The sequence below is a fragment of the Neiella marina genome (genome assembly GCF_002165625.1).
Lineage (GTDB): Bacteria > Pseudomonadota > Gammaproteobacteria > Enterobacterales > Neiellaceae > Neiella > Neiella marina.
Window position 1 is genome coordinate 115,343 of sequence record NZ_NGNS01000007.1, and the last position, 57,671, is coordinate 173,013.

Here is a 57,671-nt window from a genome sequence, read left to right on the forward strand (position 1 = left end):
CCTCTATGGGAAGTGAGCCCGTATCATTGCTGATGATGGCGATTGGTGGCGTTGCCTTAGTAGCAAACGTGATATGCCTTATGCTGATTTACAATGTTAGAGACAATGGCTCCCACATGAAAGCCAGCATGATTTTCTCAGCCAATGACGTGATAGCCAATGCTGGAGTCATTCTTGCTGGTCTTCTTGTTGCAGTGACAGGCTCGCAAATTCCTGATTTGGTGATTGGCGTTGTTATCGGGCTAGTCGTGGCAAACGGTGCTCGGCGCATACTTTCATTGCGATGACCACGGCGCTTTGCGTGCTTTTTTACAACCATTTGAGACTCCACTAACGAGCAGCGTTAAAAGGTTTCAAATATATGTTCAATCGAGGATGCAGCATGTCTTATTTATCAAGCTTGGAGCTAAAGGTCCCGCCAATCATTGTGCTCCTACTGACAGCCAGTCTCATGTTGTTGTCATCGGAAGTTACTGAGCCGCTCTCTTTTGATGTACCAGCAACTCAAGGTTTAGGTTGGTTTTTCGCTATTGGAGGATTGATTGTCATTGGACGTGGTGTGCAAGTATTTCGGCACCACCAAACAACAGTCGATCCACGCGTTCCAGATGCTTCAAGCCATTTGGTGGTGTCAGACATATATGGCTATACACGCAATCCAATGTACCTTGGGATGGCTCTATGTTTGGTTGGATGGGCATTCTATCTTTGCAATTTGATTGCTCTTGGACTTGTATTTGTCTTCATGGCCTACATCACTCAGTTTCAGATTATCCCAGAAGAGCGCTTTCTCGGCAGAAAGTTTGGGCAATGCTACACGGATTACGCTGGAAAGGTTGGGCGCTGGGTCGGGAAAAAGAATAGCTAATAAAATTCCTAATAAGCGTAGCTAACAGTAACTCATTTGTGTCCAGAAATCAGTTTTCGCCTTGGACTTAGTTTTGTTTATTTGCTTTTTGGAGCGTGACCGCCAATACGGCCAAAGTCTTCACCAGGCAGGTCAATTTCTTTGTTGACGATCGCCAGGCTACGACGCTTGTCGCGTAAGGTGCTCAAGGCAAATTTGAAGCAGTCATGACAAAGATCTAGATGATAAGCACTGCCGTCTTCAGAAGGTGCGTACCCCCATTTCGCTGAGAGCTCTCCACACTCATCAAGTTTCATGTCATTGTCATTGACTTCGAGCATTACACTTTCCCCACAAACATCGCAGCGCCGGTCTATGACTATTTCATTGTTCTTTTCATCGTAAATATTCATCGCTACCCCCAGTTTTAAAGGCCTTGCTCACCCCCAACGGTGGCCATTACCAAAACCCTGTTAATCGCTGTATGGAATGTATAAGCCGCATTGACGAATAGTTCATTCTCCCTCGTCCAAAAGCGGCTTATCTAAGTCGATTTCTACGCCACAAATTAGCTCGTTTCCTGTATGATACATGCAAGCAGTTAGTGGGATTAATCGCTCTGGGCAATGGTGAATATCAGCGGCCAGAAACGATAGGAATTCAGCAATGTAACACTTGTCCTCACTGGTCTTTTTCATTGTCTATCCCCTTGTGTCTTTATTAAAATCTTGTAGTCTCATGTCAGCGAAGCGTCTACGAGTTCACTCAAAACTTCCCTGGGATTTGGCTGTGAGATAGTCCTTGATGGCGACCATGCCGGACATGCCAAATTCCAAAATAATCTCTCGTGGCACACGCTGGCCGAACGATGCTAACTTAGCCGTGTCGAACCAGATTATTGCCTCTCGCACACTGCGAAAAAACTCGCTGCATAATGCATAGAATTCATAGAAAGTAGTCTCATAGTCGAAGTCCTCACTCTTACGTATATTGGTATCGTTGCGAGTTGAGTAACTGGCCCATGTTGTTAGCTCAGACAACCCAACCTTCACGTGCACCAGTGTGGTCTTTAGCTCACATAGGTAGCGTTCCAGTACGCTTGCGGTGTAATACGTCGCACCGCTTTCGCCGGTAAAAGGTAACTGATAGGTATTTCCAGAGACCTGCGGCCAAATGAGATTGGAGTCTGCAATCTTTAGCTCGTTGAATGAAAGAGCTCCGCTCGACAAGCGCCACCGGTCATTCGCTCTCCATGAGGCAAAGATTCGATATCTTGGGTCATCTTCACTGGCTTGATGAAGACGCAGTACAAACCATCCTTCCGCTTCTATCACCATTGTTTTTGTCTCTGGTATCACTTTGATTTACTCGTATGTAAGCCAATTTTTTGTTGCTTTTCCAGCTTGTTAAGTGGCACTCCTGAAAGTTTTAGTGGCACTCCTGAAGATTTAAGTGGCACTCCTGAATCGACGGTGTTTGGGACGCTATTATGAACTTGAGCATCGAACGAGGGAGTTAAAAATGGAACCTAGGATTTCTATCAACCATCACGTCGAAAACCTGTACCCAAGGTTGGTACTTCTCGATGAGATTTTGGTTTCCAGCCGGTGCACGATACCGATGCTTGGGCTTCTCAGAGATATGGCTTTGTTGGTCGGCCCCGACGAGCAAATAGAGGTCTATAAAGCACATTATTTCGCGGATTTGCCGCTCCCAGAGCTTTGCTGCATCAGTTCGCCTGGGGTAGACGACGCTCTCCTCGATGCGTTGTTTGATGGTTTTGCGCAACGTATTGCCGCGTTGAAGTTATAACAGAGGATATTCACATGAAGGACAAGTATGACTTTCCAGGTAGTACAGGTGGTGTGGTGGCACTCCCGGTGACCCGGTTTCGAAGAGACCTAAATACAGTGCTACGCAGGGTGCATTCGGGTCAATGGAGTAGGATCTTCATCACGAGAAACAACACCGTTTTTGCTGTAGCGCTGCCTTATAGTGAGCAATGGCATGAGTTGTAGCTGTAAAAACTCCGCTTCGTAAAAGATAAAAGGCTCATGAACATCGACATGGGCTATTGAGTTAAGTAGTGTGCTAGGAACTGTGCAACATGAGTGGGTTTAGTAACCATTCCTATCCTAGGTTCGAAAGGCATGCATATTCATAGCAGTCTACTTAGTTAGTCAATCGCGTGCCTTGGTTAAACATCCTTAATCAGTTGCATTAAGCCTTGCGGATCCGTGGCCAGCAGGGTGGACGGAGGCGAACCGTTCAACAATTCATGAGGCGCTTGCAACCACTGATATGCGAAAAGGGGAACCTTAAAAACTTGCAAAATTTGATCGTAAAGCTCGCGGTGTTCACCAAGTGCTAGTCGAAGTGCATTGGCTCCCATAGACAGCTCAAGGTAGGAGTACTTTTGGTCGAGAGGAAGGAGGTTTTTGACAGCAAAACATTCTCCTGTGATAGGGCATTGTACTATGACACGTCGGGCATCAAGCTTGTTTATACGGACGTATACCGTTGGTCTTCTGATCCCCATACCGGATTGACGGTGAAAGCTGTACATTAGTCGTTCTGAGGCAAAATGATTTCCCTTACAAACAACGGCTCGTCTATGGACGATTGACCTTTCTGCTTTTTCTATCTGATAGTTGTCCGCCATTTCGGGCCACTCCTGCTTGATGGTGAATATACTGGGGACGCCTGGCGTAGGCACGAAGCACCGCAAAAACAATTGTCTCTTCAGTGGCGAAGCAATGAGAGAAGCACACTGTTTCACTTTCTCTACTGTTGCTGGATAACTGCACTGAGCCCCCCATGTTTCGCGTAGTTCAGCGCACTTGATCGAAAATGTTCTGGCTAACCAAGGAACCAGTAGGTGAGTTTTGAGAAGCTGTAAGATGGAGAGCCCGGAAACATGTGCCGAGCCATTGCGGGTATGTAGAGGTAATAAACGGCAATCTACCAATGAGACTAATTGCTTATCCGTGATGCTCAGTAGTCTTCGAACAGATTTAGCGGGAACAGATGCTTGGCTTAGATTCATTAATCCCGCATAGCAGAGGTGCTCAAAACTGTCGCTACGGATATTAATAGATGCGAGTAATGTGGCTGCCGGTCGCGTAGTTGCAATGGTTGGGCTGTTTTTTATCTCAGATAATAATACTAAGGTACTGACACCGAAACCTTTCAATAGATCGCCGTAGTCTTGAAGACAGAGATAGTTCTCTCCATTCGCTGCACGCTCAGCACCATAATCAGTGACGAGCTGCAAAAGAGAAAAGATACTGTCTCGGAAAATTCTAACTTCGTGACTAGGTCTCACAAGCTCCTGCTTAGCGAGGTCGGTTACGGTAGTTTCATCTTGCATACCCAGGACGAGCTCTAACTGACTCAAGCTGACTTGAAACCGTAGTTGACAGTTTTCGTCGCTATCGCAACTTGAACTGAGTGCTTGTCTGCGTACTGTGCGAACGGGATAGCCAGATTCTGAGGGAAAATCTTCACAGTCGGATGATTTGTCTGGCTTTGGTTTCCAAAGCGCCAGTGCCCAATGCGTTTCGAGCGCTTCTTGAAGGGTAATCATCGGCAACAACACCGCCACATAGCCAAGATTGGCGACAACTTTACGGTGCACGTGGCATCCCATAGACCAACGATTCGCCTCATCTATTTGTGTGAGCAGTGCAAAAGCGCTATCTAGTTTGCTACTCCAATCGATATTCTCTGGCGGGCGCTCGCCTTTTTCGAACAATGAATCGTAGGGCCTGACGCAACGCTGAGCAGCCAACCACAAATCACGCAGAAAGCTAAGGCGTTTTGACTTTTGGCTTTTAAAGAAACGCTTCTGCCAGCTAGGCTGTGTTTCCACTTCAGCGTCGGAGCCAACAGATAGATGAGCCCCGCAGTCTTCGCAACGAAGCTCTAGAATTGAACTAGTCCATTTAAATGGAGCAAGACAACGCAAACATGCTTTAACCAGCGGAGTCTTGTGCTTGATGCAATGGTTGAAACCCAGTAACGTCCAGTCAGTTCGCAGGTAAGGCTGCTCTTGTATGCATTGAGGACAAACCTTCGGGTAAGTGGATTCTATATTCTTAAACGCGCGAAATTCATCTCTCAGAAACTCAGTCAACCGACTACATATACAAGATTCTGCTTCAAGTAAAACAGCTGCATGGCCTGTCAAACTCGAAAGACACGCAGCAAGCTTGTCGGGCTGAAGAGAAACCGCACTAAAGGCTGGCAGCAGCATATCTCTGAACATATCTGTGGGCGAGCACCAGCCATTGACCAAGGCTATTCGTATCGCGTATCCCCGCAGTGACTCGCCCTTAATGATTGCCGGATGATTACGTAGCATATCGGTTACCCCGCATCCTTGGTCGCAGATGTACGCGATTCATACCAGGCCCAAAGATCCTGGTCTTTTAGTTCGCTTGAAAATGGATTCGGGGGAAGCGCAGCTCGGTTCCTGTGCATCTTTACAAAGCCTTGCTCTAGTGCCTTTAGCGTGAGTGGTTCGTCTTCAGAGAGTAGCTCTAACGACTCTTCAAGCAGATTTGCAAGGCCGCCTAAGTAGCCGGAGCAAGCGAGCCATAGACGCATAGCGTTGGACTCGTCTGTAAAGGGGAGAGCTCGCACAGGAAGATTGTTTTCAAATTCAGCTAAAATCCGCACCCAATAGCTGGTTTTACTAGCCTTGGACTTCTGTTCAAGATCATAAGGCGACATCTGATAGCCTTGTCTCGAGCGGTTGATCAACTGCTTCTCTTCGCGATCTTCATCTGTCTGGTTCTTGTGCTGTTGTACGTCGTAGATACGCAACGTCTTTGGCATGCCTACAAGCGCGATGCCTACTGCGGATTTGTCTAGAAGAACTTTCAGATAGTCGGCAAACAGTTGAACTTTGCGAGAGGTGTGCTCAGGCAATACATGATGGGCTTCATCTATGATTATGAGTTCAATGTTGTAGAGTTTTAGTTTCTTACGAAGATCGTCGCGTAAATCATCATGGAGCCCTTTGGGGCGTTTTACACCGAGTTCACGCAGCAATTCCTTGGTGATCGAGAGTGGCGTGGATTGCTCATCCAATGACACATAGAGTATGGGATGATGGATGACTCCTTCGGGAGATTTCTTTTCCGCCTTTTCGTTTTCTTTTTCGGTGTAACGTCGGCATGCCGTTGATTTTCCTGCGCCTGAGCGTGCAGTGATGACGACGATTTTAGCTTTGTAGCCCGAGGTTTTCCTGACGTCTTCAAGCACCCGGTGGACAGCTTGATATTGAGGATGCTTGTACACTCGCTTCAGGAATTCAATGGTTGATGGCTTACGTGGCATTAGTCATCCTCCCCAAAGTCGTCACTATCAAACTCGTTATCGATGTCATCATCACCTTTGTAGTAGCGTTCATCACCAGCCGGATCTTGGGTGGGCGCTGCGGGCTTAGGGGAGGGCGATGTGTTACGGCCTATCGGGGAGTGTGGAGGCTTCTGTTCAAATAAATCCTCAAAGACGACGGGTTGGCCAGGGATCTCCAGAGGAGTGTTATCGCCACGTCCAGGTGTTTTTCCAGGTGTGATGGGATCATCAGAGTCGACTTTTGTGGGAGTCTCTTCTTCAATTGTTTTGTGGAGCTGTTTTGCATTTAGTTCAGCAAATGTCGCGCGTTTAGATAGCTTATGACTGACGATAGGGACATCGAATTTCTGACTTGTTAGCTCATTGACAACGCTGATCCCTCGGGCATCTAAGTGATTGACGTAGATGTCGACAACTGGTTTTTGCTTGTGTTTGGTATTGCCATGCAAACGATGATAGAGCGCTTGGAGCTCCGCGCTATTAAACCACTGATTTTGATAGCAAACTCCTTTCACATGATGTAAGCGCCGATTTGGAATGTATAGACCACGGGTGTCAACTAAGTCGGTTAGGTGGTCAAGAAATACCGGGTGACGGTCACGTGCTTTGACTCGCCATACACTCGCGGGTGTTCTTCCTTGCAAGCCCGAGTGCGGAGAGTTGTGGTACTTTTCTATGTAAGCCCACAATTCACGCGTTATCTCATCAACCGTAAGCGACGCAGCTTTAATCAAGGTTTGGTCGGAGTATTTTTCCCTATCGAATGCTCCCAAGTAACCATCCAAATCTTCACCCCATTTCGACTTCAGGGCTCCGATGAAACTCTCGACAAACGGTTTTAACCAAGGCGTCCGTGACGGCAAAATGATTAGGTTTGATTTCAGGCCATGTTCAATAAACTCTTTGGTCGTTTGTGCTCGGTAGCCGGGACCTCCGTCCACAACGTAGACATATGCAATCCCGCCCATGGGAAACCGTGGATCACGTTTTTGGATAACGCTGTTTAGGATGCTCTGAATTACAATTGAGGCATCTTCTTTATGCTTACCCACAACGAGCTCCGCGCCAACGATGCAACGGGTACCACAGCAGATGAGAAAAGCGATACTCAGGGGACCAAGATAACGTCCATACTCATCCAGCACACCCACATTAAAATGTGCCATATCGCACTCAACACGCTCTAAAATATTGTATTCTTCATGGCCCCCGAGGTTCATCCTCGCTTCCATACGACGGGCAACTTCACCGTCGTGGCTCGCAATGACTTCAAGGCGAGGAAGGGCTTGAATTCGACGATGTATTGTCCGTTCAGAAGGAATTTTCACGCCGGTATAACCAAGCTTCTTTAGTTCGACGACGAGCGCTTCATGTATGTATGCCGCTTTTTTTTTCTGTTTGAAATGAAGATCAGTGATGAGCCGTTTCATTACCGTCTCAACGTCTTCATCTACGCGTGTTTTGTGATTCCTTTTTCCAACGACTTGTGCGGTCATGTCATGCTCATCAAGTACCCATTGATGGTACCAACGGCATACGGTCTTCCAGTGAGGCACTTCAGTGAAGCGATGTTCTCTGACAACGGCGGGAATGAGGCTGCTGAGGTAGGCTTCCGTTTGCGGATGGCGTTCACCTAGCATTGGTTTAACAAACGCTTCACGATATCGCACCGTCTGTTGTTGGCGTGTTGTTAAACGTTCAAAATCTGGCCGAACACCTAACGGTCGCGCTAAGGTCAGCTTTTGGTTTTTTAGCCAATCAAGGAGCTTTTGAGGGCTATATGGAATGATCCGCCCATCACTATCAAACTCGATAGCTGCTTTATTTCGCTGCACATCCCAGACCACAATTTCGCCGAATTCCGGTACCTGACCATCATTAAATGACATACAAACGCGGTCGCCTAAGGTCAAATTTGCAGCAAGAGTCGGGAAATGGAGTAAAGGTCGTTTCATCGGAAAAACACCTCGGTTTGATCGGTAATCAGTTCGTCAAAGTTACAATCGACGAGTTTGTGAGCAACTAAGGCATAGGCGTAGGTCGGCGGCAGCTGACGCTGAGCGAGGTAGTCCACCAGACCTGCCATTGTGGTTTGATTACCAATCGATTTTTTCAGTGTTAGAAGGCTAATGCTGTGCAGAGGCTGAATACGTTTGTAGCCGATCAATAGCTTATAGTTTTCGAGCCGATCGCCTTTGGCAATATCATTTTCTGTGATGACTCCAAGGGTACGTTTCTGCGTATTCCACAGGTGCGTGCGAACACATGCCATCAAGTGCTCAAACGCTTCGCCTTTCGCGAAACGGCTCAGCTTAATTTCGATGTAGTCGTCAACACCAATCCCGATTAGTGCAAAATCGGGGGTATAACCCAGCAACTCACCAGTGTCTAAATCTGGGTATTGAAGACGGATCGGTTGTGAGACTATCCGGTGAACCTCATCTCTAAACTCGAAATCGAGCAAGAAGTGACTCTCAAGCTTGCTGTCATCCAGCCAGAGGTGACGTCCAGACTTGTAGCTGTAGCCATAGCGAGTCGATTTGCCCTTACTCTGTTTGTTTAGGCGTCTGCCGTAGTTGTGAGCCATGCATTTCCCCCTGCTATGACAAATCCCTTTTTAGAGAAGAGGCCTTGTCTACAGAGCCGGGTAAAGCGGCATTTGAGCGCCGATCTCGCTGTATAGATTTTTGGGCGCTGGAGTTGAGCTGACGCAGTAAAAATGCGTATTGAGCGCTTTTACCTTGTCGGATTGCGTCCTCGATGATCTGTATTCGCAGATCGCCCCCATCTTTAAACCACCTGCGACGCCAACTCATGAGTTCTTTGGGGGATGGGGCTCGAGCGAAATTATTTTCTGCCGTAACGCTCTCGATTGTTTCAGCTAAAGGTTCTTGATGGGCAGCGAATCTTCTCGCTAGTAGTGACATCAGGTGCTTCCAGCGATAGAAGTACTCTGCTTTCAACTCATCACTTAGTACTTCTGTGATGTCATCTGAAGAGGGTTTTGAGCGTTTCTTTCGGTTTGATAACGGCTGCATTTTGAGAGTTCCAATATGAATTTCATAGCAGCATGAGGTATGCGTAACCCATTGTAAATACAGTGAAATATAACTATACAGAAAGTAAAAATGTCAGTGTTATCAGGGGCTTTTATTTCCGTATAGATATGTCTGTAACGAAAACCTAAGCAATTCAATGGGTCATCAAAAAGTGGCAAATTTAGCTATCACGACACCCGTCGCGGAATGTCAATAAAACTGGTAAAAACCGCCTTCAAAAAAAATTTTTTCGAATTTAGCCGAAGTCCTCAAAACTCGTATTTTTGAGCAAAATACCGTCAATCCGCACGCTCAATCGGTAAGCCCTATAGGCCTCGGCGCATACATTTGGGGCAAGTCTTTTAGCGCAAAACACGAGGTAGCGTTCAATCCCTGATCACCTAAGTTCTAACAACGCAACATTTGCTGATAAATTAGCCTGTTAGTGTCAAAACTTGCGCTCGGTACGCCTTGTATTTGAATGTGTCTGATACACTGCGCGAATACTTTCGCGTCTTCTTATCAAGGCATCGCATTCAATGGCAGATTTTAAAAAAATTGAGCAGCTGGAAAAGCAGCTCTGGAGCGCAGCCGACAGCCTTCGCGCCAATACTGGTTTAACTTCCCAAGAGTACTCTCGGCCAATTCTGGGCCTTATCTTCCTTCGCTACGCTGAGTACCGCTTCAACCTGGCAAAAGAAAAACTGGGTGGTTCGTCTCGCCGCCGTGCGGCAGCCTCTAAAGACAGTATCAAAGCGCGTATTCAAGCGGAGGGCGCAATGTATGTGCCAGACGAGGCGCTATATTCCAATCTGCTTGAGCTACCGGAAGGTGCAAACATCGGCTTGAACGTCAACGAAGCCATGAAGGCGCTGGAAGCTGAAAACGAATCGATTAAAGATGCGCTACCGAAGACCTACACTCGATTTGATAACGACATCCTTAAAGGTCTGCTTAAGAACTTTACCGCAATTGATTTTAGCCTTGGCTCAGACGTGTTTGGCCGTATCTACGAATACTTCCTCAACGAGTTTGCCAAATCTGAAGGCCAGGGCGGTGGCGAGTTCTTCACACCATCAACACTGGTACGCTTGATCACCGAAATCATCGAGCCATTTCACGGAAAGATTCTTGACCCTGCGTGCGGCAGCGGCGGAATGTTCGTCAGCAGTGCAAGCTTTGTTGAAGAACATAACCGCAGCGCATCTGATGAGCTTTCAATCTTTGGTCAGGAAAAAACAGGCGATACTGTTCGACTATCTAAGATGAACCTTGCGGTACACGGCCTACAAGGTGATATTCGCGAGGGTAACTCTTACTACGAAGACCCTTTCCATCTTGCTCAAGGTGATGGTGGCCACGGTCAGTTTGATTTCGTGATGGCAAACCCGCCATTCAACGTCAACGAAATTCAGAAAGAACGCCTGGAAGGCGACAAACAGCGCTTTCCGCACGGAATGCCACGCAACGATAACGGCAACTACATCTGGATACAGATGTTCTATTCTGCGCTGAACAAATCAGGTCGAGCTGGGTTTGTCATGGCTAACTCGGCTTCTGATGCGAGGCAGTCAGAGCTAGAAATACGCCAGAAGATGATTGAGCAAGATGCTGTAGATGTGATGATTGCTGTTTCAAGCAACTTCTTCTACACGGTAACGCTGCCTTGTACTCTATGGTTCTTCGACAAGATGAAGAACCACGAAAACAAAGGCAAAGTACTGTTCATCGATGCGCGACATATCTTCCGCCAAGTAACCCGTGCAGTGCGCGATTACACCAGCGAACAACTCGATTTCATCGCAAATATCGTCCGACTCTATCGCGGTGAGCAGCCTGACCACACGTACCTTGAGAATTATCCTGACGAGGGCAACACCAGCGAATGGAAGCTGGATAAGCATTTTCCAGATGGCAAATACCAGGATATTGCTGGGCTTTGTAAAGTGGCCACAGTGGCCGAAATCAAAGAGCAAGGCTACAGCCTTAACCCAGGCCGCTATGTCGGTGTCGCCCAAGGCGAAGAAGAGCATGACGAAGACTTTGCGTTAAAGCTGGAGTCGTTGCAGGAAGAGCTGGAACAGCTCAACAAAGAATCTCGCGATCTTGAAAGGGATATTGCAAACAACGTCAGCAACGTATTGAGGTTGATGTGATGCGCAGCCACAAACTTGGTGAACTGGTGACCTTCCACTATGGAAAGTCGCTGCCGAAAAGTAAGCGGGTTGATGGACAATTCCCCGTTATGAGTTCCGCCGGAGTCACTGGTTTCCATAATGATTTTTTAGTTAAAGGACCAGGCTTAATTGTTGGAAGAAAAGGTTCAATCGGTACTGTTTATTATGAGGAAAGAGATTTCTTTCCCATAGATACATGCTTTTACCTGACCGTTAATGACCCAAGTGTTTTGGACTTGAGATATTTATATTACCTGCTGTCATTATCTAATCTAAAGGACCTGAACTCCGATGCGGCGGTGCCAGGATTAAACCGTGATATTGCCTACTTACAGACAATCCAGATTCCAGACAAGAACGCCCAGTTGAGTTGTGTGTCACTTTTAGATAAGTATGACTATCTCATCACAAACAATAACCGCCGTATTGCGATTCTGGTGGAGATGGCTCAATCCCTCTACCGCGAGTGGTTCGTCAACTTCCGCTACCCTGGCCACGAAAACCAAACTCTCATCGACTCGGCACTTGGGCCAATTCCTGAGGGCTGGGAGGTTAAAACGCTTCGGGGTGTTTTGGAATTAGCGTATGGAAAAGCGCTGAAAAAGGCTGACCGTAAAGGTGGACCTGTCTCAGTTTATGGAAGTGGTGGTAACGTAGGTAGTCACGAGGTTTCGATAACTCAAGGGCCTTGCATCATTGTCGGAAGAAAAGGCAATGTTGGAAAAGTGTTTTGGGTTGATAGTGATTGCTGGCCAATCGATACTGTCTTTTATGTCAAATCGCCTTTGTCAAAGTACTTTTTGTACCAGAACCTAAGACTTCAAAAATTCTACAACTCCGATGCAGCTGTTCCTGGGCTGAATCGGGACTCAGCCTACAGCAATAACATCTTAGTTCCGCCAGATGGCCTGTTGGACAACTTCGATGAGTGCGCTAAGAGTTTGTTTGATATGCGATATCGGTTAGAAAGATCAAATAACTTGCTGAAAATGCAACGTGATCTCTTACTTCCAAAATTGATTTCAGGACAGATAGAGTTAAAGGATTAAACGGTGAGTGAATTCGACTTTTATTCCCAAGCACAAAAGTACTACCAGAAGAGTCCTCTCATTATTCTTGGTAGCGGAGCATCAGCTGCTTTTGGGCTGTCAGGGATGAGCCAGTTGGCTGAGTACTTAATTGCGGAAGTGTCGACAGATGGTATCGAGGCCACAGAGGCAGAGAGCTGGGACCGCTTCAAAGCATTACTGATATCTGGTACTGACCTAGAATCTGCTTTGCACGAAGTTAGGTTACCGGAGGCACTCGCCTCTGAAGTAGTGAGAGCTACTTGGACTCTTTTAAACCCCCAGGATACAAAAGTTTTTAGTGATTCACTCTTGAGTGCTGAAACTTTCCCTCTCGCTCAGTTGATTTCGGGGTTGTTTCGCTCGGTTTCGGATCAAGTGAACATTGTTACAACGAACTATGACCGCATTGCTGAATACGCAGCCGAACAGGCCGGAGCACATCACTACACAGGCTTTTCTCATGGCTATCGTAGGTTGCAAGCACCTCCTACAGCCGTCAAAGCTAATCGAATCGTTAACATACTAAAGGTACACGGCAGTTTAGATTGGTTTCTTAGTCCCTTAGGTGATGTTGTGGGTTTAAATCAGTGCCAAGCTATCCCTGAGGGTCATACTCCGCAGATAGTGACTCCAGGCATAGAAAAGTACGCCGCCACATATCACGAGCCTTTCCGAAGCATCATTCAGGCAGCAGATGAGGCGATCCGGAATAGTGACTCCTACTTGTGCGTAGGATTCGGCTTCAATGATGAGCATATTCAAGAGAAGCTTGTAGAAAAGTGTGTAAGAGATGGTGGAAGTATCACACTGATTACTTGGGCTTTAAGCGATAAGGCTAGGCAGTTTTTACTATCCGGCCAAATCAAAAATTACCTCGCTATAGAGCGAGGTGAAAGTGACAACGAATCCATAATTTACAGCTCAGAGGCAGACTCCCCTGTGACAACCGGACAGGATTTTTGGAGTTTATCAGGTTACCTAAGCTTGGTTCTTTAAGGAGGAAGAAATAGTGCCATTATTCAACTACACAGATGAGCAAGCACTTGGAAAAGTAGCATCAGTAGATACAACAACAGTCGTTGTCGAAGTGTCAGACAGTGAACTATTGAAGAGACTTCAGGTAAACAGGTTAGCAGTTCTACAAAGTGCCAAGCCAGGACAACACTTGATAGGGCTAATTTCTCAGGTCACCAGAAAAAAACTTTTCGATATCGAAGAGAGCGATGAAGAGAAAAACAATGAGCAAAACCTGTGTAAGGTAGCCCTCATTGGAACAATGCTAGACCGCGATGGTGAGCGTCACAACGTATTCAGAAGGACGCTTGAAAGTGTCCCTGAAATAGACGCAAATTGCTTTGCATTGGAAGGCGCTGAATTGACGGCTTTCATGCAAGTTCTTTCAAATGCTGCCGCCGATGGAAAATCACTAACGCTCGGCAAGTACACACTTGATGACAACGCTACTGCGTACTTGAACGGAAACAAGTTCTTCCAACGCCACGCGTTTATCGGTGGTAGCACGGGGTCAGGGAAATCTTGGACTACGGCTAAAATCATTGAACAGATGGCTAAATTACAAGCATCGAATGCGATCGTCTTTGACCTGCACGGAGAATATGCACCCTTGCAGCACGATGGTTTAAAACACTACAAAGTGGCGGGGCCAGGTGAAGTTGAATCGGGTAAGACGATAGCGGATGGAGCGATTTACTTGCCATATTGGCTGTTATCTTATGAGGCCTTAGTGTCGCTGTTCGTAGACCGTTCTGATCAAAATGCTCCGAATCAAGCGATGATCATGTCTCGTGAAGTAAATTCTGCCAAGCAAAGATATTTAGAAGATGGAGGGCACGCAGACATCCTCCACAGCTTTACTGTAGATAGTCCAGTGCCGTTCGATATACGCGTACTACTTCAGAGTCTGGGCGATATTAATTCTCAAATGGTTCCGGGGGCCAGCGCAGGTAAACAGAAACAAGGAGAGTTCTACGGTAAGTTGTCGAGGCTCATTGCTCGTTTAGAAAACAAGGTAACTGATCGGCGGCTAGGGTTCTTATTTCAGGGAGGAGCCGACACTCTTGAGTTTGACTGGCTTGCTAAGCTTACTGATGCTCTACTGGGAAGCACAAAGGAGAACGAGCAAGGTGGTATCAAGATAATCGATTTTTCTGAGGTGCCCTCCGATATTCTCCCGCTAATAGTCTCCCTTGTTGCTCGTTTAGCATTTTCCATTCAACAATGGACGCCAACTGAAGAACGCCATCCTGTAGCCTTACTATGTGATGAAGCTCATTTGTACATTCCACAGCGTAATATGGCTGGGGCAGCTGACGATATATCCATTGATATATTCGAGCGAATTGCAAAAGAGGGGCGCAAATACGGAGTTAGTTTGGTTGTCATCAGTCAAAGGCCATCAGAAGTAAACAAGACCATGTTGAGCCAATGTAGTAATTTCGTATCCATGCGCTTAACGAATGCTGATGATCAGTCTGTAGTCAAAAGGTTACTTCCCGACAGCCTAGGTGGATTCAGTGATGTTCTTCCAACACTTGATACAGGCGAGGCTCTTGTTGTTGGTGATGCCAGCCTGCTGCCTAGCCGAATAAGAATCGATGAACCGACCCATAAACCCAACAGTGGAACTGTAGATTTCTGGGATGAATGGCAAACTGATGCAAGAGATGGACGGATTGCAAAAGCAATTGATAACTGGCGCAAACAAAACATTCAGTAGTGGTAATGACAATGACGTACACGGAAGACGGTTTAGTTGAACAGCCAGCCATCTCACTATTCAACAGTCTGGGGTGGCAGACATCTACTTGCTGGGATGAACTGTTTGGTCGTGATGCTGAAGGTGACCTAGCATTTGGCCGCGAGACCCGAAATGATGTTGTGTTGTTCAGCCGTCTTCGTGCTGCGTTAGAAAACTTGAATCAGGGCATTCCTGGTCGAATCCTTCAGGAAGCCATCGATGAGATTTCGCGTGACCGCAGCGCAATGAGTGATATTGCTGCGAACGAAGAGGTGTATGGCCTGCTCAAGGATGGTTACACCTATGCCACTGATGCAGCGGATGAAGAAGACTGTGTAGTTCGATTTGTTGATTGGGAGACACCTTCAGAAAACGACTTCCTGCTGTGTAGTCAAATGAGCATTAGTGGCGAGATAGAAACCCGCCGCCCCGATCTTCTTGGGTTTGTTAACGGTTTACCGCTGGTATTTATTGAGCTTAAAGCCAGCCATAAAAACCTGCTGAATGCATATAAGGACAACCTTAGTGACTACCGCAAAACCATTCCGCAGCTGTTCTACTTTAACCAGCTCATCATTCTCTCCAACGGTGTACAGTCCCGCGTAGGTACGATCTCCAGCCAATGGGAACACTTTTCAGAATGGAAAAAGATAGAGAGTGAGCAGGAGGCGCGGCGCGTTAGCTTGGAAGTGGTCATTCGGGGTGTATGTGACAGAACCCGACTGCTCGACATCGTTGAAAACTACACGCTGTTCGTTAAGCAAAAGCACACCATCAAGATTGTTGCGAAATACCATCAATACCTTGGTGTGAATCAGGCCCTTGATGGCCTGAGCAACGTAAAAGAGAGAGCAGGGCAGTTAGGTGTGTTCTGGCACACCCAGGGAAGTGGCAAAAGCTTTTCAATGGTGTTCTTCTGTAAAAAAGCATTCCGAAAATACACCGGAAACTGGACGTTTGTACTCGTTACAGATCGTACCGATCTCGATGATCAAATCTACAAAACATTCAACAGCGCTGGGATCTTAACTGAAAATTGCCAAGCAGGATCAGGTGCAGAATTAAAAGAATTACTCTCCACTGACAAACGCTTTGTATTCACACTGATCCAGAAATTTAAAGGTGATGAGAAAGGTGAATATCCGCTACTTTCAGAGCGTGATGACATCATTGTGATCACTGATGAAGCTCACCGAAGCCAATACGACACGCTAGCGATGAACATGCGTAAAGCCATGCCCAATGCGGCTTTCATGGCTTTCACGGGAACCCCGTTGCTTGCAGGTGAAGCTAAGACTCGCGAGGTGTTCGGTGATTACATCAGTATCTACAACTTCGCTGACGCCGTCGATGATAAGGCTACATTGCCTTTGTATTATGAAAACCGCGTCCCAGAAGTGAATCTTGCGCGTGATGATATTGGTGACGAAATCGCTGACATCCTAGACCAGGCAGACTTGACTGATGAGCAGGAAGAGCGCCTAGAGCGCGAGTTTGCCAAGGCGTATCACGTTATTACACGAGATGACCGCCTAGAAACTATTGCATCGGATCTCGTTGAGCACTACGTCAATCGTGCGCCCTTTGATGATGGAAAACTCGGCAAAGCGATGGTTGTGTCTATCGACAAAGCAACCACGATCCGCATGTACGACAAAGTGCAGCAAGCTTGGAACGCAAAGCTAAAAAGCCTTAAGACACAAACTAAATACGTGAAGGGCAGTCGTCTCGCAAAACTGAAATTTCAAATCGACCATATGGAAGCCACAGACATGGCTGTTGTGGTGTCAGGTGGCCAAAATGATGATGAGCGATTGGCCAAAAAAGGACTTGATTACAAACCACACCGAGAACGCTTCCTAAAAGAAAAGCTCGATGAAAAGTTTAAAGATCCTGATGATGACCTAAGGATCGTCTTCGTATGTGCCATGTGGCTAACGGGCTTTGATGCGCCATCAGTTTCAACGCTGTACTTGGATAAGCCACTTAAAAGCCACACATTGATGCAGACCATTGCTCGTGCAAACCGAGTATACCCTGGTAAATCAGCGGGCCAGATCGTTGATTACATCAATATATTCAGTTCATTACAGCAAGCATTGGGACTGTACGGCGGTGGTCAGATATCAGAACCTACACCTGGCTATGGCGTTGATAGCCCAGCTAAAGATAAACGCGAGCTTGTTGCTGCGCTGGGAACGGCAATAGCCGAGTTAAGGGCATTTTTAACTAAGCACCATATTGATTTAGAAACGATTATTTCAGCGCCAACTGAAGGCTTTACCAAGCTGCAAATGCTTGATGACGCCAGTGAAATTCTGCTGAACCCTGAGATAAAGGACGAATTTACAGCCTTTGTGCGACAAATAAACCGGATATTCAAAGCGATCTTGCCGAATGATGATGCGAATCTATACGTACCACACCGCATAGCCATCAACGTTATCTACGCTCAGATGCGACAGAAATCTGGTTTGAGCATTGATGATGAAGACGTTCTAGACGTTGTCAGGCACCAGGTTAACGAGTTGCTAGATGATGCGATCACGACTATTCAAATCAAAAGCAATCTTCCAGAACCCATCAACATCGCAGGTATCGACTTCGATGCATTGGCCGAAATGGTAGCCAAGATCGAAAAGCCTCAGGCATCTGATGCTGAACGTTTGAAGAACATCATCGAGCGCAAGTTGCAGCCAATGATGCTGAAGAACAAGTCGCGGCAGGATTTACAGCAGAAGTTCCAAGAACTGATCGAACAATACAACTTGGGTGCATATACAGCTGAAGAGTTCTTCAATGTGCTGAAAGATTTCATCCAGGAACTCGATCAGGAAGACAAACGAACTGTACGTGAAGGTTTAACTGAAGAAGAACTCGCAGTGTTTGATTTGATGACACAGCAAGTACCTCTAAAAGATAACGAACGAAATGACGTTAAACGGATCGCAAAGTCGCTGGTTGAACGCATGAAAGAAATCCTGGTCATCGATTGGCGCAAGAAGCAGCGCACAAAAGCACGTGTGCGTAGCCTGATTGAAGAGATCCTTGATGAGCTTCCTGAATCCTATGATGACGAACTTTGGCCAAAAACCTGTTCGGAAGTGTTCATGCATGTTTTTGAAAAGTACCCAGGCCAAGGGCAAAGCGTTTATCAGTGAAAACCTGAATCGTGCGCTACGTGAAATCTGAGCGAGTTTGCGAGGGTCAGTGACCAATAATTCACGTAGCAGCGGCTAATCCTGAGCAGAAAGAAAAAGTGGTGATGGAGAAATAAAATCTCTAATTTGATGCCGGTTGCAATCTGACAGCTTTAAAAAGATTCGTTAGAACAAAGTGTTGAACCAATCTCACTGTTGGCGAAAATCTCATTTCCTGTGTCATTGACCACCGTAAGCGCCCTGAGCAGCTACAGCCTCAACTGCGCACAATGTATATTATGTTAAATAATATTGGTGAGTATTAGTGTGGAGCTGCGCTTGGTAATGGATATTCTCACTGAGAATCAGAATGGTCTCGCCATTCTGATTTAGCTTCCCCATTCTGAAGTAGCTAAGAATTCTCTACAAGACGCCTGAAAGCTTCAGCTGCTATGTGATCTCTAATTACTTTCTTTGTCCTTCCCTGAGCCTGATTGGCGGCATCTAACTCAAGTTCTCTGAGCCTAAAGTAATTGTACGTAAAAGCGCCTTTTTTACTTTCGTTTTGGACTAGATACTTGATAAAACGAACTCGACCTTTACGTACAATATTAAGTTCCAAATGCTCTTCTATATTATCCAAATTAGGATGTATAAACTTGTAGTATTTACTTCTGAACTTCCGACGTGGTAATGCATGTAACGGAATATCAAGAAATGTTAAATCATTTTTTTTAATGAGCATGTTGCACCGTTTACAAGATACACTTAAATTTTTCATTGTGAACATGTGTTTAAGAAATTCACTTTTTGGAATTATATGTTCTATATCTAAAACCATAGCGAACTCTGCTGTAGTGTCTCTTTGGCAGTAGCAGCAAATCTAACCAAGGTGCCTACGTTTCTCGATTTTTATTTTTCGTTTTGCAGTTGTTAAATTGCTGTTACCCCATCCGGTATGTCCTTGGTTTGAAGCGCTTCTCATCGCTCGTATTTCTGCTGTAGAAAACTTAACCTTTGGCATTATTTAGTCCCTTAATAATATCCACGACACCATTTAGAAACTCTAACTGATTTGATTCTTGGGAAAACGACTTGTACCTGCTAATCTCGAACAATGCTTGTGATTGGTCTATCTTTCCAGAGCTTGTGTCATTAATGAGGTCAATACAACGTTCGGATAGCGCGTTATTTTCTGAGGTCACTATGTCAAATTGATCAATTAATGCATCCTCAATATTTCTAGACTTCTGCTCTAGGAGAACAAATCTACCATTTTGGTATCGAAATACATCAGCGTTATCTTCTTTCACAGCGCCGTCCACAACAAGTGGTGAATGGGTTGCAATAAAAAAATCTATACGATTATAAGGGAATATATTAAGTAAGTTTGATAGATAGTTTTTCTGCCATTTAGGATGTAGGCTATTTTCCGGCTCATCAATAAAAATTGATACCGGACCTGATTCAGGATTAATTCTAGATGATATAAAAGCCGCTGTTGATATAAGTGACAACTCGCCTGAGCTTGCATCTGATAAATCAAATTTATGCCCATTCTTTTCTAGTATTATATCTATCGACTTGAATATTTTTGCTTTTTTGAAAAGTTTCTCATTTGCAAACAAGGCGACCAGCGATTCATCTGCGAGAAAAGTTGAGTTTAAACCTTCAGCAGCCCAGATTATTTCATCCAATTTACCTTTAAGCTGTTGTTGTAGTCTTGTAATGTCTAAAAACAAATCAGTAGTCTGTTCATGTGACCATGACTTAGGAAAATCTTGAATATCTGATTTTCTTCGAAATTCTTCCAATAATTCAACGGGGTTTTCGGAAAACCCATTAACTTTAATGCCAATTTTATTTTCGTATCCTACATAATCTAATATTTTGAATATATTGCGAAGGAAGTGGTCGTGATTTTTGTATACCTTTTTGAATGCTCCTTTGATCGCCTCAATTGCAACGAAGCGCCCTAGCCTTACTCCCATATAATGATAATCTTTGTGGGGATTTCTCCTTGGAAACCTATCATTATTAGATGTAGCAATAGCAAGTACTTTCTTTTCTTGCTCTATGTGCTGTTTGCTCAAGCAGGAAAGCTTTCTGCTCTTTCCTGAGCCATTCTCGCCAATATACATATTAATCACTTCAATGTTATCTAATTTATTTTGCTTTATGGTTTATGAACGACTTTGTTTGCGTAAATTTTCAACAACAGATTCATAGTCGATATTTTCGTTGGTCTTTGACCACCTTTCCCAGAATTTAACCGTCTCACTCAAAGGTTTTTCAAGTGGTGGGGTTATCTTAATTCTGCTTGGAAGCAAAACAGAGTCCCCAACTACTAGAGCTTCTCCCACATCCATAATTGGTAATATGTCTAGTAGGCTATCCAAGCTATCTGGTAGCAGTTTTTTAACGGTCGTTTGATCTTCAGAGTTTGTAAGGCGCAAAGAAATGACATTATTACATTGACTTAAAATTGTAGTGCTTACATCAGAGGGCCTTTGGCTAACAATGAATAGCGCAACTCCATATTTACGTCCTTCCTTGGCAATTTTTTCGAAAGATTCAATAGCCCTTTTCTCTACTGGGTTTTTACCATCTTTTTTGGGTAAATAAAGATGAGCTTCGTCACATACCATTGCAATTGGGTGCCTCTCATCATGATTGGTCCAGAACTGTATTTGATAAATTAAACGGCCAACCAGCCCTACCATTACAGGTAAAATATCAGAAGGAACCTCAGAGAAGTCTATGACTTTTATTTGTTCTTTCTCTTTCTCAAAATTCATTAGTTTAGAAACTAAGCTTCCTAGCGCTCCATACTCATTTTCTGCGTCTGGAGCCTGAAATAGAAATCCATACCTTCGATCTTCCAACTTACCTTTTATTCTTGCAATTAGTCTATCGAAAGATCCATTAAACGGACCTTTCTTTTCGGAGCCAGCTTTAGCTCCGGGAACCATCTCTTCGTTCAGGTATTTTAGGTCAGCAACAACGTCTTCTATTTTAAAAGGAATTGGGCTGTCCAGAGTGAATGCTGCTAAAACTTCTTTTTTATTTAATTTTTTTAACGTGCCTGTTTTCCTATCAACAACAGATTCCTGGAACTTAGAAACTTGATTTTGTGCACTAAAACTTGAGCTATCAATAAAGAGCGATTGCATTTCTTCTGTGTTTAAAAGCCAATAAGGAAGATATAGGATCTGATTATTACATTGACCAAGTTCCTCTGGTCCAGGAACCCTTAATTGATTAGCGTAGCTAAGGCTTTTGTATTCGCCATGAAGATCAAAAACAATTAAGTTTGAAGAAGGTAATTTCGCTGCTCTCTCTAGAATAGATGCAACGGTCCAAGATTTTCCAGACCCCGTACTACCAACTAATGCGGCATGGCGTTGAAAAAATTTATTCCCGTCTAAGTATGCGTGAGCATTTTCGTCTATTACATAAGAACCTAAATCCAGACTGTGCCCAGTATCAGATTCTGATACTAAAATGTTCATGAAATCTTCAAGTTCATTACCAACTAAAACAAAAGCCTTTGCGTCAATATCAGGAACCTGCATTAATGATCGACTGAAACCGGCAGAGTTTTCAAGAGCATTCCACCTTACAGAACCGACTAAAGATACTCTCACTGCATTAATGACATCTTCTATATCTCCTTCATGCTCGAGCTCATCGTCATCTTCTATGATTTCTGCGCTAGTTAAAGAAACAGACTTTGTAACTTTCTCAACAATGGCTACTAGCCAAGTTTCAACGCCTGAAAATACTTCAAGACATACTAACTGACCTACCTTTGCTTTCCTCAAATCCTCGTCAGACTTGACATGAATTGAAACTTTCCTAGTATCAACATCTCTGACTGTGCCGACGAGCGAAGTTTTTTCATCGAATTCAAAAATCGCCATATTCCTAACGTCCCATAATTTCTTTTGCAAAGTGGTCAAAACGCCACAGTTCTTTATCGTGAATATATAGCCAATCATCAAATTGGTTATTGTAAATACGAGTTGAGTCATCGTGCTCTGACTTGCACACCAGCCATGTATTTTTGGCCTTAGCCAACAACTCCTTAATTCTTGGATTCAAGTCACGAGTGATTATTAATCCGTCTGATAGAGCATTTATCAGTTTGTCGCTGATCGCATTGTTAACTAACTGTGTATCGTTAAAGCCAAACCCCAAGAATAAAAACCTATTATGATCCCGCACAGCATCATCATATTCATTTAGTAAAATATCGCGATAGTCATGGAGCTTCTCATGTTTCGCTGTGCCTGGAGTAATCAACAACCTTTCAAATCCTGGTGGTGGCTGTTGCCATAGATCGCATTCAACAACCGCCTTACCTTTACTATATACATTCAATGATCCGTGAACTTTGTATAATTTCGCATGACTTAAACGGCGCGTAACCAATCGACGTTTAGTTCGTCCTGATTGCGCCAACTCTGAATAAGTCATTTGGCGCAATGATTGTTTCCAATCGAGATACTTGATGACACCTCCAAAAAATCCGGTACTATAAGGCACTTTACATGCGGACAATGCTGTTTCTGCCAAAAGATCATAATTGGGTGTTGCCATGTGTAGCACGGGATTGTTTTGGGGAAGCTTCCTTATTAAACGAGATATAATCTCATTTGCAGTCCATTTATCAGGGTCCGATAGGATTTTATCTAACTTAGAATTCTGAACTGAAGTTACAAACGCTGCGGTTTCGTTTACCACGTGATTGAGTAATGTTGAATCCGTAATGCTATTCATAGCAAACTCGAAATCATAAGAATCTGCTAAAAGGCTTAGCACAGTATTCCATTCTGCTGTTTGCTTCGCATCTAGATGGCGAGTTGGAATGACATTACTCAAATGCTTTTCGAGAGCAGGCATTCCAAAGTCCAGATCCACAGCACAAGAAGTCCCAGTGGCAAACATTACGAATGGTGTATCAGAAAAGAATTCTTGTAAGGCTTTATATGCTATTTCTTTGGTAATTGCCTGTTTCATAATTTATCAGTGACATTTGCCAAACATTAAAGAACAATGTCACACTTCCATTCCGTATATTGATGATATTAAATTGTTTATGATAAGCAGCGAAGTGTTTTTTTGCTGCGTTTGATTTAAGAAAAGTACAACAATGACCTTCACTTGTAGTGATGTTTATTGTTTCTGAATTAAAAATGATAAAGTATATCTAATGCCAATCTATATACTAACTTTCACTGTCTTTTAGCTCCGCAAACTTGGCTGCCATGGTTGGGTTCTTTCGGGTTAATTTCTTGACAGTCAGATCATCCGCTTTTTTATTCGCCAGGCGCAAATTATTCTCTGAGCTAAGTAGTGCATCCTTTGTCTTTTGGAGGTGGTTTATCGTCTTATCAATCTCATCAATCGCAGTTTTAAACTTTCGAGAAGCCAGATCGTAGTTTCTTGCGAAGCCAGTTTTAAAAGTGTCGAGCTCGTTTTCAAAATTCGTGATGTCGATGTTCTGCGCTTTTACCACGGCGAGTTCGTTTTTATACTGGAGTGAGTTCTGAGCAGCGTTTCTCAATAATGTGATGATAGGAATAAAAAACTGGGGTCTCACGACGTACATCTTCGGGTAACGATGTGATACGTCTACAATTCCTGTGTTGTAAAGCTCACTGTCAGGCTCTAGCAGCGAAACTAGGACTGCATATTCACAGCCTTTTTCGTTTCTGTCTTTATCTAGTTCCTTGAAAAAGTCTTCATTCTTCTTTTTGGTTGCCGTTTGGTCGCTCTCGTTTTTCATCTCGAACATTATCGAGACCGCCTCGGTTCCACCGGCATCCAAATCTCTGAAGATGTAATCGCCCTTACTCCCACCTCGCGCATCATTGTCTTTTTCAAAATATGCTGTTGGAAAAGCGGTTGCTCGAATTCGGTTAAACTCTGTCTCGCAATGCTGCTCAAGTGTTTCGCCGACCATCTTAGTGGACAACCGAGCTTTCATATCTTTAAGTCGCTCTATGGCCTCTTCGCGATCTTTAAGCTGAATTTCGTATCGCTCCTTCAATGATGTTTCAGCTAGCTGCTTTTCCAAACGCACTTTATCTAACTCGCTTTTTAGCTGTTCGCGCTCTCTTTCAGCCTGATGTGCTGCCTCAGTTACAGCATTTTTCTGAGCGATCTCCTGAGTCGCTAACCTAGACCTTAAGTCTTGAATCTCTGCATCTTTTTTGGCCGACGCTTCTTGTAATTGCGTGCTATGGGCTACCTTGGCTAGCTCCGATTCTGCCTCACTTCTTAGCTTCGCTTGTTGCAGTTGATTCGCTAAGGAGTCTCTTTCTCTCTCGACAGTTTTTAGTGCTTCCTCAACTGCTAGCTTTTGTGAAAGTTCACTTGCTTTAAGCTGTTCTTGAAGCTTGTGTATTTGAACTTCCTTTGCCGACGATTCTTTTCTCATCTCGTTTGCTACTTGCTCCTTTGCAAGAGCAATTGCATTGATTTTGTCCTTTTCTTCTAACGCCAGCCTTTCACTAAGTTGTTGCTCAAACTCAGAATCGCGTACTTGTTTGAGTAAATCAGCATACCCTGCTTCGTCAACCTTGAATGTTTTTTCACAATGCGGGCAAATAATTTCGTTCACGGACATTTTATTCCTCTACTACTGAAGTTGACTCATCTTTTCGTTCAGAGAGCTCGCTCATTACCCAGTCGTTAAATACACTCAAAGTGCTTTCTCTACGACGTTTAAGATCAAACTCATCACAAATCACTCCAACGGGGTCGCCTGGCGACTTGTTCAATGCATACTTAACTAAGCCTTTAATTTCAGGGGGAGCTATTTCAGACCATTTCCTTGGGTAGCCAAATGCATTAACCCCTCTCCAGTTGATTTCCGATACTATCTCGTCCGGCGTTACCCACACTGTTGGTGATCCTTCTTGATTCTCAACAATTCCCGCCCAAGGTTCGATTAGGGAACGCAAGTGATCAATTTGCTTCTTGCTCGTTCTGGATAGCCCGTGTAAGTTCGCCACTTCCAAAGCTAAAGCATGCAGCGTTATTGCTGGACGTTCGGCGAGAAGCTCTTTTGCGAACTGCACGATATTCGGCTTGTTATCGTCTTTGAAATAATCACCAGCGCTTATCTCTGTGGGGCTTTTAGCAGGAGCTTCAGAAGTGTCTTGTGCATCTTCATCGAGGAGTGATACATCAGCTGCTTCGGCTACTGGCGGTACGTCATCTGTTTTTTCGATTTCTGGCTCTGGGTTTTGTCTTGATTCCTCTAATAACGAATTCAGTTGGGCGTCAATTTTTTCAAGAGCAAAATCTGGGTCAACGAAGTAATCTGTTGACCACAAACGTAGAATATTCCAACCAAGATTTTCCAGAATTACCTGTCTTACCCGATCTCGGTCTCTTGCTGAAGGAGAGCTGTGATAAGTTGCGCCATCACACTCTACCCCTGCTAAATACACTCCTGGCCTATCAGGGTGAATAATGCCTAAATCTACACGAAACTTGCTAACACCAACTTGAGTTTGAACTTTCCAACCTTTCTCCCTGAGCCAGAACGCCACTGCTTGTTCAAAATCACTATCAAATTGATCGACACCATGGGCTGCAAATGACTGCTCTGCCAGTGCACTTGGTCCCCTTTCTGCAAATTCTAAGTAGTGCTTAAGGTGTTCAACTGCGGTCGCAGAGGTACGACTTAGATCGATCATTGATGAATCGAAGCTAGAGAACACCAACACTTCTGTTGTTGCACGTGTAATGGCAACGTTGAGTCTCCTTTCTCCTCCGTTTTTATTGAGAGGACCAAAGTTCATGCTCATGGTTTTGCCATCTGGTTCAGTTGGGCCGTAGCCAAGGCTTAGAATGATTACATCTCTTTCATCGCCCTGAACCGATTCCAGATTTTTGACGAACACCGGATCTCTTCCATCTTCTTGATGAAAGAATTTTTCTATTTCAGGATTTGTTCTGCGGGCGTCATCCAATAGGTCTTCGATAGTTCGCTGCTGATCCGTATTTAGAGTAACAATTCCAAGTGTTTTACCTTGTTCGTTCTTGCTAAGTAGTCTCTTAATGACTTCATCCACAACCGCTTTAGCTTCAATAGGGTTATTCCTGCCCTTACCTTTCGCATATACACCGTTAACGCGATGTAATGTCACGACTGATTCTTTAGTTTCGGAAGATGGGTATGTGACCAGCGAGTTCTCGTAGTATTTGCTATTGGAAAATGCAATAAGAGTTTCGTGCTTGCTTCGGTAGTGCCCCATCAAACGTTTTAAAGGCAGACGAGCAGCTAGAGCTTGGTCTAATATCGACTCCAAATCTTCTTCATCTGGGTCGTCTCCTGAGCTAGCCGCAGCAAAAAAGTTTGTTGGCGGCATCTGTTTAGGATCACCTACCACAATAGTGTTCTTACCTCTGGCAATTGCCCCGACTGAGTCCCAAGTTGTCATTTGAGAGGCTTCATCGAAAACGACTAAATCAAACCCTTGAAAATCTGTTGGTAGAAACTGTGCAACAGATAAAGGGGACATCATTAAGCAAGGGCAAAGATCAAGCAATGAACTACCGAGCTGGTTGATGAGTGCTCGAGTGGGTATGTGGCGGGTCTTTTTCTGAAGTTCTCTCGCAAGAGTACCGAACTCAGATTTTTTGGACGTAGTATTGGGGTCAGGTACAACATTTGATGCTAAAGCAACGATGTAATCAGCGGTAATTGCTGCTACCTGAGCATCTAATTCCCGAAAGCGCTTAATAGTCTGCTCATGAGTAGATGCTTTGAATTCTCTTAAGACAGGATCTGCATCAATCAACAGTGGCGCTATCCACTTGCTGTAAGCAAGATAAAACTGATCAACAACCTGCGTTGGTCCAATTATACCGGCTTCAAGAGCTGACGTGATGTCGCCCAGATTCTCATTGGCGATTTGTTTTTTTGCCTGCTGCCACTCACACCAGTTTTTGAGTTTTCGCTGTGCCGATATAACGTTATCAGCGCTATCTTTAATCGCCGCCAAAGAAGCGCTTTGATCCAGTGAGAATTCAAACTTTGAGAGCGAATCAGCAGTAGCTGAGAAGTCCTGCTCCAGTTTCCTGAACTTTCCTAAATTACTGATGAGTTTTGATTCATCGAGATAGTCTCTTCCTTCAACGAGCCATTTATTGAGAGCTAGCATTAAATCGAGCGGCTCTTCGCACAGCGCTAGAAGTTCGGATAGGTGCTGCCTAACCTCGAGCCCTAGCGATAGTTGCTCCTTTAGGTGGCTAGGACTTGTCGTCCACCCCTGCCAAATATCAAATTTCTCCAGAGTAGCTGCACAACCTTCAATATTGTCAATTAGCTGTTTCGCTTTAGGCAAAAGGGATATTTTTGTAACGTCTACAATCTTTGTAAAACCGAGCTTTTTAGCTTGTGAGTTAAGTTTCATCTTGTTGATGAAGGCCTTAAACCAGCCTTGAGTTGATTCCTCCGCGAGTTGCACCCAATATTCTATTGGTGCATTTACTAACTTTTCTGGGGTTGCAGCATAGCCGAATTCATCAAGCAGAGAATCTAGTGAAGACTTGTGCGATTCCAGTAGCTCTATCGTTTCTAGCCTTTCTTTCGCGCCTTTCGATAACGCAAAGTCCACATGGTTTGATTGAGCTAACTCAGCAAGTTTACATAGGCTGACTATTGCTTTGATATCAGCAAGGCAGTTAGATTCTTGTTTAAGACTGATTTGCTCAAAAATCGTTGATATAGAGCTGTCTAAGTTCGGTAATTGTTGAGCCAAACTGCTTAAGTTTGACAACAAATTGTTTTGCCAAACATTTGACCAGCTCGTTGCTTTGACTGGTTCAAAAGCTGCTCCGTCAAGCTCCTGCACATCAGCAAACGCTAGCGATAGGTTTTCCAGAAGCTTTTCAGCTTGAGCTAAATCGCCTGGTGTTTTAAATGGAGTAGCAGCCAGGTCCATAGGCCAACTTAACGTAATAGCTTCTCCAGAGTCATGGCGAGATAGCGTCGATATAGCATCACGGGCAGAAACGCCTGATGCCGACTTTTTATGGAGTGCCCTAACGTAGCCGTTCAACTGATCTTTTTTAGTTTTCAGTTCGGCTAAGTTCATCTCCCATGTTCTAGTATTTAAGCCTTCTCGTTTTTGCCACGCTTTTCCAAGTTGTTCTAGGACTGCTTTTTTGTTGGTCTTATTGCTATGCAGTTCTAAACATAAATGATCGAGCCCTACTTTTTGCATGCGACGGTAAACGACATTTAGCGCAGCCATTTTCTCCGCAACAAACAGTACTTTCCTGCCTTTGCCAAGGTTGTGGGCAATGATGTTGGCGATCGTTTCTGATTTACCTGTTCCAGGAGGCCCTTCAAGCACAAAATCTTGAGGGTGCCCTGATGCTTCTACCGCAATGAGCTGAGAACTATCGCAATTTAATGGTGTAAATACCTCTGCTGGGTCGATCTTATCATCAGCGTCCGATGGCTCGATGAATTGCGCAGTCTGCGTGTACGGGTCTCTTGGGCTATCAACCAAATGGCGTACGAATGGATTTTCTTTTAAGTCGTCAATTCGATCTCTTAAATCTTTCCACATTAGGTATTTGGCGAAAGAAAACGAAGCAAGAACTAATTCTTCAACGACTTCAAAGCCACGGTGTTCACTTATGGCTTCCCGAACTCTGTGCCACACCAAAGGCACATCGACACCACTGTCGTCTTCTGGAAGTTCATCTCTAAACTCCATAAGGTTGATGTCGTGTTCGGTATAGAGGAATTCTATTAGTGTCAGGTTGAATATCGGATCTTCATCCTGAAGTTGTTCGAGGTACACTGGCGCTCTTGCGCTTCGACGACTCAGTGATACGGGGATTAGTATTAGGGGCGCTCTGAAACTCCGTTGATCATCAGGATTTTCTTTCCACTTAAGCATTCCAAGAGCTAGATAGAGGGTATTAGAACCGCCTTCTTCTAGGTCATTTTTAGCCTTACGAAATAGGGAAACTGCATTTTTATCGAGCCGTTTAGCACTTTGATTCGCTACTAGCGTATTTTGTTGAAGCTGATCTAATGCAAACTGCCGGTGAAGGTCAGAGCCGGTGCGCATTCTGAAATTGTCTTTATCTCTTTCTCGATCGTTTAATGGGCTCTCTTCCGCAGACAAAAAACGGAATTTGTTGCCATCAGCCAACATATCCTCCATTGCCGCTATATCAGGGCAATACAGCTTCACAGATACCGCTCGCTCGCTGAAATTAAGAAGGCTATTTCGCTTTGTAAGATCAAGAAGCTTTCGAGACCAAGTATCAATGCGAGTATCAGGCGTTTCTTCTTGAACTCTTTCATCGGCCCTTACAGGAGGTAATGGCGGAGCTTCTGGCAGCTCTAGCTCAATATCCGCTGTTGCGTTAGCGCCTTGCTCTTCACGCTTTTCTTCTACCGTCGATAGCGGTTTAATCTGCCTAGCTCGTGCCTGAGCAATATCGAGGACCATGACAAAATTGTGCTCGTTCTCCTCTGATATGAGCTCACGAGCGTACTCTTGAGATTGCTTAAAAGTTACTGGCTTAGCATTTGTGACGAGAGTTGTTTCAAACAGAACGATATCTCTGTTGTCTACACGCTTACGAATATCCATTGGGTCGTCATTGGTCATGATCGGCAAACGATCATCAATTAGCCAGGCTCCAGCAAATGCATGTTCTTTGGTTAGAGCAACGACAGGATTCAAACCCATTGCTTCAATGCAGCTTGCAAACAATAGCGAAGAGTCTAAACAAGCACAGATACCTGCACTGCTAATATCGTTGGCTAACCTGATCCGTTGTCCTGTATGTGCAAAGCCTTGTGGTGGGCTTACATAAGCCAGTTTCTGTTGAAACAACACATTCCAAAGAGCCGCCAGCATGACGTATGGTTTTTCACGGGTATTGGATTGATAGCCATCAACAGAACGACCATGACCTGATTTTTCTAAAACATCAGCGACCTGTTTAATCAACGACTCTACAAAAAGGCCATTGGGTTTGATAAATGCTGCCAATAAATCCGGTTGGCGGCTCTCTCCTCCCCAATAGTTGGCAGGCAGAACACTAAGCGGCAATGATTGTGAACAAACTATTTCGTCATCAACGTATACAGAAAAATTGAGGTCTAAAGCAATTTCTTCGGTTAATCCGAATAACTTAGAAAATGGAAACTTAAGTTCGTTGAGCGGCAAAGAAATAGTTTGCCCCGGACATATTTCATCGACCACCCAGAGCTCTTCTTCAAGCCAGTCTGGGATTGCATTCAATACTACTTTTACATTGTTTTGAGGCGGTGCTGATTCCCCTAGCTCCAAGTTGGATGACGGGTAGTACAACGATAGCGTTTTGAGTATTGGATAAGCGTTTTGTTGTGCCGCTAGAGAAAATGTAGACAGAGCGTCTACCTGCAATTGAGGTGATGCGAGCATAATCCTTCCTGCTACTAAGCCAAATCCGTTGGTATAGGTAGGTTATTTAATACTTAAAAATGAAACTGTGAAGTGAGCAACATCAAAGGCATTACAAATCGTTTTTTCAATTGATGCTCCTCATGAGAGGTTTTTAGTTAAATGCAATTGCGTTGCGTCAGTTGTGGTACTTAAGACGCGCCAAGATATGACGTTGACGACATCTGTCGGTCAATATCTAGTGCAACACTGAATAACGTGAAAACTTTTGGAAGCAAGATCACGTTAAAACTACGATTTATCGAAATATCAGACAGTTAAGAAGAAACCAGTGTCGCCTAAGTTTTATCCCAATGGGAAATGTCAACGTACCCTATTTCTAGCACTAGTGCGCCCTACAAGTTAATTTTGGTATCGACTTATATCGTTGACATTTTCTTAATTACCTAAATAATATCCTTTAAAAACAATGAGATGAATTCTCGTTGAGTTTGACTCGTTCGAGATTGTTGTCTAATTCTGAATTCAGTTTTTCAGAACGATGAGAACAACATGCAATCGACTCCAAAGAGAAACATGCCTATCGCTAAGCCTCCGGTTGGAAGCTCGTCGTGGATCGTGGAGAGACACCGAATCTACGCTCCTTGCGTCGAACAAACATTACAAGCCGAGGGCTCCATCGAACATCATGCTCTGCTGTTCGCTTTGATGAGCCCGACCACGAGGTACATTAAACTCCATCCTCACGCAGTGTTTATTGAGAGTCGCGGAAATAGCTACACCACCGATATGGTCAGAGCGTTTTCAAAAACGGCCATCTGCTGCAACGAATTTAAACAGTCCACTGATGCTGAAAAGCCAAAAAACGTAGCGAAGTACAAACAGATTACGTCTGAGTTCGAAGAGGCTAACACGGCTTTTTCAGTCGTGACAGAGCGTCAACTGAATGCGATTTGCCTTTACGCAAACGCCAAAATTTTGTGTCGTTACTTCCATCAAAAACCGCCTTCAAAAAATGACAAGATGATGGTTCTGGACATTGCTAAGCGGCATGGACCAATGTTCATGCTTAGCCTAATCCGTTTGGCTCAACGCAAGAAAATTCAATATGCAAGTCAGATAGTATGGTTCTTACTTGCACATCAACAACTAGATGCTGATTTAGCCCAAGTACTGACAAGCCGAAGCCGGATTTGGTTGAACAAAGAAAGTGGTGATCGGTATGCATTTTAGTTTGTCAGCAGGACAGCGCATCCAATTTCAGGGACATAACTATGTCATCGCATATAGAGCGCCTCAACACTTAATGCTAGAGACAGCAGATCGTAAGAGCTCTCTCCCTTTATCTATCCACGATGCAGAATTCGCTTTCCTTGACGGCCAGCTCACTGATAGCCCTGATATGTCGGCGCTGACAGATGAACAAGTGTCGCTAAAGATTCAATTTATGCCGTCAGCACACCGGCAAGAACTGCTTTTCAAATACGCATTCGTGCGAGGCTTCATGTCCCGCCCGGTAAGCAAAAAAGAAGAAGAGTCTTATGCCCGAGAGATCGCTTCGCTCAACGGGTTCAATAACGTACCACCCGTTGGTTCGATAAGGCATTGGGTCACCAGATACAAAAAATCTATTGAGGCAAACAAGCCGCCGCTAATGGCTCTATACGACCATAGGCATACCGAACCGACACTAATCCAAGCAGAGGCAGTTAACAATGGCTGATCATCATGGTAGTGCAGTTTGGAAATTCCAACAGAACCGACTTTTTGAAGACATAGCTAAACGCCATATTTTGCGAAGAGGTAAGGTTGTGTTGAGTGAAGTGTATGAAAAACACTACGTACGTGAGCACGCCTCAAGACAAAACGCTGGCGACCCCATCAGCAGTCAGACTTTTTACCGGTGGGTATCAACAAAAATCCACCCAGATGTATTGATCGCAGCACAACAAGGACGGGTAGCCGCAAAGGAGGCCAAAACTGCGTTAACTGGCCGAGTCGAACACACACAGTTTATGAATGAAGTTCAATGCGATGCACGCTATAACCCCATCGCATTATTAAATCCGCTCTCGTTGCGACCTTCTGGTGTTAGACCTGTTACTTACTCTGGTATAGAGACCAAAACAACGGTTGCGATGGGGGAATTCATTGATTACGAGAACAATGCTGAATCTTCAGCAGGAGTCATTGAGCTTCTCAAGTTAATGTTACTACCTACTCCCAACCTTCATATTGAGATCGGATTGGGCAATGAATATAAACGGTATGGATATGGTAAACCAACAGAGGTTCGACTTGATTCCGGAAAAGCCAACACCGCAGCTAAAATTGACGATTTTTTAAAACTTGCTACTTGCGGGAGTAGCTACACCAGAACACGTGACTCAAAAGGTAACGGTTTGATCGAGGGTTGGCATGCGAGGCATAAATCCGAATTTTTATCACATCTGCCTGGTGCTTACGATGATACACAACAGTCTAACATTGACCCCAAACACTGGACTAAGTTCGCTGTACTGACCAACCTTGAGCACAAGATTTTAAGTGACCGGTATTGGCTGCGTTACAACTATTCATTCAGCAAACAGCGTAATTTTTATCTCCACGAGCAATGGGCTCTTGAAAGTGATTTTGCTGAACCATCGTTGCCACCGAATCCAAAACTAATTTTGGATTTTCCTGGAACGCCACACCTTCGTAAAATCATCCCGAAGGTAGGCATCGTTATACAGCTCAATCATCAAATTCGTGTATTTAACTCAGATGAACTCCAGGAGTTTCGTCGAATTCGCACGTCCCAATTATCGCAATCAGACGAACAGCGCGTTCAAGTAATAGCAAGTCCTATGCGCTCAACGGTGTCAGTGTATTGCTCCAAACTTAATCGCGGCATCGAACATGTGCCATTAATTGCGGCTCCGGACTACGAAACATTTTTTGAGGGGAGCAATCAATTTTACCGTCAGCTTGTTGCCGAGAATTTGGAAATTGACCTGGCTTCGATGACCGACCAGCAAATCATTGATTATGCCCACAATCGCGATGCAATGATTAAACGCTATTTGACCAAGCAAAAGCAAAAAGGTAAGCAACGCGCTATACGTCTAGAGGACATGCGCAATTCCCAGGAGGCGGAGGTTTCCCGACTACTACCCTACTCAGACAAACCGCTGATCCAGTCGCACGAAACAGATCCTGAACTTGAGCAAATAGAGGAGCACGAAGAAAAAGAAGAATCAGAGCCCCAAAATCAATCAACCGAACGGCCAGACTGGTCATCACGAGCGAATCCATTCAACAAAAAAGGTCGCTAAGCATGGTGATATCTCCGCAAGATATAGAGGCATTTCTGGACACTCCGATTTTTCATGATCGGTTTGTTGAAGTGATGAAAACGGTTCAAAGTTCATATGAGACGTCGTTGATTAAACGACCTGTTGGAGTCGCGGTTCTGGCACAAACAGGTGCTGGTAAATCGTATCTAATGCGTTGCTGTACTACGGCCATTTGTGACGAATTGAAGCCACAACACGATCGCAATGTCTTTGGGCCAATAACAATCACAATGAAGAGTGGCGCGACTCGTGATTACGTAATTAAGCAAGTATTGAAGTGCCTTAATATCAACACATCCGGATATGCGAACAACGATCTTGAGGACCTGTATTACACTCAACTAAAGGCGCTCGAAATTCCCCTTTTAGCTATTGACGAAGCACACCACCTCCTCCGGCAACACGACAACCAATTCAATATTGCTGTGGCACAGCTCATTAAGAACACAATGGAAATCGCTAAGGTTCCGGTTGCAATGATCGGTACGGAAAAACTTCGCAGGCTATTTGATTTAGACGAAGAGCTTCAATCGCGAACGTCTATTGCACCCAGCCTCAAACCTATGTCATGTGCGACGCCAGCTGAAAAGCGATACTTCGAGGATTTCGTGCGCATATACATCCAATCTATGCCGGTTAGTTCGATTGATTTAACGAGCCACGATCGCATTCTACGCGTTGAACTAGCGACAGGTGGCAACCTGAGAACTTTGTCATACATCGTTCAGCGCGTGCTACTGAATGTCTCAGATCCGGAAAAACAAGTAACACTCAAAGACTTTGCCGAAAGCTACGAGCTCGTTCGAAAGCGTCCCGTATTCAATAAGCGCGGCGAGCCCATTAATCCCTTTTTAGCTGAGCTGAAAACTGTCAAACGGGCTCTGGGTTATGCGTAACTTTGTGTTGAACGTTTACCCCAAAGCGCTGCCTGGTGAATCCGTTCGAGGGTATCTGGAAAAGCTAAATGCTGTAAATGGATTCAAAGGGCCGCAAGACATCGCGAACAAAATCGGCAGCACTTATTACCCGTTACTCTACCCTACTGCCAAGGCTTGGAAGAAGTTCCTTGTGGAGTTAGCACCATACGCGCATCAGGCTGCCGACCAGTTGTGGGAAGCACTCTCGTCACACTGGACTTTCGATCACTGGCAAAAAGCCCCCTTGAGAGCGCTTCATACTTTCCATAAGGGCTGTCGCGTTTGTCCAGAGTGCGTTGCTGAAAATGGATATTTCAGAGCAAACTGGGATCATTCTCTTGTCACTGTGTGCCCCGTTCACAAGGTTTCGTTGATTGAACGATGTCAGGATTGCGACGCACCGTTTAAATGGAACCGCAAATGGTTAGGCCGCTGCACTGAATGCCGATCTCCACTTGTGCAAACCAATGCCTGTCTCAGCTCTGGCGATCCGTTACTTGTGGCCACGCATGCAATTTGTGAAGGCAATATTAGTTACACCAATATGCTGCTGCTGGCATGCATGCGACTAGCGAGACCATTCGATAACCTGCTCGCCGAGCCTTCTCTAGAGTTATGGGATGGACCAACGATTCAAAATTTATTGCGCCAGGCAATAGCGCTCATCCATTCCGAACGCTATCGCGCGGGTTATTTAGCTTCTCTTGAAGCCAATCGCCATCATCAGTACAGGCACCTATCTGCTGATGCGGTCTTTGAACCATGGCTAGCATTTAAAGCTCATGCCGCAGACATGGGTCACCGACTTGATAATGTTTGGCCGGAGTTAAACTTCAGTTTAGATGCATTGGACAAACAACCAACAACAACTACAAACATCGCTATGGCGGCACATCAAGTATCAAGCGTATCACGAAGCCGAATCGTGTCATCAGCAGAGTTAGCTCATCAAGTATCAGCAGCGCGTTTGTCGGCATGGCTAAGCCTAAACATGGAAGCGATTGATGACATGTTGCGCCATGGGGTCTTAAAACCGTGCACATCAACAAAGTCATTTAGAGACAGCCTGTATGACGCTTCGGCAATCATCGAGCGCCTAAAGCGAGTTGAATCAATTGTCGTTCAGGAATCTGGAGCATTACTAGATGCCGAAGGCATTCAACGCGTACTTCCCTTATTCGCAGCTAATTTTGCGGATGTTGTGGAGTGTATTTTCGAGCAGCGACTGTCTGTTTACAAAACAAGTGAGCATCAAAGTCTACGGCAATCCTTCGTCGATAGAGCTGAATTGTTTGGTGCACTCACCACAAACCTATATACACGCGAACAGCCGCTCGACGTCAACGGACTATGTGCAATTTTGGGTTGTCACACGACCCACATAAAGCGTCTAGAGAAAGAGGGTTTACTCTCACTTAACCATTGGCACCACCCCAAAAATTTCGGAAAATCAGACGTTGATTTGACTAGTTGTCATGAATTCCTGAAACGCTGGATATCGCTGAACCGATTATGTGAATTGTTAGATGTTGATCTGCATGTACTAGTCAAGTGCCTACCCCCCTCATTTTTACATGTATCAACCTTTAGAGGTGTTCGCCTCTACCTCGTCGAGAATACTTTTTCCAACACCTCAGAGATTCGAATTGCACTAGCTGAATTGAATGTTGATACATCATTAATTGAGCGAAGCAATCTGCTTCCAGAGTCATGCTCTATTGAGGAACTTGAGAATAGACTGATTGACACAGCGACCGACTTATCTGGCTCGGCAGGTGTTGCGCAAGACTGGTACAACAATCATGTCATCATGCGACTAGGAACAACTGCTTACGGGGCCCTCCATCATTATGGTCAGCCCGTTATTCCGATTGTGATTAATGACTTGTTCTCTGAACTATCACGAACCGATAAAAGGTAATGACTATGGATGACTTCGGTTACCACGACGCGCTAATCAATGTTGTTCATGAACTGCTTCATTTGCACTGTGATAATGACCAAAAGCGAGAATCGACTTGGTTACGAACGCCCCACGCGGGACTCAACTCTTTGTCGCCTAACCGTGCTATGCGAAGCATACAAGGTGCAGAAGAGGCATTTGACCTTCTCCGTTCAGAATACCGCACGAACAACCAAATTTAAGGAACGTCATGGCATTACCTGCACGATTTACAAAATCCGAACGAACTCTTCTCATCAATTTAGTTCAAGCAGAGTTGCGCCGAATATGCGGTGATGCTGAGTTTAGCGAGCTATCGACGGTCCTTAAAAAGCTACGCACCCTAGGAGAGGTTGACGATATCGATATTGACCAGATGTACATTCGTACCTGCCTCTGCCAAAGCCCGGCGCAAGTTGAGCGCCTAATGTCCTCCAACTTGGTTTGGTGTCAGTGGTATTTCGAGAACGTCCTAGCCAGCTGGCATCTGACGCCAAAAGCGTTAGTAGAAAATGGAGGTATAGATACTTTTTTAACGTGGCTCAATGATAAACGAAAAGGAACGTTTGAATGAGTGTTCCCATTACCAAGCATCCGGTTGTCATCATGCCAGTATCGCGTATGGCAAACGACTTTAGTTGAAGAACAGAAATAACTGGGTGATTGAGTGAAGATTTACGATGAAAAGAACAAGAAAATGGTCGTAGTCCAGCAATGCGACGTTTGCGGGGAAAGTGTAAAGCTACAAGTCAATGACGTGCAACTCAGGGATGGAGTGCTGTCAGCGAATTGGGGAGACGCATCTTCTGTAGGCGGCAATGTTTATCATCTAGACCTTTGTCATGACTGCTTCAAATATGCCTTAAGCGCCTTGCGTGAAAAGCGTCGTAGTCTGGCAATGTTCAACGAAGAAATTGACTTGCCGGATGAAGACTTTGGCCGTATTGATAGACCTGCCCCAAACAATAAATAAAACTAAACTCGAGGCGTTATCTGAATTAGCTTAGCTGTACTAGCTTGTATTCCATCTGATGCTGTAGATAGCACAGCGTTATCTGTTCGCGCAGCCTATATACCTAGCGAGATAACTCATTTATGGACAAAACCTTCATAGAGCTGAACACTTTTGTTTTAGCATTAGATTAGGAAATCTATGGTCATTGTGGGATGAAAACACCAGAAGAAGAGCACAAATAAGCCAGCGTTGAAGGAACGCTGGCTTAATTAAAAGCGTCAATTTATTTTAGGACGGCACACATTTCTATCGCAATTAAGCTTTTGTTTTCTTTCGACGTAGAGCGGCAATGCCGAACAGACCAAGTGCCATGGTGGCGTAGGTCGCTGGCTCTGGGATATCCATGCAGTTTTCTGTGCATGAGCCTAGTGGTGGCGTGATGGCATCTGTGGTGAACAGGATAGCTTCCACATAACCACCGCTTTCGCGTAACGGCTTCAGCGTGGTGAGCACGCGGTCACCGGCCAAATCGATATCGAATTGGACGGTATCTGCCGCACCCCACACATGGAGGCTTGTATACCCTTCTAGCCAATCGCTCATTTCTTGAGCGTATCCACTTTCTTCAATAAACGTGTGACCATCGCCATTGGTTTGCGGTGGCCAAGCCGGAGAACTGTCATGGAATTCGCCATGTACATTGTACATGAAGGAGAGTCCATCAGTGTTAACCGATAAGCTATATTCAGCGAAGTAATCGCTGAATATGCTTACTACTGCGGACATATTGGAGAAATGAACGCCTCCATGTCCGTTGATGTTGGACCATATGAGATACGAGAGGCCGCTGGCCTCATCGTGCAACCAGTCGCTAGTATAGCTGTGGCTAACTTCATCATTGAATTTGGCTACATCATACTCAAACGGGATGATTGCGGCAGATGCGCCAAAAGAAAATCCGAGTGTTGCGAAAGTTAAGAGTACGAGTCCACAAATGTTTTTATTCAAAGTCATTTTATATCCCTATTGGCCTAGGCCAATCCTTAAAAGTCATTGGAGTAAAAGAAAGTGCTGCCAAACAAAAAATGAAGCCCTAGTTAAGCAAAAATCTCTCCAATATATATAACCTCATTTTTTTTATGGTTTTTTTTTGAGCAGACTCTTGCTAATATAATTCATGTGTAAAAAATATTGACATACCATATTGATTTTAATCAATTTTGTAAGCTGATGTTAAATCTCATTACTGCCAATGATATTTATGTGTCAATCGAAACGTTTAGGGGCATAAATGAGTTTAAGTAAGAGCCGTCCATTCTGAACTACACGAGAATGAGCACTTCTAGCCATTCTGAAGTATGGCCACAACCTTTTGATTTACATCGATCGCTGTTCTGGTTCTCAGTGCGAATAACCAGTAAAAACCATTTGGAGATTCTACGTAGAACTCAGAACGGCCTACCGTTCTGAGTTACGCCTTCTATTCTGAGATGTTAACGAGGCAGCCTATAGCCAAAGAAAGTAGCGATCATTGCCTGCTTCAGAAAGATGATTGCGCTCTGTTAGAGATGGCGCCATGTGGAAGCAAAAGCATGCTTAGAAATTATTGACGTCATAGTCGTTTGTTAGTTGCTTTTGCCTCTGACAAGCTGAATCCATGAAGGCAACATACCCAGGGTTGAAACAAGCAAAGAAAGAAAGGCAATGATCAGAGAGGTATTGCTGTTATCTGGAGTAACTACATCCTCCCTCTTTCTTTTATCTTCCTGAAGCTCATTTAACAGAACATCAGTTTTCAACCTGAGCACATCTAGCTCCTTTCGAAATTTAGCTTGTTGCCGTTCAAATATAGCCAGAGCCATTTCATCACTTGCGGGACTTTCTCCAAAGCTCAAGCTAGCCTTATTTCTTAACTCCATAAACCCTTTCTCAACGGCTAGTCGTTGCTCCTGTAACACATAGTCACCTTTATCTAGGTTCACCTCTTCTATTACACGCCCTTTCATTAGAGGCTTTAAGTTTTCACTTAAAAAGAAGTGAACACCAAAACCTATTGATATTGCTAAAAATAGTATTGGGATGTATTTCATATGTAATTCAATCCTTGAGGGAAAAGCAGCCCACATAAGGGGCAGCAAAACTAAATCGCCGCGAAGTTTTAGCGTCCCAGCGCACTGGCGAGCGCTTTTGATGCGTTTGTTATGTTTTTATTTGCCAAACGGTGGTGTCACCATCTTTACCATATGTAATCAAACCTCGTTCAGCCAGAACGTGAAGATAGGCCTGAACAGTTCTAGCATGGCAATTCACAATGTGTCCCAGCCCTCTAGCTGTAAATGCTTCATCAGGACGCGTTTGCATATAAGTAATGATTTGCTCCATTACGTCTTTTCCTAGTCTAGCAATGGTAGAGTTTGCCACTTGTTTAGATAAGGCTTTGGTCTCAAAGCTATCCCCTGGCCGTGTAATATCCGAGATAACCTTTTCAGCCTCTTCTGTAATTACGTCCTTGAGGTTATTGGCATCTAAAAAATGTTCTTGATTATCATAATCACTAGGTGCGTATAGGACTTGTGGCTTGCATACCAAGATCGAAAAAAAGATTAGGACGAGAAGAACAGGAAAAAGCATAACGAAATACACAAATTGCGCTTGAATTTCCTGTGGCAGAGCAACCAAAGCCCCGGTGGCAAAAACTTCGGCAGCACCGGAAAACATCGCAATTATCGTCAATGGATTACTAACTTTCATTACCCCTCCATCATCATAAAAACATAGCGCCGTAAACAGGGGCAAAGGCCAGCGGCTCGCCGCGTTGTGGCCTTTGTCCACGCGAGGAACAAAGCGACGAGTGCTTTCTGATTTGCCTAGTTACACGTACGCAGAATTGGTTCGAGCATTTACAATTTCTATTTTCGGATTAACTTTTTGAACCAGTTCAGTGATGAAACCTATGTCTTGGGTGCTCATCCTACTACCGCAAATTATTTCCCGAATCTTAACGTTTACATACTGTTTATTATTACGAACGAAAACTCGTTCCTCTTCTTCGTATTGCCACACATCAAGCTTATGGCTTAGTACATCAATCGCTGAACCATGGTGGAAGTTGTGAAGGCCGACTCTATGCAGGCCATCATATATGATTGGCTCGACTTCATACTTATTTCGGTCTACCTCTACACCGATTGCTACACCTTTGTGGCCTTCAGCATAATGAGACCACATCAGCTCGTTTTTGGGGTCTCTGGACAACGAACAGATTCGAATCTTTTCTTTTTCGCCCTTTAGAAGGCGCTTCATATCTTGATCAATCGAGCCACCGCTTTGGCTATATAGATAGCGGCCTTCCATAGGATCGTTCAAGTCAAAATAGGGGGCAGCATACAACCTTTGCTTTAAGATGATATCGGTAAAGAAACGAAAGCTTTGAATACCTCTATATTTGTAAAGCAACACTGAGCTCTCCTAGTACGTGTGACGGTGTTGTTACTGCGAATTCACAGTAAGTCAGAAATTCGCAATTCATATTTTTAATGATTCATTCCTGATTTTTCCATCAAGAACGAGGAGGTAGGAAAGCTGAGGAGCTACTTTCGAACCAGTCCTTGGTGTGGAAAGTGAGAATGAGTACATACTGGGGTCTATATAAACACATTAGCCTCAGCTAATTCATGCTTCAAATCATAAAGATAAAAATTGTAACTTGCGTGAAAGTGCGGCAAAAAACGACCTTTATACTTATAACTGTATAAACCATCAGTATTTCGGTGAGACGTTCATGCTTCGAGAGCCTCTGCATGAGCGGAACAAAGAAAATCGAAACTCACTTTGGGGCAAAAATAAGTTAGGAGCGCCCTGCTCTGCTTATCGTTCATTTTGAGGTAGAAGGTGTTTTTGCTCTCCTGCTGTTCTGAGTTGGCAAGCTAACCCATTGATTTTTGGTATCCTCGGTTCTGAGTTACGTGCTCTATTCTGAGATGTTAACGACCAGCCCGTAAGCAGCTTCAAGGTTTGCAACGACAACTGCTTTTGTTCGTAGGATCGCTCTTCGAATTAAACGGAACTATACAATTGAAACCTGATCAATATTGAGAATATAGCGAATTATATTCTGTTGTTTCATCAATATAACCATCGAGGAGATCCGACTTAAGATGTCCTTCGAGTACTTCAATCAAAAAGTTTTTATCCTCTGATCTCGAGCTATGGATCATGCTCCTTAGTGTTTTCTCATACTTTTCAAGGTTTCCAAATCTATTGTAAGCCTCATCCAATACGAAACTAATATCATTATCCTGTGAATATAGGCAAAGAGCTCCGATCCAAAAAACATTGGAAAGTTTTTCAGTTATCTCTGTGTTTCTATTTTTTAACTCTTCTGAAACCAAAAACTCTTGGAATCTAAAGTGGCCAAAGATATATTTTCTTGTTATTGGATCAAGCAATAATATATTACAAGGATCAATCAGCTCAATCAGGCATATATTTAGCATGTGATCATTGAACTTATGAGAGAGGTTCTTTTTCATAAATTCGAAAATTTCAGTTTTCTCTGCTGAACGTATTCCTCTATTGTGCATCTCAAGAGCTATTTTTTGAGCACACTCAATTAAGTGCTGAGGAGTATTCTTTTGGCGGCATATTTCTTTATGTTTGTCGTACTCCCCAGCCAGCAATCTAAATCGCTCTTTGTATATTTCACTTTCTGTTGATGGAGCATTAATCCCTTTTTCAATTAAAGTGCATGTTATGGTTGATAATAATGGGGTTTTTATATGCTCATGCAGATTTCTCTTTGATATATTTTCAATAAGAAAATTTGCTTGCTCTAAGTTGTCTTTAAACCAGTTCCTGATAAAGCCATAGAGCTGATCTTCCGTGAATGGTAGTAATGTTATACCCATCGCTCTCGTCGGCACCGAAAAATTACGCCGACTATTTGATCTTGATGAAGAGCTTCAATCAAGGTTCTCAATAGCTCTGAGCTTAAAGTCCATGTCATGCGCGACTCCAGCAGAAAAAGAGTATTTCGAAAATTATGTTCAGATATACACAACATCAATGCCGGTTAGATCTGTAGATCTAACCAGCCACGATAGGATCTACCGAGTCGAATTAGCCACGGGGGGTAACCTTCGAAGGTTGTCGAGCCTTGCACAACAGGTACTTATGGATGTCGAGGATGAAAAGAAACAAATCACGCTTAACGACTATGCCGATGCTTATGAATTGATCCGTGAACGCCCGATATTCAACCAGCGAGGAGACGTCGTTAATCCTTTCACGGTTGATTTGGGTGTCGTAAAGAGGCTGTTGGGTTATGCGTAATTTCGTTATGAATATTTACCCCACAGTAGTTCGTGGTGAGTCAGTACGCGGCTATGTCGAGCGGTTGAACGCAGTGAATGGGTATAAAGGGCCACAGGATATAGCTAATAAGCTCGGTACTTCTTATCGCCCTTCGTTATACCCGACAGCAAAAATTTGGAAGAAATTCGTTAAGGAGTTAGCACCATACGCACATCAGCCTGCTGACCAATTGTGGGCAACGCTGTCATCTCATTGGACGTTTGAAGCCTGGCCAAATTCAGTTTTAAGTGCGTTACATTTGTTTCACAAGGGCTGCCGTATTTGTCCAGACTGCGTTGCTAAAAATGGTTATTACAGTGCAAACTGGGATCATTCGCTTGTCACCGTCTGCCCGATCCATCGGGTCACATTGATAGAACGATGTCAGGAATGCAATGCGCCACTTAAGTGGAATCGAAAGTGGTTAGGCCGCTGCACTGAATGCCGATCTCCACTTGTGCAAACCAATGCCTGTCTCAGCTCGGAAGATCCGTTGCTAGTGGCCACACATGCAATTTGTGAAGGCAATATTAGTTACACCAGTATGCTGCTGCTGGCATGCATGCGACTAGCGAGACCATTCGATAACCTGCTCGCCGAGCCTTTTCTAGAGTTATGGGATGCTCCAACGATTCAAAATTTATTGCGCCAGGCAATAGCACTCTTCCATTCCGAACGCTATCGCGCTGGTTATTTAGATTCTCTTGAAGCCAATCGCCATCATCAGTACAGGCACCTATCTGCTGATGCGGTCTTTGAACCATGGCTAGCATTTAAAGCTCATGCCGCAGACATGGGTCACCGACTTGATAATGTTTGGCCGGAGTTAAACTTCAGTTTAGATGCATTGGACAAACAACCGACAACAACTACAAACATCGCTATGGCGGCACATCAAGTGTCAAGCGTATCACGAAGCCGAATCGTGTCATCAGCAGAGTTAGCTCATCAAGTATCAGCAGCGCGTCTGTCGGCATGGCTAAGCCTAAACATGGAAGCGATTGATGACATGTTGCGTCATGGGGTCTTAAAACCGTGCACATCAGCAAAATCATTTAGAGATAGCTTGTATGACGCTTCAATAATCATCGAGCGGCTAAAGCAAGTTGAATCAGTCGTCGTTCAGAAATCTGAAGCACTATTGGATGCCGGTGACATTCAATGCGTACTGCCCTTATTCGCCGCAAATTTTGCGCATGTTGTTGAGTGTATTTTCGAACAACGCCTCAGAGTTTATAAAACAAATGAAGACCAGACGTTACGTCAATCTTTCGTCGATAGAGCTGAATTGTTTAGTGCACTCACCACGAATTTATATACACGCGAGCAGGCAATCGATGTAAACACCCTTTGTGCGATTTTGTGCTGCCATACCACCCACATAAAACGGCTCGAACAGGAGAACCTATTAACTATCAATCACTGGCATCACCCTAAGAGCTTCGGTTTGTCCGATGTTGATTTGCCCAATTGTCGTCACTTTCTGAACCAGTGGATATCGCTAAACCGCCTATGTGCGCTGCTGGATATTGAGCTGAATTTACTTATTGATTGTATTCGCCCCTCTTGCGTGAAAGCTTCGCATTTCAGAGGCATAAGTCTCTACTTGCTTGAAAATACGCCCGACAATCGTGAGCTGCTCCGAGACGCAATGGTGGCAATTAAAGCCGATGTGCGGCTACTCGAGCAAAGCAACATCATCCCTCAGCCATATAAACGGGAAAGCATCGAAGAACAGCTGATCGCCACGGCAACGGATGTATCTGGGTCCTCCAGCGAAGCTATCGACTGGTACAACAATCATGTCATACCGCGCATAGGGACTACGCCTGCCGGTGCCATATATCAGTATGGTTCACCGGCACTACCCATAGTGGAACGCGATTTGTTCTCGGAATTATCTTTGGATGATAGGAGGTAATGACCATGAAAGACATTGATGACTTCGGTTACCACGATGCGTTGATTAATGTCGTTCATGAATTGCTTCACCTGCATTGTGAAAATGATAGAAAGCGCGAATCAGCTTGGCTTCGTGCGCCCCACCCAGCACTCAACTCACTTTCGCCTAACCGTGCAATGCGAAGCACACAAGGTGCTGAAAAGGTATTTGATCTGCTCCGCTCAGAATACCGCACGAACAACCAAATTTAAGGAACGTCATGGCATTACCTGCACGATTTACAAAATCCGAACGAACTCTTCTCATCAATTTAGTTCAAGCAGAGTTGCGCCGAATATGCGGTGATGCTGAGTTTAGCGAGCTATCGAGTGTCCTTAAAAAACTACGCACCCAAGGAGAGGTTGACGATATCGATATTGACCAGATGTACATTCTTACCTGCCTCTGCCAAAGCCCGGCGCAAGTTGAGCGCCTAATGTCCTCCAACTTGGTTTGGTGTCAGTGGTATTTCGAGAACGTGCTCGCGAGCTGGAATTTAACGCCAAAAGCGTTAGTAGAAAATGGAGGTATAGATACTTTTTTAACGTGGCTCAACGATAAACGAAAAGGAGCATTTGAATGATGATGCTCAGCACCAAAGATGAGGATTAACAATGAGTCAATCTAACGATGGCAAGGATAACTTTATTAGCGAGCATGCTAATGAAAACCAAACGTTCGCATCAGTGACACTGTACAAGGATGGAATGGTCTGCGTGGTTTACGGCAATAGGATGACTCAGTTTGCTAAGTCGAGCTCCGTTAAACAAGCTTCTGCTTTGCTAAATTACATCGCCAGCGTAATTGATGATTAATTTAGTCCCTCCATTGCTTCTCTGAGAGGTTAGATTTCCCAAGGTTACAGGCCTCACAGAGTACCTGTAAGTTCTCTAGTTCCAATTCTAAATCGGGGTGGATAGATCTCGGTTTTATGTGATCCACGTGCATTCGCACACCATCGGCAGGTGTCGCGCCACAGCAGGCACAGCGAGCTCCGTACTTTTCCAAAGCTAGTGCTCTTATGCGTAACCATTTGGTCGAGCTATAAAAGTCAGCTTTGGGTTTAGGCTCAACAAAAGGAAGCTCCCGCCAGTCATCAATAGTTCTTGGTTCGCATTCTGGAAATAGGCAAATGGCATGATCGGCCTCTGGTTTTTCCCGCAGCCATTTCCAAATTGCTTTCAGAGCACCATTTTCACTGCTGTAACTGCGACTGCGATAGCTACTGCTTTTGAGATAATAAGTGACCCGATACATCCACAAATCCTATTCTTATAATTAGAGCACCTCAAACGGTGCGTTCGCCTTATCAAACTACTATCTTAACCCCACAGATACATCCTTGATCACCACATTGGCAAACGGCACTAACACATCAAACTCTGGGTCGAGTTCGAAAAACTCTTTTTGCGATTCAGGCAAGCCTTCATAGCCACCAATCACCTGATAAAGCCAGCTTTCGGCATCATAATCCAACGCCTCTTGTTCTAGGTATTGCAGAGCCGAAATGGAATCTGCGCCGGGTTTGACATGATCGATCACATGGACAAAATAGTTACTTACAGCCGCCTTAATCGGGTGCTCATTTAGCTCAAAGTCCTCATTTTCACTCAGAACCACACTCTCGGCGTGTTGAGCTTCAGAGACGGCATTGCGCAATAGCTGGTTGCTCTTAACTTGAGCTGCCTGTCGCATTAGGTCCGCTTCATGGGTGGCGTTTTGAATATCAACACTTGCCGGAGCAATGATGCACTCAGCTTGATTAAAGAGCATGGGCAACTGCTTATGGGCAACATGGTTAGCTACTTCATAATCAGGATGCTGACTGGTATAGAGCAGCCAGCCTTTTAGTAGCTTGGCCCGCCCCTGAATATGACGGAATCGTCCCAGCAGCTTTAACAAACGTCCCTGCACAACACCCAGCTCCTGGATACAGCCGGTGATCGTCTGCTGAAGGTTCGAAACCAACAGGCGACGTAACTCTCGAATATCCCCGGAGATATCGGCCAGCTCTTCAAAGCTAATCATCTCTAAGCCGGAAAGAAGCTCACTAACTTGTGACTGGGCTAATTCATTCTCGCGGATCTTGGCATTAATTGAGCCCACATATCCGAACTCGTTATTAATACGGCTCCACATCACTCGAATACTGTGTTGCAGCCCTTCACTAAAGGCATACACATGCTCGGATAGATCACGATAATAGGCATCTGATGCTGCAACATCCCCTTGATGACGAGACTCAGTATAGTGTTGTGCCAGCGTTTTAAAGGTGGCAACGGCAGAGCCTGCGTTGGCATCGATCTGGCGGTTGCGTTCATCTTTGAGCGCTTCTTCCAGCAAATTTCGAACGGCATGACGAAGGTGCAGGTCGGCCCCCGGCTCAGGCCGGTATAGCACTCCAGCTTTCACCAGCTTATCCTGAACCTTGGGCTCAAGTTTATGGTCACCTAACGAGCCAGCCAGGTAGGCATCCATGATGGTATCGCTATGACGAGCCATCATTTTTAGGAACTTACTTCCCGCTTGATGAAGGTTGTGACTCATCTCCTTCTCCCTTACAACAGGCTGCCTTGGGCACTCGCAGCTTCGGCATGGGCTTCTAAGTCCAGGGCCTCAGTCTCATTAATAAAACGGATCACCTCATAGAGGTAGTCTATTTTTCCCGTGGCGATATAGTGTTGCTTCTCAGGGTTTGGCCGCAGTAGATAACCCAACTCCACTAGGCGCTTAAAGATCTGTTTGATCTGCCCTTCAACCATTGCACTTTGTGAGCCAAACAGGCGGAAGTGGCTTAACTTAGCCAGTTCCTCACGCAAGGCTGGCGTCTCTTCAATGGTGGTTTGGATCTCATTGAGGCGTATCGGAACACCTTCTGTCAGAGGCGTATCATTCCCTTCTGCCTCTTGTACGAGCATCAACCACTGAGAAAGCGGGATTAGGCTATTCACAATCTCTTTAAATTGAGCCGACACCACTTTGCGCTCTGCATCGCCTAGAGTTTGATAACCGCAAAAGAAGACCTCAGAATCACTGCCTGATCCGCTTTCACCCACAGTGCGGTTGAGCACATTCAGGTGACTTTCAATCTGCTCACGATAATGGGGGTTCTTGAGCAAACGCCAACTATCTTCATCACTGGTTCGGCAGATAAACTCCCCTTTCAAAAGGCGCTCTAAAACTTGTCCGTTAGCCGATAGCATTTAGATCTCCTCCTGCTGGTTATGGGATTGAGCACGCTGCTTGAGTCGCTCTGCAATAGGATCAAACTTAGGTTTCACTACCTGTAACTGCTTCTTGTGCTTGTCGATGATATAACGGTTGCTAAAGAGACTTAGCACTTCGGCATCTGGATTAGGGAATGCCCCTAATACACTGATCTGGTTATTGCTACAGGCATCGAAGATCTTCTTGATGTTGTTGTGCGCCAAGGTTCCCAGCTCATCAATAGGCCAGTGAATGGTGGTCTTAGCTTTGCCACGCAGCAGGCGGGTAAAGGCAAGTAGGAACTTACAGAGGATGAGGTAAGCCATACCGTGACTGGAAGACTCGTTGAGCTGACGGTCAGTGCGAATAACCAGATCAGAAACACCCTCACGCAGTCTGAGCTCAATACCTAATAGGCTGGCAACACCGCCACTTAGCGCTGAGCGGCCAATAATGTCGAGTGCACGACGCATCGAGCTGGTGAATTCTTCATTTGGCAAGGTGTCAAAGTCATCACTCTGCCATTCACGATACGCCTTAACAAACGCCTGTAGCTCTGGCCAGAATTCCAGCTCGGAAACGCGAGAGCGGATCTTCACTGCCGAATCAGAAACCCCGTCTAGGAAGAGCTCTTCATCAACTTCACGGGTAATACGAGCACTTTGAGAAGCAATGCGGTTATCAATGCTATGGAGTACGTCATAGTAGTTATTCAGATCGCGTCCATAGGTTCGACCTAACTGCTTCACAGCAGTGATCTTCTGAGGCACTAACTCATTGATCAGGCGAGATAGCTCTGGCACCAACTTGCGATAATCCAGTACAAGACCACCTACTTCATTCACCAAAATACACTCTTCCCTCGAGCGCTCCCATGTCTCTGCCAGTGAAGAGCCATACTGATTCACAATTTCACGGTCGAAGCGGTCAACGCCATCTTTTACATAAGAGAGCAGCTTTTCACGATCATGTAGCAGCTCTTCACCCAAATTCAGACGTTCGGTCAAAGAGCCAGCTACTTCAGCGGCCTCATTTGTAAGCTGAAGATCGTTAAAGCGGCGCAATAAGCTTTTGAGTTTTTCCAGAGCGGCTTCTGTTTGATTTCGTCTATCTTTGGCCTGATTGAGCTGAGACTCCAGCTGCTTGCGTTGATTCTTATAGCTTCCATTCGCTGCGGCAAGTTTCTGCTCCAGCTCACTCTTTAGCTGTTGCTGCTGAATGAGTTGATCTTGCAATACAGGTTTGCGTTGCAACCATTGTGAGTTGTACCAAGCGGTGTAGTTCGCTACCTCATCACGCATCTTCTCTGTGGTTTGGATCTGTTGCTCTAGGTCTTCGATTTGAAGCTTGAGCTTACCAATCTCACTATCATCAATACCGTGCTCTTTAAGCTCAGCCTTATACCAATCCTCACACGCTTTCAGCTCATGCTTGGCTTTTTGTTGGCGCTCGGCAATCTCATCTTTTAGCTGTTGAATTTGCAGGTCTAAAGCCCCAACCACTTCGTCCCAGTGGGCCAGCTTTTCGATACGAGACTCACCCTCTTGATCTTTCAACTCATCCAGCCAGTTGGCCTTTTCATTTTCAAGATCCGCTAGTTGAAGTTTTAGCTCCTCAAGTTGCTCGCGAGCCAACTGTTTACGCTCTTGCAACGCTGCGTTAATGCGAGTCTGCTCACTCTGCTTCTCGTCCCTGAGCCTTTTCACATCGGCACGACTATTTTTTAACTCAGTATCAGCTAGGATCTGTTTGCGTTTAATGGCTTCAAGCTTTTGTGAAGCATCCACTAGCGCACGCTCACTCAGCTCATACTGCTCCTGGGCACGTTTGAGCTGCTCTTCGACGCTTTGCAGCTGCTGTTTAAGCTCTTGCTCTGAACGAGAATATTCGGGAGCCTCGATAGCACCTAAGTCCAGCGCTACCTGATAAACTGCATCAGCTGCATCTGGCAAGAGAGCAGGCTTTAGATCACTGCGTTGAAGAAGATCAGGATGGATCACCTTACCCAAAGAGCTTTCCCAACCCGAGTGTTCTTTACGTAAGAATTCAAGCAGTGAGTGATGTCCTGGGTAGAGCATTTCATTAATCTCACGGCTTTCGCTTTCAACTTCGCTCACCCGGCGTCCAGCCTGACGACGAGACTCTTCAGCGCTATCCTGCTCTCGTTTTGCTAGGCGTTCGTGTTTTTGCAGCTCGCTTAATCGCTCTTCGGCCAACTCACGCAGATCTTCGGCTGAGTAAATACGCTCATCAAAGACCTCAAGAGTCAACTTCTCCTGCTCGGTATAGGTAACACCGGCAAGCTGAGCATTCAGCTCTGCTTCTTTTTGTTTGAATTGAATTTCTTGGGTCTGGAATCGGCTCAGACCATCTTGTCGACGAATCGAAAACTGCTGCTCTAGGTCTCTGAGTGCACTGTTTTTCGCATCCTGTTTCTCACTACGCTCCTCTTGCAGCGTATCTTTTTGGTCATTCAGCCCACTAATGGCTCGGTTGCGCTGTCGCTCAATTTTGCTACAGCGTTCATTGTAGGCAGACTCTATATCCTGATGCGCTTCTGTTAGTAGTCGCAGACGCGCTTCAATATTGCTTAGATCATCACGCCAGACCGGCAGCTTCTCTAAATCAGCCCGAGCTTGCTCAATATCTTTAGCTTGATACGCAGCGTATTGATCTTCAATAGCATCTAGCTCACTTGAGTAGCTTTCCAGCTCAGTTTTTGCTTGTGAGAGCGATTGGTTTATTTCATCTCGCTCACTATGCCAGCGCTCTTCAAGCTGCTTCAGCTCTAACCCTAACAACTCAACCTGAGACTTAAGTTGCTCAAGTTGCTCCAACTGTAGCGTTTCATCGGCCTGATAGCCGCGCCTCAGGCCTGACAGCCGAGACTCGCAAGAGAGTAACTCGTTAAACTGCATCTCCAGTCGCTCAAATTCCGGCTGGATAGCTGCAAACCCTTGAATAAGCTGACTCTCTTTAATCCAGCTTTCAACCTTTTGCGGATTCAAGCTAGAGGCAGGAGGCGTCACGCCATCCTCTTCTAAAATGGCAGCAATCATTGATTTGATTGTTTCCATTTTGCCCTCTTTAGAGTGAACCGCTCGTGCTAATTTTTCGATATGACGAAGGGTATGTTCACTGTCGCAAAGGGAGAACTGTCTGGCCAACGAACGTAACTCATTTTTTGCTGAGCCAGTATTTAACAACACACGATCATTCTGGATGATGCCACGGAACTCGCGGGTATTTAGCTGACGCGTGGTCGCAATACCACGTCGTTTCACCTCTTTGCCAAACTCTTCCATAGTCCAGAACAGTATGGTGTCACCCTGACGACTTTTCAGGTAATCATCCAGCTCAAAAGCTTTACCTACTAGGCGGTAACGTACACCGTTACGATCACTGGCTGCCGCCAGGACAACCTGGCACAGCTCGCCATCCATACGCTGATATTCATAGACAAGAAAGCTATCTTCGCGGGGCAAATACCACTTTTCAAAACTATCCCGTGTTGAAGGAACCACCCTACTTGGATATTCGCCATAGAAAACTGGAACTAAGCGCTGTAGCGTAGTTTTACCTGAAGCATTGGTTCCGCAAATGTTTGAGTGTCCGTCCAGTTTTAACTCCACCACACCAGGCAGGTGGGTGTTAAGGAGTACGATTCGTTGTAAGCCTGTCAAAGTCATCCCTGAAAGTAGTTAAGGAAAAACAAAGGAAGAATACTAGCAAAATAAGTAGGGAATTGGCATTGAGTTGCAGCCGCTTTGAGAGGGCTTGGGACACGTGATTCACGTTGAGAACAGTATGGCCACTGCTCAGAATGGAACTGCTAAAAAGCAGGAAAGCAACTCACCGCAAAGAAAGATCAGGAGCCGTATTAAATACATGGGTTCTACCCACTACCTGACATCGTGAAAGCGATAAATACGTCCATTCTCGTTCACCTCTGCAACCTTTCTCAAAGCTTCCGCTGGCGACAAACCGAACTTTCGGGTTAGCACCACGAACAGGTGATAGACCTCGGATTTCAGATCCGCAGCGAAGATCCCAGGATCATCAGACCCCAAACAAATAGACATAGGGACATCACCTTCGATCACCTCCTCCTGCAAGCCCATCCAGCGAAAAATATGGTGCTCTCTGACATCGCGATACTGACTGATACGGGTATTGCTGGTTGGAGGGCATTCTACCGCAATGTTTCGGTCTGCCATTTTTGCCATCACGGCCTGTTGCAATGAAACAACCGCCTTATCGGGCAAGTATTCAAGGGAAACTTCAACATATTCTGCACGCTGTTGACGCACGTCATCAGATGTCAGCCATTGCTTATACAGCTTCAGCGGCCGTGTCATGCCTGCCGTTTTTGCGTAGTCTCTAGCTAGCTCGTACTCTTCCAACCAGAAGGATTTCGGTTTTAATGGCCCATCCAATTCACCTAGCATGCCTTCTGATTCAGCCAATACCCCCCTCAAGTTAAACACCTTATCGAGGGTGGTAATAGAGATTTCTTCTTCAAGTGAAAACACCTCATGGGCCAAACGAACCGCTTCAATCGCTGCATCACTGGCGTAACGTAGTAGTTCGGGGTGGCTTCTCAGCTCCCGCCAGATAAACACCAGATCGAGCAATCGTGTCTCTTTGGTCATGGACAACGACGATGGCAAAGAGCGTTTCCAAATATCAGGCGTGATTCCAATTGCCGTGCAGTGACCAAGACGGTCGCCATTACGCAACGGCAAAAACCTCAAGGCGTCATCTATTGATCGAATACCACTGATCAGGTGCGGAAAGTCCTCGCCAACATGATAGGTAAAATGAGCAATCCCTGATTTGGCTAACGCCCGGAACAAAGGGCCAAACAACTCCGGTGGCGCGTGCATCTCGTTAGCAGCAGCATCCACTCCTCTAATCCAGCGTGTCAGGCGTGGTTCGTACTTGAGCATGTCCATCAAGATAGCCGCCTGATTCTTCAAATCCTTTAATAGCAATGCATAGGGATAGATTTCACCCTTTTCGGGCTTTCTCTTGATAAAGTGCGGCACCAGCGCAAGCTCGGCACATATACTGTTGGACTTAACCTGTTCAAGATTATCGAGAATCTGAGTGACATTCAGTGGTTGGGAATGCTCCCAGGCCACAGTCATGTGACCTTTAAGGTATTCCCAGTAACCACGCAAAACGCTGAAGAGCAGATTTTGCATTTTGCTGGGATCGCGTTTCGGAGCGAAACGTCCTTCCAGATAATGCACCTGAGAATACACACCGACACCATGTGCATGTTTGAAACGAGATAAATATGATTTCTCAGTTTCTTCCCTCAGTTCCGTCATGGTGTATTTTTGGAACTGATCAAAACCGAAAAAATCGTCTCGCTGAACCAGAAGCGTCAGATATTGGTTCTGAATCAGTAGGTAAATCCACAACAAACGCTCCAAGTTCTCATTTGCACCATACCTCCATTTTTCGAACACCCCTGTGAGCAAACAGAATTCGGATTCCTGACTGTATTTTTTGTCCGTTGGCCAAACCGCCGCAAAACCGTACTCTTTTCCATGATGCATAATTGTGCTGTCCGCCAACTGCTGCGGGTGCTGCAATGACGCCATCCACTCTGGCGACTCCACGCCCTGAGCCACGCGGCAAAGAATTTCACGAATATTGCTCGCGATCTGCAAACGCTCCCTGAAGGTGGCAGGCGTCAGGGAGGGGTCAATCTGGGCACAGAGTTGTTTCATCTCTTGTGTAGCCCAGCCCTTCTCGAAGTCTCTGACGGCCACTTCTGGGTGCTTGAGTGCATCCAGCCAACACTCTTCCGCACTGGTGCTGCCATTCAGATGTTGATGAGTTTCGTGCAGGCGTTCGCGGGTAATGTAGTCCTCAACCGCAGGGTGATAAGGGTACAAAGGCCAGTGAAAGCTATATTCCTGACTTGTAGGCCCGGGGTTAAATACTTGATGACAGGCCATAACCGGCAGGCACGACACCCTGCTCATCAGAGTTTGCCATTCCGAGAACAAAGCAAGATCGGTTTTGGGACCACCTTTTTCGTTTTTAACGTATTTTTCAGAGATCAAGCGTAAAGCAGCAATTGGGCCGAGTTTCATATTTCGCTGCTTGAGTTGCTGTACTAATGATAACCAAGCCGACTTGGCTACATGGTCAGGCAAACAGCGTGCCTGCTCGTATTGAGCTAGGAATACGGATGACTCCACGCTGTCATCAAGTGATACCTCATCCAACGAAGCGGTATTCAGGCAATGCAACAGTGCTGTTGAATTAAGAAGAAAGCGTTCCATATCCAATCCTTATAGGGAGGTATTTATTTTTCGCTTGCGTTGTCACTTGAAGAAGGGGAGCTACTCTCCCCAACTGATCTAAGGTCAGGGTATTTTGCACCTGCGATTGTGGCTGTATTTAGAGACATTATTGTCTTACTGGAAGTTTCCGTATCAATACTGCTATCTGGATTTTCATTACTAAACAAACCGCTGAACTCACTTTCCGACAAGAAGTCGCTATCAGCTGCGTCCGGTTCGATTATTCCTGCAATAAGATTGCGAAAACTTTCTTCTTTTCCGTAGGATCTTGGTGAACCATTAACCCCTCCAACAGGAAAGATAAATGGATGGAGAATTGGGCAACTAATCAATAAGAAAAATAATGGATTATTCTCTTCCCATTTTTTTTCCTTTTCTTTCAATGCATCGTCTATTGTTCTTATTTTCTTTTCAAACTCATCAAGCGAGGTGATCGGGTTTAGCCTTAGTCCTCCGCCAAGATATTCTTCATCAGTGATCGAGTGATATAAGCTCTCTTCAACAAGAACCGCATGAAGTAAAGCTAAGACATTAAAGCGCATAATTTTCGCAGCATTTGACTGTTTAGCCGTTCGGCCACTCTGAGAATCACTATAGAGCTTAGTTTTATGCTGATCTGCTATGTTGTTCAGGTTGAAATATAGTCGAGTCCATACTTTGCCAATCAATAGCGCTGATGGGCAAATAGTCGTCTGAATTTCTTCAACTTTTTCAAGCCACTTTGAAACTTTATCTATGGCATCAGAAAAACTACTTTCGGCTTCTTGATCAATTTCTTCGACTTCTTCATTATCAGTTTTTTTCATTCCTGCACGATCAGCAGCATCGCTCCATGGGGGAACGATACATGTTGGCTGTGCTATTGCCTTATTAAATGCGTTAGCAATCGCAGTACCTTCACGATGGCATGCGGAGATATCGGCGATAGCACCAATCAGATTAAAAACACTACTGAAATCCATGAGGTTAACTGAAACAACCGAACTCAAGGATGCCGCCATTGCAGCTTTTGCTAGGCCTTTTTCAGCATCAATATTAAATGTATTGTAACCTTCTGGCGTGCTGCGGCGTGCTTTACGGTTTAGCTGTACCATGCCAAGAAAAACGCCAACCTTTTCATTATTTGGGTTGTTTGCAACCACTGCGCAACATCGATTAGCCCAATGGGAGGCACTTTCTATTCTGCCCACAGACATATAGGCTAAATACTCACTGACGAGCTGTTCAAATTTGCCACTATCATTTTCTGCCTGTGCCAACCCTGTCACAAATTGGTTGAAAATGCTGACAGAACCACAACCAACCAAAAGCATCTGTAGGAATTTTGACAAACTTCCCTGACAGTTTTCGCTTACCTGAGAGGCTAAATAAATAGAGCAGTTTCTTAATGCCTCACTCTCAGACTGAGGCCGCAAATAAAACCCCGTATTAAAATCACGATCCTGCTTTACATAAGTAAATATATCTTTGCAGAGCGAATCCATGCCAAAACGGTGTTGTTCATAGTTTAACCCCGCACGATAAATGCTACTAAGCATCGAACCATACAAAGAATTTCTAAGTAAATTTGGAATTGATACGTCACCTTTTTTGCCAATGGTTTCGTTTTTGTCTTTATTTTTTATAAGCTTGGAATGATTTTTTTTGGTATAGAAATCTTGAAGTACCTGCATTAACAAACGAACTGGCTGCTTTAGTAGTTCATTAACATACATATTCGAATCTGAACCATCTCGAAGGTTCAAACCTTTCCTAACGGCACTTGCGATAGCGTTACGAACATCGATTCCATCCTTATCGCTCATATCAGGCTTAGTTTTAACCTTGATAGTTTCTTCGCCGCTCCCTCCCTTTTCGCCGACCAGTTGCAGCATGGTTTTCAACTGCATACGCTTCTGAACTGGGAACAATTTCAATAAATATTGTTGTTCAAGGTGCTCCACCATATAGCCCCTCTCAGCTAACCGGACAATTTCTTTTTCCTGATCGAGCAAAGTCTTGCCATAGTTTTCATATTGCTTGCCGCGAATTAACTGAGAATAAAGGCGCAAGTCACCTGTCGCCACTACCACCAACTTCTGACTATTAAAGTATTTTCTAATAGATTCAAGTACATCCCACCCCGTATCAAACTGAGTATCAATATCATCAAACGAGATCATAATGGCTTTGCAGTCTAGAACTTCACATGCACATTCAACCAATCTATCAAAGATTTCTGACAAATCCTGGCCACCGATGGAGTAATCAAGCTGGGCATCCAGTTTCAAAGCGTCACTGAAATATTCCGGCTTGTATTCCTTGTCAGTTAGCAGATGCAAACCACGCTGGAGCTGTTCAAGGTGACTCTGCCATTGCTCCTTTTGCTTTGAGTGGTGATTCGATGACCAGTCCCTTTTTAACTTGTTGGACACCACCTTGTTGAGGCGAGCTGTCACTGTTACCAGAATAGGTTCATGACGTGGCAGTTTGGTGGGGTCTATAGTCGGAAGACAATTGATGCTAGTGTCCGAGTCACTTTGGTCTTTATTCAGGCGTTCGACCACACTGTTTATAAAGGTGGTCTTACCCGCACCGCGAGTACCATCCACAAAAAACACATTACGGCCTGATTCATCAATAAATTGAGCAACCCCTGGCGAATTGTTAGCTTCGGAGGGGGTAATTGAGCTTCGAATGCTTTCAACCAGCTGATCACGCAATGTTTTCTGGATCAAATCGCCTTCCTTGGTGCTGCCCGGAAGATTTGGGGCGAACAAATCGATGATGATTTCGTTTGTCTCTTTTTTTTCTGTCTGCGTGTTATCTGTCATATCCGTTTCGATCCAGTCATTTTGTTTTTTGGCCAGCCTGTGCATCAGAAC

General features: G+C 44.8%; 46 protein-coding genes (2 of these 46 running past the window's edge). 20 read left to right on the top strand and 26 right to left on the bottom strand.

Annotated elements, in window-relative coordinates; translation table 11 throughout:
* Positions 1–287 carry the end of a cation transporter gene (locus tag CBE68_RS08270; protein ID WP_087505610.1) on the top strand. The gene continues 625 nt to the left of window position 1, outside the view, so 287 of the gene's 912 nt are visible here — the last part of the coding sequence; its start codon lies off the left edge, out of view; its stop codon occupies positions 285–287.
* A 95-nt stretch (positions 288–382) separates the two neighbouring features.
* Positions 383–868 carry a methyltransferase family protein gene (locus CBE68_RS08275; RefSeq protein WP_087505611.1) on the top strand — a complete coding sequence of 162 codons (486 nt, stop codon included), beginning with the start codon at positions 383–385 and terminating at the stop codon, positions 866–868.
* Between the two features lie 77 nt (positions 869–945).
* On the opposite strand, the gene CBE68_RS08280 is transcribed toward CBE68_RS08275, so the two are convergent.
* From CBE68_RS08280 to CBE68_RS08290, 3 genes are all read right to left on the bottom strand, one after another.
* Complete coding sequence (locus CBE68_RS08280) at positions 946–1,260, bottom strand: hypothetical protein (RefSeq protein WP_143824513.1); 315 nt, start codon at positions 1,258–1,260, stop codon at positions 946–948.
* Positions 1,261–1,362: 102 nt separating this feature from the next.
* Positions 1,363–1,545 carry a type II toxin-antitoxin system PrlF family antitoxin gene (locus CBE68_RS08285; protein ID WP_087505613.1) on the bottom strand — a complete coding sequence of 61 codons (183 nt, stop codon included), beginning with the start codon at positions 1,543–1,545 and terminating at the stop codon, positions 1,363–1,365.
* A 63-nt stretch (positions 1,546–1,608) separates the two neighbouring features.
* Entirely contained in the window at positions 1,609–2,184 is a 576-nt protein-coding gene (locus CBE68_RS08290) for a hypothetical protein (RefSeq protein ID WP_143824514.1), read from the bottom strand.
* A 184-nt stretch (positions 2,185–2,368) separates the two neighbouring features.
* On the opposite strand from CBE68_RS08290, the gene CBE68_RS08295 reads away from it, so the two are divergent.
* A complete protein-coding gene (locus CBE68_RS08295; protein WP_087505615.1) occupies positions 2,369–2,659 on the top strand; it encodes a hypothetical protein in 291 nt (96 codons plus the stop codon).
* A gap of 385 nt (positions 2,660–3,044) precedes the next feature.
* On the opposite strand, the gene CBE68_RS08300 is transcribed toward CBE68_RS08295, so the two are convergent.
* Genes CBE68_RS08300 through CBE68_RS08320 form a run of 5 tightly spaced genes read right to left on the bottom strand, consistent with a single transcriptional unit; the run spans position 3,045 to position 9,249 of the window.
* Entirely contained in the window at positions 3,045–5,210 is a 2,166-nt protein-coding gene (locus tag CBE68_RS08300; protein ID WP_087505616.1) for a TniQ family protein, read from the bottom strand.
* Between the two features lie 5 nt (positions 5,211–5,215).
* On the bottom strand, positions 5,216–6,190 hold the full coding sequence (locus CBE68_RS08305) for an ATP-binding protein (protein WP_087505617.1): 975 nt from the start codon (positions 6,188–6,190) through the stop codon (positions 5,216–5,218).
* Positions 6,190–8,166 (bottom strand): hypothetical protein, encoded by a 1,977-nt coding sequence (locus tag CBE68_RS08310; RefSeq protein WP_087505618.1) that lies wholly within the window; start codon positions 8,164–8,166, stop codon positions 6,190–6,192. Before CBE68_RS08310 ends, CBE68_RS08305 begins: the two co-directional genes overlap by 1 nt.
* The gene (locus CBE68_RS08315; protein ID WP_087505619.1) at positions 8,163–8,798 is read right to left on the bottom strand and encodes a hypothetical protein; all 636 of its coding nucleotides are present in this window, start codon (positions 8,796–8,798) and stop codon (positions 8,163–8,165) included. The genes CBE68_RS08310 and CBE68_RS08315 overlap by 4 nt, the downstream gene beginning before the upstream one ends.
* A gap of 13 nt (positions 8,799–8,811) precedes the next feature.
* Positions 8,812–9,249 carry a hypothetical protein gene (locus CBE68_RS08320; RefSeq protein WP_087505620.1) on the bottom strand — a complete coding sequence of 146 codons (438 nt, stop codon included), beginning with the start codon at positions 9,247–9,249 and terminating at the stop codon, positions 8,812–8,814.
* Between the two features lie 539 nt (positions 9,250–9,788).
* Between CBE68_RS08320 and CBE68_RS08325 the strand changes: the two genes are divergently transcribed.
* From CBE68_RS08325 to CBE68_RS08345, 5 genes are read left to right on the top strand one after another with little or no spacing between them, the layout of a single operon-like run.
* Positions 9,789–11,405, top strand: coding sequence for a class I SAM-dependent DNA methyltransferase (locus tag CBE68_RS08325; RefSeq protein ID WP_087505621.1), 1,617 nt, complete (start codon positions 9,789–9,791; stop codon positions 11,403–11,405).
* Positions 11,405–12,475, top strand: a complete 1,071-nt coding sequence (locus tag CBE68_RS08330; protein ID WP_087505622.1) for a restriction endonuclease subunit S — start codon at positions 11,405–11,407, stop codon at positions 12,473–12,475. Before CBE68_RS08325 ends, CBE68_RS08330 begins: the two co-directional genes overlap by 1 nt.
* A gap of 3 nt (positions 12,476–12,478) precedes the next feature.
* A complete protein-coding gene (locus CBE68_RS08335) occupies positions 12,479–13,492 on the top strand; it encodes an SIR2 family protein (protein WP_087505623.1) in 1,014 nt (337 codons plus the stop codon).
* 13 nt (positions 13,493–13,505) lie between these two features.
* Positions 13,506–15,233 (top strand): ATP-binding protein, encoded by a 1,728-nt coding sequence (locus tag CBE68_RS08340; protein WP_087505624.1) that lies wholly within the window; start codon positions 13,506–13,508, stop codon positions 15,231–15,233.
* Positions 15,234–15,244: 11 nt separating this feature from the next.
* The gene (locus tag CBE68_RS08345) at positions 15,245–18,415 is read left to right on the top strand and encodes a type I restriction endonuclease subunit R (protein ID WP_087505657.1); all 3,171 of its coding nucleotides are present in this window, start codon (positions 15,245–15,247) and stop codon (positions 18,413–18,415) included.
* A gap of 391 nt (positions 18,416–18,806) precedes the next feature.
* Here the strand turns inward: CBE68_RS08345 and CBE68_RS08350 are convergent, their stop codons facing one another.
* The 6 genes from CBE68_RS08350 to CBE68_RS08375 form a co-directional block, all read right to left on the bottom strand.
* On the bottom strand, positions 18,807–19,277 hold the full coding sequence (locus CBE68_RS08350) for an HNH endonuclease (protein WP_268234479.1): 471 nt from the start codon (positions 19,275–19,277) through the stop codon (positions 18,807–18,809).
* 127 nt (positions 19,278–19,404) lie between these two features.
* Positions 19,405–20,535 carry an AAA family ATPase gene (locus CBE68_RS08355; protein WP_087505625.1) on the bottom strand — a complete coding sequence of 377 codons (1,131 nt, stop codon included), beginning with the start codon at positions 20,533–20,535 and terminating at the stop codon, positions 19,405–19,407.
* A gap of 42 nt (positions 20,536–20,577) precedes the next feature.
* On the bottom strand, positions 20,578–22,317 hold the full coding sequence (locus tag CBE68_RS08360) for an ATP-binding protein (protein WP_087505626.1): 1,740 nt from the start codon (positions 22,315–22,317) through the stop codon (positions 20,578–20,580).
* Between the two features lie 4 nt (positions 22,318–22,321).
* Positions 22,322–23,416, bottom strand: a complete 1,095-nt coding sequence (locus tag CBE68_RS08365; RefSeq protein ID WP_087505627.1) for an SIR2 family protein — start codon at positions 23,414–23,416, stop codon at positions 22,322–22,324.
* Positions 23,417–23,624: 208 nt separating this feature from the next.
* Positions 23,625–25,028 carry a DUF2130 domain-containing protein gene (locus CBE68_RS08370; RefSeq protein WP_233143582.1) on the bottom strand — a complete coding sequence of 468 codons (1,404 nt, stop codon included), beginning with the start codon at positions 25,026–25,028 and terminating at the stop codon, positions 23,625–23,627.
* Position 25,029: 1 nt separating this feature from the next.
* Entirely contained in the window at positions 25,030–30,852 is a 5,823-nt protein-coding gene (locus CBE68_RS08375) for a DUF4011 domain-containing protein (protein WP_087505628.1), read from the bottom strand.
* Between the two features lie 531 nt (positions 30,853–31,383).
* Between CBE68_RS08375 and CBE68_RS08380 the strand changes: the two genes are divergently transcribed.
* From CBE68_RS08380 to CBE68_RS08415, 7 genes are all read left to right on the top strand, one after another.
* Positions 31,384–32,064 carry a hypothetical protein gene (locus tag CBE68_RS08380; protein WP_087505629.1) on the top strand — a complete coding sequence of 227 codons (681 nt, stop codon included), beginning with the start codon at positions 31,384–31,386 and terminating at the stop codon, positions 32,062–32,064.
* Entirely contained in the window at positions 32,054–32,554 is a 501-nt protein-coding gene (locus CBE68_RS08385) for a hypothetical protein (RefSeq protein WP_087505630.1), read from the top strand. Before CBE68_RS08380 ends, CBE68_RS08385 begins: the two co-directional genes overlap by 11 nt.
* Positions 32,547–34,148, top strand: coding sequence for a hypothetical protein (locus CBE68_RS08390; protein ID WP_087505631.1), 1,602 nt, complete (start codon positions 32,547–32,549; stop codon positions 34,146–34,148). The genes CBE68_RS08385 and CBE68_RS08390 overlap by 8 nt, the downstream gene beginning before the upstream one ends.
* A 2-nt stretch (positions 34,149–34,150) precedes the next feature.
* Complete coding sequence (locus CBE68_RS08395; RefSeq protein ID WP_087505632.1) at positions 34,151–35,065, top strand: ATP-binding protein; 915 nt, start codon at positions 34,151–34,153, stop codon at positions 35,063–35,065.
* Positions 35,058–37,007 carry a TniQ family protein gene (locus CBE68_RS08400; protein WP_087505633.1) on the top strand — a complete coding sequence of 650 codons (1,950 nt, stop codon included), beginning with the start codon at positions 35,058–35,060 and terminating at the stop codon, positions 37,005–37,007. The genes CBE68_RS08395 and CBE68_RS08400 overlap by 8 nt, the downstream gene beginning before the upstream one ends.
* 232 nt (positions 37,008–37,239) lie before the next feature.
* Positions 37,240–37,602, top strand: a complete 363-nt coding sequence (locus CBE68_RS08410) for a hypothetical protein (RefSeq protein WP_087505635.1) — start codon at positions 37,240–37,242, stop codon at positions 37,600–37,602.
* Positions 37,603–37,695: 93 nt separating this feature from the next.
* Positions 37,696–38,001, top strand: a complete 306-nt coding sequence (locus CBE68_RS08415; protein WP_087505636.1) for a hypothetical protein — start codon at positions 37,696–37,698, stop codon at positions 37,999–38,001.
* 297 nt (positions 38,002–38,298) lie between these two features.
* Here the strand turns inward: CBE68_RS08415 and CBE68_RS08420 are convergent, their stop codons facing one another.
* The 5 genes from CBE68_RS08420 to CBE68_RS08440 form a co-directional block, all read right to left on the bottom strand.
* Complete coding sequence (locus tag CBE68_RS08420; protein ID WP_087505637.1) at positions 38,299–38,997, bottom strand: PEP-CTERM sorting domain-containing protein; 699 nt, start codon at positions 38,995–38,997, stop codon at positions 38,299–38,301.
* 611 nt (positions 38,998–39,608) lie between these two features.
* On the bottom strand, positions 39,609–40,073 hold the full coding sequence (locus CBE68_RS08425) for a hypothetical protein (RefSeq protein WP_143824516.1): 465 nt from the start codon (positions 40,071–40,073) through the stop codon (positions 39,609–39,611).
* A gap of 109 nt (positions 40,074–40,182) precedes the next feature.
* Positions 40,183–40,734 (bottom strand): hypothetical protein, encoded by a 552-nt coding sequence (locus CBE68_RS08430; RefSeq protein WP_087505639.1) that lies wholly within the window; start codon positions 40,732–40,734, stop codon positions 40,183–40,185.
* Positions 40,735–40,854: 120 nt separating this feature from the next.
* Positions 40,855–41,442 carry a DUF2971 domain-containing protein gene (locus CBE68_RS08435; protein ID WP_087505640.1) on the bottom strand — a complete coding sequence of 196 codons (588 nt, stop codon included), beginning with the start codon at positions 41,440–41,442 and terminating at the stop codon, positions 40,855–40,857.
* 626 nt (positions 41,443–42,068) lie between these two features.
* A complete protein-coding gene (locus CBE68_RS08440; protein ID WP_087505641.1) occupies positions 42,069–42,890 on the bottom strand; it encodes an NACHT domain-containing protein in 822 nt (273 codons plus the stop codon).
* Here CBE68_RS08440 and CBE68_RS08445 point away from each other — a divergent pair.
* Genes CBE68_RS08445 through CBE68_RS08465 form a run of 5 tightly spaced genes read left to right on the top strand, consistent with a single transcriptional unit; the run spans position 42,865 to position 46,092 of the window.
* Positions 42,865–43,314 (top strand): P-loop NTPase family protein, encoded by a 450-nt coding sequence (locus tag CBE68_RS08445; RefSeq protein ID WP_087505642.1) that lies wholly within the window; start codon positions 42,865–42,867, stop codon positions 43,312–43,314. The genes CBE68_RS08440 and CBE68_RS08445 overlap by 26 nt on opposite strands.
* Complete coding sequence (locus CBE68_RS08450) at positions 43,307–45,256, top strand: TniQ family protein (RefSeq protein WP_087505643.1); 1,950 nt, start codon at positions 43,307–43,309, stop codon at positions 45,254–45,256. Before CBE68_RS08445 ends, CBE68_RS08450 begins: the two co-directional genes overlap by 8 nt.
* Before the next feature lie 5 nt (positions 45,257–45,261).
* Entirely contained in the window at positions 45,262–45,489 is a 228-nt protein-coding gene (locus CBE68_RS08455) for an antitoxin Xre/MbcA/ParS toxin-binding domain-containing protein (RefSeq protein ID WP_158100543.1), read from the top strand.
* A gap of 8 nt (positions 45,490–45,497) precedes the next feature.
* Complete coding sequence (locus CBE68_RS08460; RefSeq protein ID WP_087505645.1) at positions 45,498–45,860, top strand: hypothetical protein; 363 nt, start codon at positions 45,498–45,500, stop codon at positions 45,858–45,860.
* A 31-nt stretch (positions 45,861–45,891) separates the two neighbouring features.
* Positions 45,892–46,092, top strand: a complete 201-nt coding sequence (locus CBE68_RS08465) for a hypothetical protein (protein WP_087505646.1) — start codon at positions 45,892–45,894, stop codon at positions 46,090–46,092.
* 1 nt (position 46,093) lies between these two features.
* Here CBE68_RS08465 and CBE68_RS08470 read toward each other — a convergent pair whose 3' ends face one another.
* The 7 genes from CBE68_RS08470 to CBE68_RS18720 all read right to left on the bottom strand — a co-directional run.
* Positions 46,094–46,534: an HNH endonuclease gene (locus CBE68_RS08470; protein WP_087505647.1), complete on the bottom strand. Its 441-nt coding sequence runs from the start codon at positions 46,532–46,534 to the stop codon at positions 46,094–46,096.
* A gap of 60 nt (positions 46,535–46,594) precedes the next feature.
* Positions 46,595–47,824 carry a phosphoenolpyruvate carboxylase gene (locus tag CBE68_RS08475; RefSeq protein ID WP_087505648.1) on the bottom strand — a complete coding sequence of 410 codons (1,230 nt, stop codon included), beginning with the start codon at positions 47,822–47,824 and terminating at the stop codon, positions 46,595–46,597.
* A gap of 11 nt (positions 47,825–47,835) precedes the next feature.
* Positions 47,836–48,480: a hypothetical protein gene (locus tag CBE68_RS08480; protein WP_087505649.1), complete on the bottom strand. Its 645-nt coding sequence runs from the start codon at positions 48,478–48,480 to the stop codon at positions 47,836–47,838.
* Positions 48,481–52,167: an ATP-binding protein gene (locus CBE68_RS08485; protein ID WP_087505659.1), complete on the bottom strand. Its 3,687-nt coding sequence runs from the start codon at positions 52,165–52,167 to the stop codon at positions 48,481–48,483.
* A gap of 219 nt (positions 52,168–52,386) precedes the next feature.
* Complete coding sequence (locus tag CBE68_RS08490; protein WP_087505650.1) at positions 52,387–54,786, bottom strand: amidohydrolase family protein; 2,400 nt, start codon at positions 54,784–54,786, stop codon at positions 52,387–52,389.
* Between the two features lie 23 nt (positions 54,787–54,809).
* Complete coding sequence (locus tag CBE68_RS08495; RefSeq protein WP_087505660.1) at positions 54,810–57,620, bottom strand: archaeal ATPase; 2,811 nt, start codon at positions 57,618–57,620, stop codon at positions 54,810–54,812.
* Positions 57,621–57,670: 50 nt separating this feature from the next.
* A protein-coding gene (locus CBE68_RS18720) for a hypothetical protein (protein ID WP_158100544.1) crosses the window boundary here: on the bottom strand, position 57,671 shows a 1-nt sliver of it. 161 nt of this gene lie beyond the right edge of the window; a 1-nt sliver of its 162-nt coding sequence is all that appears in the window; its start codon lies off the right edge, out of view — the gene reads right to left on this strand; its stop codon straddles the right edge of the window (only 1 of its three bases is visible, at position 57,671).

Bases quoted from the DNA above. Each gene is read 5' to 3' on its own strand.
- CBE68_RS08275 (WP_087505611.1), top strand. From the start codon at position 383: ATGTCTTATTTATCAAGCTTGGAGCTAAAGGTCCCGCCAATCATTGTG.
- CBE68_RS08280 (WP_143824513.1), bottom strand. From the start codon at position 1,260: ATGAATATTTACGATGAAAAGAACAATGAAATAGTCATAGACCGGCGC.
- CBE68_RS08285 (WP_087505613.1), bottom strand. From the start codon at position 1,545: ATGAAAAAGACCAGTGAGGACAAGTGTTACATTGCTGAATTCCTATCG.
- CBE68_RS08290 (WP_143824514.1), bottom strand. From the start codon at position 2,184: ATGGTGATAGAAGCGGAAGGATGGTTTGTACTGCGTCTTCATCAAGCC.
- CBE68_RS08295 (WP_087505615.1), top strand. From the start codon at position 2,369: ATGGAACCTAGGATTTCTATCAACCATCACGTCGAAAACCTGTACCCA.
- CBE68_RS08300 (WP_087505616.1), bottom strand. From the start codon at position 5,210: ATGCTACGTAATCATCCGGCAATCATTAAGGGCGAGTCACTGCGGGGA.
- CBE68_RS08305 (WP_087505617.1), bottom strand. From the start codon at position 6,190: ATGCCACGTAAGCCATCAACCATTGAATTCCTGAAGCGAGTGTACAAG.
- CBE68_RS08310 (WP_087505618.1), bottom strand. From the start codon at position 8,166: ATGAAACGACCTTTACTCCATTTCCCGACTCTTGCTGCAAATTTGACC.
- CBE68_RS08315 (WP_087505619.1), bottom strand. From the start codon at position 8,798: ATGGCTCACAACTACGGCAGACGCCTAAACAAACAGAGTAAGGGCAAA.
- CBE68_RS08320 (WP_087505620.1), bottom strand. From the start codon at position 9,249: ATGCAGCCGTTATCAAACCGAAAGAAACGCTCAAAACCCTCTTCAGAT.
- CBE68_RS08325 (WP_087505621.1), top strand. From the start codon at position 9,789: ATGGCAGATTTTAAAAAAATTGAGCAGCTGGAAAAGCAGCTCTGGAGC.
- CBE68_RS08330 (WP_087505622.1), top strand. From the start codon at position 11,405: ATGCGCAGCCACAAACTTGGTGAACTGGTGACCTTCCACTATGGAAAG.
- CBE68_RS08345 (WP_087505657.1), top strand. From the start codon at position 15,245: ATGACGTACACGGAAGACGGTTTAGTTGAACAGCCAGCCATCTCACTA.
- CBE68_RS08355 (WP_087505625.1), bottom strand. From the start codon at position 20,535: ATGTATATTGGCGAGAATGGCTCAGGAAAGAGCAGAAAGCTTTCCTGC.
- CBE68_RS08360 (WP_087505626.1), bottom strand. From the start codon at position 22,317: ATGGCGATTTTTGAATTCGATGAAAAAACTTCGCTCGTCGGCACAGTC.
- CBE68_RS08365 (WP_087505627.1), bottom strand. From the start codon at position 23,416: ATGAAACAGGCAATTACCAAAGAAATAGCATATAAAGCCTTACAAGAA.
- CBE68_RS08370 (WP_233143582.1), bottom strand. From the start codon at position 25,028: ATGTCCGTGAACGAAATTATTTGCCCGCATTGTGAAAAAACATTCAAG.
- CBE68_RS08375 (WP_087505628.1), bottom strand. From the start codon at position 30,852: ATGCTCGCATCACCTCAATTGCAGGTAGACGCTCTGTCTACATTTTCT.
- CBE68_RS08380 (WP_087505629.1), top strand. From the start codon at position 31,384: ATGCAATCGACTCCAAAGAGAAACATGCCTATCGCTAAGCCTCCGGTT.
- CBE68_RS08385 (WP_087505630.1), top strand. From the start codon at position 32,054: ATGCATTTTAGTTTGTCAGCAGGACAGCGCATCCAATTTCAGGGACAT.
- CBE68_RS08390 (WP_087505631.1), top strand. From the start codon at position 32,547: ATGGCTGATCATCATGGTAGTGCAGTTTGGAAATTCCAACAGAACCGA.
- CBE68_RS08395 (WP_087505632.1), top strand. From the start codon at position 34,151: ATGGTGATATCTCCGCAAGATATAGAGGCATTTCTGGACACTCCGATT.
- CBE68_RS08400 (WP_087505633.1), top strand. From the start codon at position 35,058: ATGCGTAACTTTGTGTTGAACGTTTACCCCAAAGCGCTGCCTGGTGAA.
- CBE68_RS08410 (WP_087505635.1), top strand. From the start codon at position 37,240: ATGGCATTACCTGCACGATTTACAAAATCCGAACGAACTCTTCTCATC.
- CBE68_RS08420 (WP_087505637.1), bottom strand. From the start codon at position 38,997: ATGACTTTGAATAAAAACATTTGTGGACTCGTACTCTTAACTTTCGCA.
- CBE68_RS08425 (WP_143824516.1), bottom strand. From the start codon at position 40,073: ATGAAATACATCCCAATACTATTTTTAGCAATATCAATAGGTTTTGGT.
- CBE68_RS08430 (WP_087505639.1), bottom strand. From the start codon at position 40,734: ATGAAAGTTAGTAATCCATTGACGATAATTGCGATGTTTTCCGGTGCT.
- CBE68_RS08440 (WP_087505641.1), bottom strand. From the start codon at position 42,890: ATGGGTATAACATTACTACCATTCACGGAAGATCAGCTCTATGGCTTT.
- CBE68_RS08450 (WP_087505643.1), top strand. From the start codon at position 43,307: ATGCGTAATTTCGTTATGAATATTTACCCCACAGTAGTTCGTGGTGAG.
- CBE68_RS08455 (WP_158100543.1), top strand. From the start codon at position 45,262: ATGAAAGACATTGATGACTTCGGTTACCACGATGCGTTGATTAATGTC.
- CBE68_RS08460 (WP_087505645.1), top strand. From the start codon at position 45,498: ATGGCATTACCTGCACGATTTACAAAATCCGAACGAACTCTTCTCATC.
- CBE68_RS08465 (WP_087505646.1), top strand. From the start codon at position 45,892: ATGAGTCAATCTAACGATGGCAAGGATAACTTTATTAGCGAGCATGCT.
- CBE68_RS08470 (WP_087505647.1), bottom strand. From the start codon at position 46,534: ATGTATCGGGTCACTTATTATCTCAAAAGCAGTAGCTATCGCAGTCGC.
- CBE68_RS08475 (WP_087505648.1), bottom strand. From the start codon at position 47,824: ATGAGTCACAACCTTCATCAAGCGGGAAGTAAGTTCCTAAAAATGATG.
- CBE68_RS08480 (WP_087505649.1), bottom strand. From the start codon at position 48,480: ATGCTATCGGCTAACGGACAAGTTTTAGAGCGCCTTTTGAAAGGGGAG.
- CBE68_RS08490 (WP_087505650.1), bottom strand. From the start codon at position 54,786: ATGGAACGCTTTCTTCTTAATTCAACAGCACTGTTGCATTGCCTGAAT.
- CBE68_RS08495 (WP_087505660.1), bottom strand. From the start codon at position 57,620: ATGACAGATAACACGCAGACAGAAAAAAAAGAGACAAACGAAATCATC.